At 29.7% G+C, this 57,671-nt stretch carries 55 protein-coding genes and 1 other annotated feature (2 of these 56 cut by a window edge); of the genes, 3 read left to right on the top strand and 52 right to left on the bottom strand.

Translation table 11 applies throughout. The features are described 5' to 3' along the window. From ileS to M2214_RS04720, 43 genes are all read right to left on the bottom strand, one after another. Positions 1-2,919, bottom strand: partial view of an isoleucine--tRNA ligase gene (gene ileS / locus M2214_RS04930; protein ID WP_248483400.1) — the 5' portion only. It extends 186 nt beyond the left edge of the window; only the first 2,919 of its 3,105 coding nucleotides appear in the window; its start codon is at positions 2,917-2,919; the stop codon falls past the left edge of the window. Positions 2,920-2,985: 66 nt separating this feature from the next. Further along, positions 2,986-3,211, bottom strand: a binding site (T-box leader). Between the two features lie 103 nt (positions 3,212-3,314). Further along, positions 3,315-3,767: a DivIVA domain-containing protein gene (locus tag M2214_RS04925; protein WP_248483398.1), complete on the bottom strand. Its 453-nt coding sequence runs from the start codon at positions 3,765-3,767 to the stop codon at positions 3,315-3,317. Between the two features lie 14 nt (positions 3,768-3,781). Beyond that, the gene (locus tag M2214_RS04920) at positions 3,782-4,570 is read right to left on the bottom strand and encodes a YlmH family RNA-binding protein (RefSeq protein WP_248483396.1); all 789 of its coding nucleotides are present in this window, start codon (positions 4,568-4,570) and stop codon (positions 3,782-3,784) included. Next, positions 4,571-4,843, bottom strand: a complete 273-nt coding sequence (locus tag M2214_RS04915) for a YggT family protein (RefSeq protein ID WP_248483394.1) — start codon at positions 4,841-4,843, stop codon at positions 4,571-4,573. It abuts the gene before it with no gap. Between the two features lie 15 nt (positions 4,844-4,858). Next, positions 4,859-5,308 (bottom strand): cell division protein SepF, encoded by a 450-nt coding sequence (locus M2214_RS04910; protein ID WP_248483392.1) that lies wholly within the window; start codon positions 5,306-5,308, stop codon positions 4,859-4,861. A gap of 11 nt (positions 5,309-5,319) precedes the next feature. Next, entirely contained in the window at positions 5,320-6,021 is a 702-nt protein-coding gene (locus M2214_RS04905; protein ID WP_248483390.1) for a YggS family pyridoxal phosphate-dependent enzyme, read from the bottom strand. Positions 6,022-6,030: 9 nt separating this feature from the next. After that, the gene (locus M2214_RS04900) at positions 6,031-7,293 is read right to left on the bottom strand and encodes an HlyD family efflux transporter periplasmic adaptor subunit (protein ID WP_248483388.1); all 1,263 of its coding nucleotides are present in this window, start codon (positions 7,291-7,293) and stop codon (positions 6,031-6,033) included. A gap of 234 nt (positions 7,294-7,527) precedes the next feature. Then, positions 7,528-9,003: a stage IV sporulation protein A gene (spoIVA, locus tag M2214_RS04895; protein WP_248483386.1), complete on the bottom strand. Its 1,476-nt coding sequence runs from the start codon at positions 9,001-9,003 to the stop codon at positions 7,528-7,530. A gap of 91 nt (positions 9,004-9,094) precedes the next feature. After that, positions 9,095-10,111: an NAD(P)H-dependent glycerol-3-phosphate dehydrogenase gene (locus tag M2214_RS04890; protein WP_248483384.1), complete on the bottom strand. Its 1,017-nt coding sequence runs from the start codon at positions 10,109-10,111 to the stop codon at positions 9,095-9,097. Between the two features lie 17 nt (positions 10,112-10,128). Next, positions 10,129-10,722 (bottom strand): glycerol-3-phosphate 1-O-acyltransferase PlsY, encoded by a 594-nt coding sequence (gene plsY, locus M2214_RS04885; protein WP_248483382.1) that lies wholly within the window; start codon positions 10,720-10,722, stop codon positions 10,129-10,131. 5 nt (positions 10,723-10,727) lie between these two features. Further along, entirely contained in the window at positions 10,728-12,050 is a 1,323-nt protein-coding gene (gene der / locus M2214_RS04880; RefSeq protein WP_248483380.1) for a ribosome biogenesis GTPase Der, read from the bottom strand. 21 nt (positions 12,051-12,071) lie between these two features. Next, entirely contained in the window at positions 12,072-13,400 is a 1,329-nt protein-coding gene (locus tag M2214_RS04875) for a DUF512 domain-containing protein (RefSeq protein WP_248483378.1), read from the bottom strand. A gap of 449 nt (positions 13,401-13,849) precedes the next feature. Then, positions 13,850-14,041, bottom strand: coding sequence for a capping complex subunit for YIEGIA (locus M2214_RS04870; protein WP_248483376.1), 192 nt, complete (start codon positions 14,039-14,041; stop codon positions 13,850-13,852). 2 nt (positions 14,042-14,043) lie between these two features. After that, on the bottom strand, positions 14,044-14,952 hold the full coding sequence (locus M2214_RS04865; RefSeq protein WP_248483374.1) for a YIEGIA family protein: 909 nt from the start codon (positions 14,950-14,952) through the stop codon (positions 14,044-14,046). A gap of 90 nt (positions 14,953-15,042) precedes the next feature. Continuing rightward, positions 15,043-16,317: a sensor histidine kinase gene (locus M2214_RS04860; protein WP_248483372.1), complete on the bottom strand. Its 1,275-nt coding sequence runs from the start codon at positions 16,315-16,317 to the stop codon at positions 15,043-15,045. Further along, positions 16,310-17,005 (bottom strand): response regulator transcription factor, encoded by a 696-nt coding sequence (locus tag M2214_RS04855; protein WP_248483370.1) that lies wholly within the window; start codon positions 17,003-17,005, stop codon positions 16,310-16,312. The genes M2214_RS04860 and M2214_RS04855 overlap by 8 nt, the downstream gene beginning before the upstream one ends. A 13-nt stretch (positions 17,006-17,018) precedes the next feature. Further along, complete coding sequence (gene pgeF, locus M2214_RS04850; protein ID WP_248483368.1) at positions 17,019-17,720, bottom strand: peptidoglycan editing factor PgeF; 702 nt, start codon at positions 17,718-17,720, stop codon at positions 17,019-17,021. A gap of 7 nt (positions 17,721-17,727) precedes the next feature. After that, entirely contained in the window at positions 17,728-18,186 is a 459-nt protein-coding gene (gene nrdR / locus M2214_RS04845) for a transcriptional regulator NrdR (protein ID WP_248483366.1), read from the bottom strand. A 48-nt stretch (positions 18,187-18,234) separates the two neighbouring features. Continuing rightward, the gene (locus M2214_RS04840) at positions 18,235-18,498 is read right to left on the bottom strand and encodes a YlmC/YmxH family sporulation protein (RefSeq protein WP_248483364.1); all 264 of its coding nucleotides are present in this window, start codon (positions 18,496-18,498) and stop codon (positions 18,235-18,237) included. An 88-nt stretch (positions 18,499-18,586) separates the two neighbouring features. Then, the gene (sigG, locus tag M2214_RS04835) at positions 18,587-19,360 is read right to left on the bottom strand and encodes an RNA polymerase sporulation sigma factor SigG (protein ID WP_248484764.1); all 774 of its coding nucleotides are present in this window, start codon (positions 19,358-19,360) and stop codon (positions 18,587-18,589) included. A 91-nt stretch (positions 19,361-19,451) separates the two neighbouring features. After that, complete coding sequence (sigE, locus tag M2214_RS04830) at positions 19,452-20,183, bottom strand: RNA polymerase sporulation sigma factor SigE (RefSeq protein ID WP_248483362.1); 732 nt, start codon at positions 20,181-20,183, stop codon at positions 19,452-19,454. A 161-nt stretch (positions 20,184-20,344) separates the two neighbouring features. Beyond that, positions 20,345-21,199: a sigma-E processing peptidase SpoIIGA gene (locus M2214_RS04825; RefSeq protein WP_248483360.1), complete on the bottom strand. Its 855-nt coding sequence runs from the start codon at positions 21,197-21,199 to the stop codon at positions 20,345-20,347. A 191-nt stretch (positions 21,200-21,390) separates the two neighbouring features. After that, positions 21,391-22,476, bottom strand: coding sequence for a cell division protein FtsZ (ftsZ, locus tag M2214_RS04820; protein WP_248483358.1), 1,086 nt, complete (start codon positions 22,474-22,476; stop codon positions 21,391-21,393). A 106-nt stretch (positions 22,477-22,582) separates the two neighbouring features. Further along, positions 22,583-22,945, bottom strand: coding sequence for a small basic family protein (locus M2214_RS04815; protein WP_330651549.1), 363 nt, complete (start codon positions 22,943-22,945; stop codon positions 22,583-22,585). Next, positions 22,938-23,657: a DUF881 domain-containing protein gene (locus tag M2214_RS04810; RefSeq protein WP_248483356.1), complete on the bottom strand. Its 720-nt coding sequence runs from the start codon at positions 23,655-23,657 to the stop codon at positions 22,938-22,940. Before M2214_RS04810 ends, M2214_RS04815 begins: the two co-directional genes overlap by 8 nt. Before the next feature lies 1 nt (position 23,658). After that, positions 23,659-24,378 carry a DUF881 domain-containing protein gene (locus M2214_RS04805; RefSeq protein WP_248483354.1) on the bottom strand — a complete coding sequence of 240 codons (720 nt, stop codon included), beginning with the start codon at positions 24,376-24,378 and terminating at the stop codon, positions 23,659-23,661. Positions 24,379-24,391: 13 nt separating this feature from the next. Next, positions 24,392-25,114 (bottom strand): cell division protein FtsQ/DivIB, encoded by a 723-nt coding sequence (locus M2214_RS04800; RefSeq protein WP_248483352.1) that lies wholly within the window; start codon positions 25,112-25,114, stop codon positions 24,392-24,394. Between the two features lie 134 nt (positions 25,115-25,248). Further along, entirely contained in the window at positions 25,249-26,499 is a 1,251-nt protein-coding gene (gene murA, locus M2214_RS04795; RefSeq protein ID WP_248483350.1) for a UDP-N-acetylglucosamine 1-carboxyvinyltransferase, read from the bottom strand. An 87-nt stretch (positions 26,500-26,586) separates the two neighbouring features. After that, entirely contained in the window at positions 26,587-27,681 is a 1,095-nt protein-coding gene (murG, locus tag M2214_RS04790; protein ID WP_248483349.1) for an undecaprenyldiphospho-muramoylpentapeptide beta-N-acetylglucosaminyltransferase, read from the bottom strand. A 4-nt stretch (positions 27,682-27,685) separates the two neighbouring features. Then, positions 27,686-28,795, bottom strand: coding sequence for a putative lipid II flippase FtsW (gene ftsW, locus M2214_RS04785; protein ID WP_248483347.1), 1,110 nt, complete (start codon positions 28,793-28,795; stop codon positions 27,686-27,688). 20 nt (positions 28,796-28,815) lie between these two features. After that, positions 28,816-30,165, bottom strand: coding sequence for a UDP-N-acetylmuramoyl-L-alanine--D-glutamate ligase (murD, locus tag M2214_RS04780; protein WP_248483345.1), 1,350 nt, complete (start codon positions 30,163-30,165; stop codon positions 28,816-28,818). A gap of 23 nt (positions 30,166-30,188) precedes the next feature. Further along, positions 30,189-31,151, bottom strand: coding sequence for a phospho-N-acetylmuramoyl-pentapeptide-transferase (gene mraY / locus M2214_RS04775; protein WP_248483343.1), 963 nt, complete (start codon positions 31,149-31,151; stop codon positions 30,189-30,191). A gap of 43 nt (positions 31,152-31,194) precedes the next feature. Next, the gene (locus tag M2214_RS04770) at positions 31,195-32,580 is read right to left on the bottom strand and encodes a UDP-N-acetylmuramoyl-tripeptide--D-alanyl-D-alanine ligase (protein ID WP_248483341.1); all 1,386 of its coding nucleotides are present in this window, start codon (positions 32,578-32,580) and stop codon (positions 31,195-31,197) included. A 3-nt stretch (positions 32,581-32,583) separates the two neighbouring features. Then, positions 32,584-34,032, bottom strand: coding sequence for a UDP-N-acetylmuramoyl-L-alanyl-D-glutamate--2,6-diaminopimelate ligase (locus tag M2214_RS04765; protein ID WP_248483339.1), 1,449 nt, complete (start codon positions 34,030-34,032; stop codon positions 32,584-32,586). A 107-nt stretch (positions 34,033-34,139) separates the two neighbouring features. Continuing rightward, positions 34,140-36,311 (bottom strand): stage V sporulation protein D, encoded by a 2,172-nt coding sequence (locus tag M2214_RS04760; RefSeq protein WP_256466704.1) that lies wholly within the window; start codon positions 36,309-36,311, stop codon positions 34,140-34,142. Between the two features lie 148 nt (positions 36,312-36,459). Then, a complete protein-coding gene (locus tag M2214_RS04755) occupies positions 36,460-38,631 on the bottom strand; it encodes a PASTA domain-containing penicillin-binding protein (RefSeq protein ID WP_248483337.1) in 2,172 nt (723 codons plus the stop codon). Between the two features lie 18 nt (positions 38,632-38,649). Next, positions 38,650-39,036: a septum formation initiator family protein gene (locus M2214_RS04750; protein ID WP_248483335.1), complete on the bottom strand. Its 387-nt coding sequence runs from the start codon at positions 39,034-39,036 to the stop codon at positions 38,650-38,652. 38 nt (positions 39,037-39,074) lie between these two features. After that, positions 39,075-40,010 carry a 16S rRNA (cytosine(1402)-N(4))-methyltransferase RsmH gene (rsmH, locus tag M2214_RS04745; RefSeq protein ID WP_248483332.1) on the bottom strand — a complete coding sequence of 312 codons (936 nt, stop codon included), beginning with the start codon at positions 40,008-40,010 and terminating at the stop codon, positions 39,075-39,077. Between the two features lie 13 nt (positions 40,011-40,023). Further along, a complete protein-coding gene (gene lgt, locus M2214_RS04740; protein ID WP_248483330.1) occupies positions 40,024-40,761 on the bottom strand; it encodes a prolipoprotein diacylglyceryl transferase in 738 nt (245 codons plus the stop codon). Positions 40,762-40,971: 210 nt separating this feature from the next. Further along, on the bottom strand, positions 40,972-42,252 hold the full coding sequence (gene yfmH / locus M2214_RS04735; RefSeq protein WP_248483328.1) for an EF-P 5-aminopentanol modification-associated protein YfmH: 1,281 nt from the start codon (positions 42,250-42,252) through the stop codon (positions 40,972-40,974). 15 nt (positions 42,253-42,267) lie between these two features. Next, positions 42,268-43,527 carry an EF-P 5-aminopentanol modification-associated protein YfmF gene (gene yfmF, locus M2214_RS04730; protein WP_248483326.1) on the bottom strand — a complete coding sequence of 420 codons (1,260 nt, stop codon included), beginning with the start codon at positions 43,525-43,527 and terminating at the stop codon, positions 42,268-42,270. A gap of 1 nt (position 43,528) precedes the next feature. After that, positions 43,529-44,629 carry a hypothetical protein gene (locus tag M2214_RS04725; protein ID WP_248483324.1) on the bottom strand — a complete coding sequence of 367 codons (1,101 nt, stop codon included), beginning with the start codon at positions 44,627-44,629 and terminating at the stop codon, positions 43,529-43,531. Between the two features lie 120 nt (positions 44,630-44,749). Then, positions 44,750-45,163 (bottom strand): YhcN/YlaJ family sporulation lipoprotein, encoded by a 414-nt coding sequence (locus M2214_RS04720; protein WP_248483322.1) that lies wholly within the window; start codon positions 45,161-45,163, stop codon positions 44,750-44,752. 219 nt (positions 45,164-45,382) lie between these two features. On the opposite strand from M2214_RS04720, the gene ychF reads away from it, so the two are divergent. Beyond that, positions 45,383-46,477 (top strand): redox-regulated ATPase YchF, encoded by a 1,095-nt coding sequence (gene ychF, locus M2214_RS04715; RefSeq protein WP_248483320.1) that lies wholly within the window; start codon positions 45,383-45,385, stop codon positions 46,475-46,477. Positions 46,478-46,609: 132 nt separating this feature from the next. Here the strand turns inward: ychF and M2214_RS04710 are convergent, their stop codons facing one another. Next, positions 46,610-47,941, bottom strand: coding sequence for an aminotransferase-like domain-containing protein (locus tag M2214_RS04710; protein WP_248483318.1), 1,332 nt, complete (start codon positions 47,939-47,941; stop codon positions 46,610-46,612). Positions 47,942-48,121: 180 nt separating this feature from the next. On the opposite strand from M2214_RS04710, the gene M2214_RS04705 reads away from it, so the two are divergent. Then, complete coding sequence (locus tag M2214_RS04705; protein ID WP_248483316.1) at positions 48,122-48,589, top strand: C-GCAxxG-C-C family protein; 468 nt, start codon at positions 48,122-48,124, stop codon at positions 48,587-48,589. A gap of 15 nt (positions 48,590-48,604) precedes the next feature. Continuing rightward, positions 48,605-49,540: a TDT family transporter gene (locus M2214_RS04700; protein WP_248483314.1), complete on the top strand. Its 936-nt coding sequence runs from the start codon at positions 48,605-48,607 to the stop codon at positions 49,538-49,540. 233 nt (positions 49,541-49,773) lie between these two features. Here the strand turns inward: M2214_RS04700 and M2214_RS04695 are convergent, their stop codons facing one another. From M2214_RS04695 to M2214_RS04660, 8 genes are all read right to left on the bottom strand, one after another. Beyond that, complete coding sequence (locus tag M2214_RS04695) at positions 49,774-51,792, bottom strand: methyl-accepting chemotaxis protein (RefSeq protein ID WP_248483312.1); 2,019 nt, start codon at positions 51,790-51,792, stop codon at positions 49,774-49,776. Between the two features lie 387 nt (positions 51,793-52,179). Continuing rightward, positions 52,180-52,743, bottom strand: a complete 564-nt coding sequence (locus M2214_RS04690; RefSeq protein ID WP_248483310.1) for a DUF3841 domain-containing protein — start codon at positions 52,741-52,743, stop codon at positions 52,180-52,182. A gap of 20 nt (positions 52,744-52,763) precedes the next feature. Further along, positions 52,764-53,351, bottom strand: coding sequence for a DUF3841 domain-containing protein (locus tag M2214_RS04685; protein WP_248483308.1), 588 nt, complete (start codon positions 53,349-53,351; stop codon positions 52,764-52,766). 122 nt (positions 53,352-53,473) lie between these two features. Beyond that, positions 53,474-54,298: a M55 family metallopeptidase gene (locus M2214_RS04680; protein ID WP_248483306.1), complete on the bottom strand. Its 825-nt coding sequence runs from the start codon at positions 54,296-54,298 to the stop codon at positions 53,474-53,476. A 116-nt stretch (positions 54,299-54,414) separates the two neighbouring features. Then, entirely contained in the window at positions 54,415-55,371 is a 957-nt protein-coding gene (locus M2214_RS04675; protein WP_248483304.1) for an ABC transporter ATP-binding protein, read from the bottom strand. Then, positions 55,322-56,452 (bottom strand): ABC transporter ATP-binding protein, encoded by a 1,131-nt coding sequence (locus M2214_RS04670; protein ID WP_248483302.1) that lies wholly within the window; start codon positions 56,450-56,452, stop codon positions 55,322-55,324. The genes M2214_RS04675 and M2214_RS04670 overlap by 50 nt, the downstream gene beginning before the upstream one ends. A 10-nt stretch (positions 56,453-56,462) precedes the next feature. Next, on the bottom strand, positions 56,463-57,467 hold the full coding sequence (gene opp3C, locus M2214_RS04665; protein WP_248483300.1) for an oligopeptide ABC transporter permease: 1,005 nt from the start codon (positions 57,465-57,467) through the stop codon (positions 56,463-56,465). Next, positions 57,468-57,671 carry the final stretch of an ABC transporter permease gene (locus M2214_RS04660; RefSeq protein WP_248483298.1) on the bottom strand. It continues 735 nt past the right edge of the window, so only the last 204 of its 939 coding nucleotides appear in the window; its start codon lies beyond the right edge, outside the window; the stop codon is at positions 57,468-57,470.

Raw genomic sequence — 57,671 nt, 5'->3', positions numbered from 1 at the left:
TTCATAATCATTATTCTTTCTCATTTGTTGAACTTTAGATATGAACTCTCTTGCGTATCCTTCATTTACAAGTTCATCAGTTAAAGTTGTATCAAGTATAACAAATAGATTATTTTCAACAGATACATTGAATCCTTCTTTTGAAGAAATATTTATTAATACATGATCTTTTGAAACTTCAAAATCTTCTCCATCAAGATCAGTTGTTAAAGTTTGACCAGCTTCTAGCTTTGCAACTGCATCTGATGCATCAAGTGAAGCTAAAGCCTTTCCAAATGACTTAATCTTTGGTCCAAGAACAGGGCCTAGTACCTTAAAGTTTGGCTTTAAGCTAAAGTTCATATATTCGCCTAAGTCTTTAGCAAATACAACATCTTTAACGTTAAGCTCTTCTTTAATTAATTCTACTAAATCATCTATTGTCTCTTCATACTTACCATCTATTAAAACTTTTTGTATAGGTTGACGAACCTTTATTCTAACATTCTCTCTTGATGCTCTACCAAGAGCAACTAAGTTTTTAACTAAGTCCATTTTCTCTTCTACTTTTAAGTCTATTAAACTCTTATCAACTCTTGGATAATCACTTAAGTGAACAGAGAATTCTCCTGTAAGCTTTCTGTATATCTCTTCTGATAAGTAAGGTGCAAAAGGTGCAACCATTTGAGATATTCCAACTAATATTTCATAAGTTGTGTTATATACAGCTTTTTTATCTTCAGTTAATTCACTAGCCCAGAAACGTCTACGAGAACGTCTTATATACCAGTTTGAAAGATTTTCATTTACAAATTCTTGGATACTTCTTACAGCCTTTGTTAAATCGTATGCATCTAAGTTTTCCTCTACTTCTAATTTCAAGTTATTGTACTTAGATAATATCCATCTGTCAAGCTCCGGTCTATCCTTGTAATCAACAAAGAAGTCCTTAGGATCTATTCCATCTGTATTAGCATACAGAGCAAAGAAGTTATAAACATTTTTGATAGTACCAAAGAACTTACTTTGAATTTCTTTAAGTCCATCAACGTCAAACTTAGTTGGGTTCCAAGGTGGTGATACATAAAGTAAGTACCATCTCAATACATCTGCTCCATATTGATCAAATAATTCAAATGGATTTATAGTATTTCCTTTTGATTTTGACATTTTCTTTCCATCTTTGTCTAATATAAGATCTGTAACTAAAACTCTCTTATATGGTGCTTTTCCCATCACAAATGTTGAAATAGCAAGAAGTGAGTAGAACCATCCTCTTGTTTGATCTATTCCTTCAGATATGAAATCAGCTGGGAATAATTGATCAAAGTTTTCTTTATTTTCAAATGGGTAGTGATGTTGAGCATAAGGCATAGCTCCACTATCAAACCAGCAATCTATTACATCTTTAACTCTTGTCATAGTTTTTCCACATTCACTACACTTAATATGAACATCATCTATATAAGGTCTGTGTAGCTCTATTGTTTCATCTATATCTTCTATAGCTTTTTCAACTAATTCTTTTCTTGAACCTACTGACTCTTTGTGTCCACATTCACAAGTCCAAATGTTAAGTGGAGTTCCCCAATATCTACTTCTAGATACTGCCCAATCATTTAAGTTTTCAAGCCAGTTTCCAAAACGCTTTTCTCCAACAAATGATGGATACCACTCAACAGTGTTGTTGTTCTCTATAAGTTTATCTTTAAGCTTAGTCATTTCAATATACCAGCTTGGCTTAGCATAATATAAAAGTGGAGTAGAACATCTCCAGCAGTGAGGATAGTTGTGATCCATCTTTTCTTTCTTGTAAAGTTTACCCTCAGCATGTAACCATTTAATTATTTCTACATCTATTCCATCCTCCATTACAAATCTGCCTTCCCATGGAGTAGTAATAAATTTACCGCTTTCATCAACTGGTTGAAGTACTGGAAGATCGTATTTTCTACCTACATTGTAGTCATCTTCTCCAAATGCTGGAGCAGTATGAACTATACCAGTACCATCTTCTGTAGTTACATAATCTCCACATACAACAAAGAATGCTTTTTTCTCAGCAGTTGCAAATGGCATTAATTGTTCATATTCCATATACTCTAAATCTTTACCTTTAAGCTCTTCTATTACTTCATATTCTCCTTCTATTACCTTAGGAGCTAAAGTTTTTTCTATATAACAAACTTCATCATTAGCTTTGATTTTTATATAAGTTTCATTTGGGTTTACTGCAAGTGCAACATTTGATGGTAAAGTCCAAGGAGTAGTCGTCCAAGCTAAGAAGTATTCATCTACATCTTTTCTCTTGAATTTAACTATTACAGTATTAGTCTTTATCTCTTTGTATCCTTGAGCAACCTCATGAGATGCAAGTCCAGTTCCACATCTTGAACAATAAGGAAGAATCTTATGTCCTTCGTATATATATCCTTCTTTATTGAATTTATCAAGTATCCACCAAACACTCTCTATATAATTATTATCAAGAGTTATATATGGATTATCAAGATCAGTCTCGTAAGCCATACGCTCTGTCATTTGTCTCCATAACTTCTCGTATGAGAAAACAGATTCTCTACACTTTTCATTGAACTTGTCTATTCCATAGTTTTCTATTTCTAGCTTATCTTTTAATCCTAATTGTTTTTCTACTTCTATTTCAACAGGAAGTCCATGAGTATCCCAACCTGCTTTTCTTTTTACTTGATATCCACTCATAGTTTTATATCTACAAACAGAATCTTTTAGAGTTCTAGCCATAACATGGTGTATTCCAGGCTTTCCATTTGCTGTTGGTGGTCCTTCAAAGAATACAAATGAAGGATTATCATTTCCATGCTCTATTGTTTTTTCTAGTATGTTTACTTCGTTCCAAAACTCAGATGTTTGTTTTTCACTTTCTACAACTGAATTTACTAGTGATTCAAATTTTTTCATACATTTCATCCTTTCTTTATTATATATAGTATTATCATTATTTCAACAAAAAAACCTCATCCCCTATAAAGGGACGAGGTATATGCACGCGTTACCACCCTAATTATTACAAATAACACAAAATTATATGTAACATCTCATTTAAGATTAACGATTCTAACGGCTAAGCTTACTATTATTTCAGCCTGCAACTCCGGGGTGATATTCCATCTTTATAATTTACTGATTTTCACCAAACATCAGCTCTCTGTAAAATTACTTAAAATGTACTTGTCCCCTTCTCAGTTTTTTTATTATTGAGTTTTAATTAAGATTTAATAGCATTTTATAATATTTTTTTAAATAGGTCAATATCTTTTTTAAAATTTATAGAAAATTTTGTATTTTATGTATTATTAGTCTATATCGTCAAAAGTCTCATCTATTATCTTTATTTCATTTTGTAAAAGCCCCTTAAACTTGCCCTTAAATAGCTTAAATGACTTTCTAGTTTCTTCGTATTCTTTTCTTATTTCTATAACTTGATTGTTAGCTTCTTCTATTATTTTTCTAGCTTTAAACTCAGCTTCTTCTATTACAAGTTGTGATTTTTTAGCTGCATTAGTGTTTACTTCCTCAGCTGTATTTTGAGCTACTATAAGGGTATTTTTTAATGTTTCTTCTATATTTTTGTATTTGTTTACTTGTTCTGTCATCATGCTTAATTTATCTTTTAATTCTATATTTTCTTTGTAAAGTTTTTCAAAATCCTCTTTAACCTCATCTAGAAATTCATCTACTTCTTCTTCTTTAAATCCTCTTAATGCTCTTCTAAATTCTTTGTTTTCTATATCTAATGGAGTTATCATTACTTTAAAACCTCCTACAATATTATTTTTACTTTTACTCTTAATCTTCCTTTTTTATTTACATCTCCTATATCACATATTATACATCTGCCTTTTCCCCTTACAGATATTAATGAATTTACATCTATCTTCTTTGAGATATTATTGATAGGCTCATAATCTACATAAACCCTATTTGATGAAATAATTTTATTCGCCTCTTGTCTAGATATATTGTATATTGAAGATACAATGCTATCAATTCTATTAGAAGAAACAGTAAAACCTATTTCCTTATAATTTATATCTACTTTTTTAATTTCAGAAATTGATATTTCTTTAACTGATATATTATTACGAGCTACCTTAGTCATATTAAGAATTATATAATCTTTTATATCAGTTTGGACTACAACTTGACAAAAACTTTTATGTATTAATATGTCTCCTATTTTTTCTCTTTTTATACCAAGACCAAGTATAGATCCTAAATAATCTTTATGAGATACCTCTTTGAACTTGAAGTTTCCCTCAATGGTCAAAGCACTTATAGGAGAATCTATATCTTCTTCAGATACATAGTAAGGATATATGTATATTACCTTTCTTTCAGATCCGTCATATCCTCCATACACACTGTATTTTATATCGTCTATAGAGTTCAGCGCTGCTATAGCGTTTTTTAATTCATATGGATTTAAAAAATCTGTATATCTATAGTCGTGATTTTTTAAAACACCTAAAGCCTTGTCTATAACTTTATATATAGTTTTTTTTAAATCTAAGTCCTTTATATGCGAAGTTATTCTTCCTTTGTCAACCATCTAAAACACCATAAATAATATTCTCATAACAATCTTATATACCCACCCTATAAGAATATAAGCTATTATAGGCGAAAGATCAAACGAACCTGTATTTGTATACTTATATAACAGCTCTCTTATAGGGTACAATATAGGTTCTGTTACACTATATACAAAATCTGTAAGCTTAGAGTATTGTAAACTCGGCACAAAAGAAATAACACATCTTATTATAATCATAAGTTCTAAAAACTGAACAAAATACCCTAATGCCTTAATTATAATCCACATAAATGAATTCTCCTTTTACACATTTTTTTGCCATGGAAATAATCCTTTGTTTTCAAGTTCTTTTTTGATATTTCCATCGATATCTATATTGCTAGGGGCTAATATAAAAATTCCCTTAGATACCTTTTGAATACTTCCATCAAGTGCATATACTGCACCACTTACAAAATGAAATATATTCTTTATAAGTTCTAAGTCTTCTATATTTTCTAAATTTACAACTACAGCCTTTCTATTTTTTAAGTTATCTACAATAGATGCAGCTTCATCGTAATCTTGTGGTTCATGTATCATAACCTTCATTTGAGTAGTTGCATGTATATTCACTATCTTACTATTAGGTTTTGCCGCTGGCTTTTGATTTAAATTAAGAACTTCTTCTTCATATTCTTCTTCTTCGTATTCTTCATACTCTTCTTCGAAGCCCATAAATTTTTTTACTTTATCTACAAATTTATCAGACATATCTATTCCTCCTATTTCATATAATTTCTTTTACCAAATATAGAAGTCCCAACTCTTACCATATTCGATCCTTCTTCTATAGCTATCTTATAATCGTTGCTCATCCCCATAGATAAATAGTTCATCTCAACATTTTCTAAATTGAGTTTTTCTATTTCTTCCGATATTTTTTTTATTTCCTTAAAATATATTCTAACATCTTCTGGGTTATCAACATATGGTGCCATAGTCATAATTCCATTAATTTTTATATTTTTATAATCACTAGATACAGTTTTTATAAAATCTAAAACATCTTCTTTGTAAAGCCCATGTTTAGTATCTTCTTTTGATATATTAACTTGAACTAAACAATCCATAACCTTGTTTATATTTTTAGCTCTTTTGTTTATTTCTTCACATAAAGATATTCTATCTAAAGAATGAATCATATCTGCTTTATCTATAATATACTTTACTTTATTAGTCTGTAGTGATCCTATGAGGTGCCATTTTACTTTATCCCCTATTACCTCATATTTCCTTACAAGTTCTTGTGGTTTGTTTTCTCCAACATGAGTTATCCCTAAGCGTATTGCTTCTTCTATAATAGGTATGTCTACAGTTTTTGTAACACCTATCAATATAATATCATCTGGATTTACATTTGCTTTATTAGCAGAATTATTTATTGAACCTAGTACTTCGTCTAAATTTTGTTTTATGTAATCCACTTCTCACACCTACCTTATCTTTTGACCTTCTTTTATATTTTTAGGATTTATAATAAGTTCATCATATAAATCAATAGTATCTATTCTATTTTTCTTAATATCAGAGTAATCAAGTACTATGTACTCATCATCTTCTCCTAATATGCTCTTAAGTTCTTTAAAAACAGCACTTCCTGTTTCTGACAATATATATACTCCTCTTTTTTCTTTTACTGTAACAACAGCATTTTTAGGAATTTTTATACCACTAACCTGTCTATATATGATATTAAAGTTACTAACTCTTTCATCATAAAAATCTACTTTTTCTTCATCTACTTCAAGTACTAATATATTTTTTTTGTTCTCATCTTTATATAAATTTTTAACATTAGCACTAAATACTTGTCCATCTTTACTAACTTTTACATTTGCACCTATTTTTATATGACTAGTTTCTTGTTCATCAAGGATTGAAGCGATATACCATATATGGTTATTTATTATCTTTCCTATTTGATTCCCTACATCAACATTACCATTTTTCTTTATTCTATTTTCTTGATTTTTAACTGTTGAAAGATATTGTGAATTTAAATGGTCTATACTAGATAATTTAAGAGTATCTTCGTATCCATCTTGATTAAAGGATATAACACCCGACTCTTGTGCAAAAACATTTTTAACTGAAGAATTTAGATCATTTTCTATCTTGAATTTTTCTTCTTGTAGAGTTTTTATATTTTTACCAATAATACTTTTTTCTCCCCATATCAGACTCTTTTTATCTATAGCCTCTAGTAATTCTTCTTTTAAGTTCTGTATATTTTCTATATCTGAATTTATAAGCTTAGTCTTTATTTCTTCTCTCAATCTGTTTGTTGTCACATCTATTTTATGTATATCACTCTTAAGTATTTCTTCATTTCTGTTAGATTCTATACTATCTATTCTTCTATTTATAGTATCGAGTTTTTCTTTTTTCTGAAGGTCAACTTCACCTTTTTGTATTTCAGCTATTTTTTTATTTTTAGGAATTCTTTTCCCTTCTTGAACTAAGTAATCTATATTCCCCTGAGCTTGTGATAATATTACTTGCTCATCCTTTATTATAACCCCTTGTTTATTTATACATTCTACTAAATCGCCATACTCTACAGTTTCAACCTGAACTGTATAGCTAGTCATATTATTTAACAGTCTAACGAATATGTAAGCAATCACACCAAGTATTATTAAATAATTATACTTAATTTTTACTCTCTTATATTTTCTTTTTTTTCTCTTTTTCACAGAGTTCACCTCTATATAATTTAATAATTCTTCAAAAACGTTATTTATCCTTTTTATATTTAATTTATCTAAAAGTTAAAATTTGCGAAAATCCCACCTGAATTAAGCTTCATTTTATATATTCACAAAAAAAATAGGGTTAAAAAACTTACCCCCTTTAATTACTAGATTATATCAATAAGCACCTAAAAGTCAAGAAAAAAGAGGCTTAAATAAGCCTCTTTTGTTTAATGATTATAATATTATAGTTATCAAATTAGCACTACCTTCATTAATTATTTTTTGAAGTGTTTTTTGCATTTTTATTCTTACATCTTCTGGCATCATAAATAATTTATTTTGAAGCTGTTCTTTAACTAAATCATGTAATGATTTTCCAAACATATTTGATTGCCATATTTGCTCTGGATTTTCTTGGAATCCTTCTAGAAGGTATTTAACAAGTTCTTCACCCTGTTTTTCAGTTCCAACAACAGGAGATACCTCAGTGGTTATATCTGCTCTAATTAAATGAATGGATGGCGCCTTAGCTCTTAATCTAACACCATACTGATTTCCCTTTTTAACTTGTTCAGGAGTATCCAGAGTTAACTCTTCTAATGATGGAGGTACTAATCCATATCCCTTATCTCTAACATCATTTAATGCAACTTCTACCTTATCATATTCTGATTTAACCTTAGATAGTTTAGATATAAGACTTAGTAGTTGATGTTCTCCATCAATTCTAAATCCACTTTTTTCTTCTAATACATTATAGAATAGATCTTGTTTTGTATCTAATTTAATATTTACTATTCCCTCTCCAAGTCCAACATCATCTAAGTAGCATTTATCTAAAAACTCAATATCTTCAAATCTATTAACAATATTTTTAATATCTCTTATCTTTCCTACGTCATCAAGACTTTCTTTTATAGTCTTTATAATATCATTTTTTATCCAATGATTTTTTTCAAGTCCTTCTACCCATTTTGGTAGATTTATATTTATTTCTCTAAGTGGGAAATCAAATAATATAGTTTCCATAACATTCTCAACATCATCTAAATCCATATTAAGTATGTCAAGAGGCAATACAGGCATATCATATTTTTCTTCTAAATCATTTTTTAATTTAAGCGTTTGTTGATCATTAGGTGTTCTTGTATTTAAAATAATACTAAACGGCTTATTTAACTCTTTTAATTCATTTATAACTCTTTCTTCAGACGGTACATAACTTCTTCTATCTATTCCTGTTACACTTCCATCTGTCAACATTACAACACCAATTGTAGAGTGTTCTTTTATTACTTTCTTAGTTCCTATTTCAGCTGCCATTTCAAAAGGTATTTGTTTTTCCATCCAAGGAGTTGATACCATTCTCTCTTTTCCTTCTTCTTCATGCCCTAATGCTCCATCAACTAAATATCCTACACAATCAACCATTCTAATCTTCATTCTAAGCTTATCTTTAACCTTTATCTCTATTCCATCTGCCGGTACAAATTTAGGTTCAACAGTCATTATAGTTTTTCCTGTACCACTTTGAGGTAATTCATCTCTAGTTCGCTCTTTTTTATAATCATTATCAATATTAGGTATTACTAAAAGCTCCATAAATCTTTTTATGAATGTAGATTTACCAGTTCTAACAGGTCCTACTACGCCTATGTATATATCACCTTGAGTCCTTTTAGATATATCTTCATATATATTGCTCTTCACAATTATCCCCCCCGCATAAAATTTCTTAATAAATATATATTTCAAAAATGCAGGTTTTATTACAAAAAAAGAAAACTAAACTTTTAAAAGTTTAGTTTTCTTCCATAGCTACTTCTTCCATTTCATGAGTCTTGCTTCTTAGCATAAGATTTATAACAGATTCTTTTACTTCATTGTCTCCATATAAAACCTTATATATTTCATTTGTTATTGGCATATCCACATTATATTTTTTAGATAGATTATAGGCCGATTCAGTTGCGCGTATTCCCTCAACTACCATTTTTATTTCATCAAGAGTCTCTTTTAAAGATTTACCTTTTCCTATAAGTATACCAGCTCTTCTATTTCTACTGTGCATACTAGTACAAGTAACTATTAAATCTCCAGTGCCTGAAAGCCCTGAGAAAGTACTTGACTTAGCACCCATAGCTACACCTAATCTTCCTATTTCTCTAATTCCTCTTGTCATTAAAGCTGCCTTTGTATTGTCCCCATATCCAAGTCCATCACAGATTCCAGCTCCAAAAGCTATTATATTTTTAAGAGCTCCTCCAAGTTCAACCCCTATAACATCAGGATTCGTATATACTCTAAATTTAGGATTTATAAATGTATCTTGAACTTGTTCAGCTACTTTCATATTTTCTGATGCTACAACTACAGTAGTAGGCATATCTTTAGATACCTCTTCCGCATGAGATGGCCCTGACAAAATAGCATAAGGGTTGTTTGGAAGTTCTTCCTTAACAACCTCAGATATTCTAAGGTTAGTATCTTTTTCAAATCCCTTTGCTACATTCACTATAATTTGATCGTCTTTAACATAATCTTTTATAGATTTTAATACCCCTCTAACACCTTGAGATGCTACTCCTAAAACTATTATTTTTGCTTCTTTAACAGCATCTTTAAGATCAATTGTCATTTTTATGTTATTTGGCATTATTACCCCTGGAAGATATTTAAGATTTTCCCTAGTCTTCGTCATACTCTCATATTGATCTTTGTTTCTCATATACAAGCTTACTTCGTATCCCTTTTTAGATAATAAAATAGCAAGAGCGCTCCCCCAACTACCTGCTCCTAATACACAAATCTTTTCCATAAAAACACCTTCTAACTCTATTTTATTTGAATCTTTTGACCTATCTTTCTCTCTTCACCCTTAATAACCCTTTTTATATTTTCTCTATGTGTAAATAAAATTAAAATCATCAAAATAATAGAAACTGTAAATTCATTTCTGCCTACGAAAAACATAAAAAATGGAAGCGTACATATACCAAGCATGGATCCTAAAGATACATATCTAGTAATGTAAATAATTATTATACCAGCTAATACGCATATTATAGCTTGTAAAGGATTTATAACCATAATGGTACCAATGGTAGTTGCTACTCCTTTACCTCCTCTAAATTTCAATAAAACGGGCCAATCATGACCTAAGACAACAAATATAGCAGATATTAAGGCAACCTCTCTGCCACCCATCTTAAGGCCTATATACACAGCCAGTGAGCCTTTTAAAGCGTCACCTAAAAATGTGATTAATGCAGCTTTTTTACCCAAAGTTCTAAGTACATTAGTTGTGCCTGCATTTCCAGATCCATGATTTCTAATATCTATTTTTGCCATAGTCTTTCCTAAAATATAAGATATTGAAATGTTACCTAAGAAATAAGAAATTAAAGCAGCTATAAAATAATTGTTCATATTATCTATCTCTTCCTTTCTTTCTCTTTATAATTAAATCTAACAGGAGTTCCCTCAAATCCAAAATTCTCTCTTATTTTATTTTCTAAGTATCTTTGATAAGAAAAATGTGTAAGTTCCTTATCATTTATAAATAAAGTAAATTTAGGAGGCTTAATACCTGTTTGAGTTGCATAGTAAATTTTAAGTCTCTTACCTTTATCAGAAGGCGGTTGATTTAAAAGTACAGCTTCTCCTATTACGTCATTTAAAGCACCCGTTTGAATTCTCTTTGAGGCTTCATTTGAAATATATTTAACCTTAGGTAGTACTGTGTTCATTCTTTGGTTTGTCTTAGCCGATATAAATATTATAGGAGAATATAGCATAAACGGAAACTTCCCTCTTATATCTTGTATGTAATTGTTCATAGTTTTATTATCTTTTTCTATTAGATCCCATTTATTAATTACTAGTATACAAGCCTTACCTTCATCGTGCGCAATACCTGCAACCTTAGTATCTTGCTCTGTAACTCCTTGAGTAGCATCTATAACTATAAGTGCAACATCTGCTCTTTCAACAGCCGTAATAGATCTTATAACACTATACTTTTCTATATTTTCATGTACTTTACTTCTTTTTCTAAGACCAGCAGTATCTATTAATAGGTATTTATCGTCTCCATCTTCAAAGTAAGTATCTATAGCATCTCTTGTAGTACCAGCTATTGGACTTACTATTACTCTTTCTTCTCCTAGTATATTGTTAAGTATAGAAGATTTACCTGCATTTGGTTTTCCAACTATAGCTACTTTAATTACATCTGGGTCGTATTCAGTATCTAATCCCTCTGGGAAGTTGTCAACAACCTCATCTAATAAGTCTCCTATTCCAAGACCTATTGAAGCAGATATTTCTATCGGATCTCCAAATCCTAGTTCATAAAAATCGTAAAAATGCTCTGATTTTTCTTTATTATCTACTTTATTTACGACTAATAGAACAGGTTTTTTAGTTTTTCTAAGCATTTGAGCTACTTCTCTGTCATCATTCGTAAGTCCCACTTTTCCATCTACTACGAATAAAATTACATGTGCCATATCCATGGCAAGCTCAGCTTGAGTTCTCATTTGTGATACTATTATATCTTCACTCTCAGGCTCAATTCCACCAGTATCTATTAAAGTATAGTATTTATTTAACCATTCTCCCTCTGCATATATTCTATCTCTAGTTACTCCAGGTGTATCTTCTACTATTGCAATTCTCTTACCTACTAATTTATTGAACAATGTTGATTTTCCAACATTAGGTCTTCCAACTACGGCAACTATTGGTTTACTCATTTTAAATTACTCCTTTTCTATTTACTTTATTAGTTTTTTTACAAAATCTGTGCCTTCATTTTTAGATGCATCTATTTTTATATCTAATCTCTCTTGAAGGTCATCAAGAGTTATATTATCTAAGAATATATCTTCATCCGATTTTAGCATTGCCTTAGGTATTACAAGCTTGTCTCCAAGTTTTTCATCCTTTAACTGATTAATTATATCAGTTGCAGTTATAAGTCCTGCTACAGTTATCGTCTCTCCAAAATACTCATTCTTTATCTTATATACGTTTATTTTTAGATTTTCAACATTACTCATAACTTTTAAAGAAACCTTTTTTATAAAATTATAAGCTGATTCTCCAGTTGCAATAGACACTGTCTTTTGATTTTTTAATCTAACAAAAGTTTTTTGAAGATAGTCATCTATTTCTCTCTCAAGCTTACAAATAAGGCCTACTCCATTTTCTATTTGTGCAAAGCCTTCATAAGAATCATAAGAAGGTATATCTTTTTTAGCCATAACATAAAATTCATCTGATAAAAACACAAATCTAGTACCTATATTATCAAGTGCTTTCTTTTGAAATTCATGTATAAAGTCTATAACTTCTATTGAAGAATCTTCATTATATATTTGGGCATCAAATAAGCCTTCTCTATACTTAGTAAGCCCAATAGGAACCACTGCAACACTTTTTACATGAGGATGTAGCTTAGACAAGTCATTAAGAGTTCTGTCTAGATTTGCTTTGTCGTTTACACCAGGGCATAAAACTATCTGAGCATTCATCTCTATTCCTGCATCTGCTAACCTCTTCATTATACCATATAATTTCCCTGCATTTTTATTATTAAGCATCTTTCCTCTAAGATCTGGATCAGTTGTATGTACCGATATATTAACAGGGCTTATTCTATATTGTATCATTTTTTGTATATCATCTTCACTCATGTTTGTAAGAGTTATAAAGTTTCCTTGTAAAAATGAAAGTCTTGAATCATCATCTTTAAAATAAAGCGTTTCTCTCATTCCTTTTGGAAGCTGGTCTATAAAACAGAATATGCATTTATTTCTACAACTTTTCGCTCTGTCTATTATAGGATTTATAAATTCAATTCCTAAATCTTCATCATATTCCTTTTCTATTTCATATATATATATTTCTCCATCTTTCTTTTGTATCTTAACTTCTAGATATTCATCTGATATGAAAAACTTATATTCTATAATATCTTCTATTTTTTTATCATTTATACTTAGAAGTATATCTCCAACTTCAATATCTAATTCCTCTGCTATACTTCCTTTATTAACAGCGCTTATGATATTTTTTATTTCTTCAATGTTTTTTAGTTCCAAATAACATCACCACTCTTTTAAATAATATGTCAAGTTATATTATCACGTAATCGCTCAAATAGTCAAGATAGCTTAGTTTTGTATTAAAATTTGCTTTATGCTGTCGCATAGCTCATGTCGCCAACGAGTCCTACGGGCTCCGTTGCTCAAAATAATTGCAAATTTAATTCTTTGATCAACGTTATTCACATATTTAAAGTTTAGACAGCTTAAATAAAAATGATGCTTATTAAAATGTTAGCTACTTTTTAGTTAATATTTTTCCATAAAACTTAGATTGTGACGTTGAAATATACGTTAAGAAACTTCGTTGTCTGACCATAGGGAGTTTAGAAGTTTTAGGATATTTCATAAGGGGGAATCTTTAGTTTTATTAAAATCTTAACCGAAGTAGCGGTATTTTAATGAGCATCATTTTGCGCTTAACCATCTAACTTTGATTATTAATCTTAGTGTTTAACTATTATAAACGTATCATTCAATGCATCATGAACCATCCCCATAACGCATTTAGATATGATAAGTGATCTTCTCTCTAAATCCTCTCTATCCTGTGCATAAAATACAGGTACTGTACTAGACTTCATATCTTTATCCATTGTAACAATAGCTATTATACAATCATTTAATCCTATATCCATTATTATCTCCTACCTTTCAAAAAATTAGTTTTTCCTTTTGCAGATTCTATAATAGGAGTATTTTTAATTATTTCTATTAGTAGACTTTCATCTTTTTTTATAGGTATTATAGGCATTACTATACTTTCTTTTTCTTCATTTCTTCTTAATATTGGAGTAAAATCAGGTTCATCTGCGTCTTTTTTAATTCCAAGTTGAACCGATGAATTATGTGCTATAACCTGTCTTTGACCTAAATTAGATAAAATACCTATATCATTGGGATCCTTAGGTATAATTTCAACAGCCAATCCATCTTGTAAATATCTATTTCTAGATGATGAAAGCCCCACATTCATAATAACTACTCCACTCACCTTAAGAAGAGGTCCATCAAATTCTATTTTAGCTGGTACGACCTCGGCTACTTCTCCAATTTTGTCTCTAGTCAATATTGCCTTTAATAATGTGGCTACAACAAAACCTACTGTTACAGATATAATAATTGATACTGGATTGTTCATATTAAATATATCTGATGATAAATAAAATACAATTCCTGTAGCTAGCGCTGTAAGTATTGCCATATAATTTCTAGCTTCAAATGCCTTTGCTATGTCTTCTATATAAGCCATCCCCCTTGGAACAATTTCAGTATCCTCTATATTATCAAGACTTTGTCTTTCCATATTTCTAACATCTCTAAACTGCTGAGCTGCTAGAGTCAAGAATGTAACTGCCGAAAACTCTTTCTCAGCAAGCGATGGAACTGCTACAGCTCCAAGTGAAGCTGCTATTATACCAAGTGTAATATGAGATATAAATCCCTGTGGATATGTAGGGTACTGTCTGTAATCTAACTTCATCATATACAATCTTGCAAATATTCCCATAAAAAACGAACAAGATATTAAGTATACGTAATTTCCCAAATCATCATCTCCTTTTTATGATTCGTTTAATTTCATATACTTATTTTTACAAAAAAAGAATAAATATTTCCTTGTAATTTAAGGAAATACTTATTCTTCAATAGTTACTATAAATTCCGTTCCTCTATTAAGTGCACTCTTTACCTTTATATCTGCACCCATAGATATTATTATATGTTTTACAATAGCAAGGCCCAGACCAGTCCCTCCTATTTTCGTACTTCTAGCTTTATCAACTCTATAAAATCTTTCAAATATTCTAGCTATATCCGACTGAGGTATTCCCATACCCGTATCCTTTACAGATATTATTATTTGATTTTTCTTTTGAGTCACAATAACCGATACATCTCCGTTTTCAGGTGTATACTTTATTGCATTATCAATTAAATTTAAAAACACTTGTTTTATATAATCTTTATTAGCTTTTAATTGTATATCCTCACTTGAAAATTCATATGTGTACTCTATATTTTTATTTTTAGCTGAATTATAAGTAAGATCATATACTTCTTTGAATACAGAATATAAATTGACACTATCATATTTTTCATTTTCATTATTTTCTATAAATGACAGAACTAATATATCATCAATAAGCCTTCTAAGTCTATTAGATTCTATCTCTATTATATCTAAAAATCTATTTCTCGTTTCAACATCTATTGAATCATTGTTTTTTAAAGTCTCTACAAATCCATTTATAGATGTTAATGGAGTTTTAATTTCATGAGTTACATTTGCAACAAAGTCAGATCTTATTTTTTCAAGTCTTACATTTTCAGTTATATCCTCTATATTTATAATAGACCCTATAACTACATTTTTTGCGTTTTTTAGATATACTGGATCCACCTTTATTTTGTAATATCTATCATTTTCATCTTTTATTTGAACCTTTTTATGTTCTCTAGTAGGTATTAGTGATGATATAGATTTTACCATGGCTTCATTATTTATAACACTGTCTATATTTTGTCCTTCAAACACAAAATCAACATTATCAAATAATTTTTTAGCTACATCATTTATAAGTAATATCTTTTGTTCATTGTCGATAGCTACTATTCCATTTGATATACTCTTTAATATAGATTTGAGCTTCATGTTCCTGTCTCCTAATTCCTCTATATTAGTATTTATCTTACTTATCATAAAATTAAAATTACTAGACAGCCTCCCAAGATCTCCACTATACTGATTTTTAAGTTTGACTGAAAAATCACCCTCACTTACTCTATTTGACACATATATAAGCTCTTTTAAGTATTTCCTAAGTACACGTAAATATCTATATATTAAGTTCGATACTATAACAAGCAGTAGAATAATTACATATATATCATTCATATCGATATTAATCACCTTCTTTTAAATTTATCTTATATCCTACCCCTCTTATTGTTTCTATATATTTTTCACCATCTTCTATCTTTTTTCTTAAATGTCTTATATGAACATCTACAGTTCTAGTTTCTCCAAAATATTCATATCCCCATATTTTGTCCAATAAAAAATTTCTAGATAAGACCTTACCTTTATTTTGAGCTAGAAGCTTTAACAATTCAAACTCTTTCAAAGTCAAATCTATTTTTTTAGAATCTTTGAACACTTCATAATTTTGTAAATCTATTTTTATATTACCTAGCTCTATAGAAACTTTTTTTTCAGATTTACTAGAATTATATCTTCTAAGCACAGCCTTAACCCTAGCCAACACTTCTTGTACACTAAAAGGCTTACTTATATAATCATCTGCTCCAACATCAAGGCCCTCTATCTTGTCTTTTTCCATAGTCTTTGCTGTAAGCATTATTACAGGTATATTCTTTGTACTTTTATCTTCTCTTATTTTCTTCAAAACCTCGAGCCCATCTATATTCGGAAGCATTCTATCTAACAATATTAAATCGGGCTTTAACTCTCTTACTTTTATAAACGCATCGAGTCCATCATATGCAGTTTCTATATTGTACCCTTGTGTTTCAAGGTTAAATTTTAAAAGTTCGACTATATGCTTCTCATCATCAACAACAAGTATATCTGTGTTCATAAAATTTCCTCCTTTAGAGTATCTGCATTACCATAGCCATTCTCTTTGAAGTTCCATTTTCTCTTCTATAAGAATGGAATGTATTCTCATCACAATAAGTACACAAATTTGGATTAAATATATTTTCTCTTTTTATACCATTTCTTATAAGTATCAATTCATTAATTTTAAAAAGATCCAAATAATACTTTTCATCTCTCATTATATATAAACTTTCACTTAAGTTTGTAAACTTAGTGTTAAATTTTTCTACCAAATCATGTGAAACTTCATAGCAGCAGCTATCTATAGCAGGTCCTATTATACACTTTATATTTTCAACCTTTGATTTGTATATATTTTTCATTTTATTTATGATAATTGAAGATATTTCCTTGTAAGTTCCTCTCCATCCTGCATGAACACACCCTATAACCTTATTTTCAACATCTATAAAAGCTATAGACACACAATCAGCTACAAATACCATTATAGGAACATCAGCTATATTGGTTATTATTCCATCTGCTTCTTCAATGTTTCCTATATTATTTTCATCAACTACTACTACGTCATTTCCATGAACTTGCTTATTATATGTTAGATTATCGAAATTAAAATTCACATTCTCGCATAGTTTTTCTCTATCATCCGATAAAGACATATCAAGCTCCTTAGTTGTAAAAATAACCTTAGCAAAATCACATTTATTAGCACTATTAAAATCTATATACATTATGTTTTCACCTTTTCTCACTGAGTATTTTTTCTAATTCTTGAACGAATGTATTTATATCTTTAAAATGTCTGTATACTGATGCAAATCTAACATAAGATACCTCATCTATATTCTTGAGCTTTTCCATAACTAGCTCACCTATTTTCTTAGTTTCTATTTCCTTGAACATATTTTTATTTATATTATATTCTATTTGATCAACTATATTTTCAATTTGCTCAATTGAAACTGGTCGTTTTTCACACGCCTTTATTATTCCATTTATTATTTTACTTCTATCAAAGCTTTCTCTATTTCCATCTTTCTTTATAACCACAAGTCTTACATATTCTATTTTTTCATAAGTTGTAAATCTTTTTTTACAGCTCTCACACTCTCTTCTTCTTCTTATAGAAGTTCCCTCTTCTGTGGGCCTAGAATCTATTACTCTAGACTGCAAAAAACTACAGTACGGACATTTCATAGCATACCTCCAATAATTTCTAATAACATAATTATATACATTAATACTTTATATGTCTATGTCATTAAAATCAACTTGTTGATCCATTTTTACCAAAATCATATCATGTCCTATTTTAATTATATTATTCCACGATACAGCACAAGCTTCTCCTCGTGATAATAAATAACCTTTTGATCCTTCATTAACAATTATTAAAGATTTTATTCTACCTTCCCCCATATCCAATTCTATATCGTTTATAAATCCTAACTTTTTACCGTTATTCACATTAACAACCTCTTTTTCCATCATATCCGAAATTTTAAACATACGTATCCCTCCCTTTTATTTATAATAATTATGAATTAAAAAACTATTTTATACTACTTTATATGTAAAAAAAAATGACCACTTAGGGTCAAATATGCTTTCTCATGTTCTTTAAGGCATTTTTTTCTATTCTGGAAACTTGTGCCTGAGATATACCTATTTCATCAGCAACCTCTATTTGAGTTTTACCTTTATAAAACCTCAAATCAAGAACTAACCTTTCTCTACTATTGAGCTTTTTCACAGCTTCTTTTAAAGCTATTTCCTCTATCCAAACTTCATCTCTTCCTTTTTTATCTTGAACTTGGTCCATAACGTATATCGCATCGCCATTGTCTTGATATATAGGATCAAACAAAGATATAGGGTCTTGTATTGCATCTAAAGCTAAAACTACATCTTCTCGATTCATATTTAGCTCTTTAGCTATTTGAGAGACATTAGGCTCTTTCAGATTTTCTATTGTTAATCTCTCTCTCACTTGTAAAGCTTTATAAGCTATGTCCTTTAAAGATCTACTAACTCTTATAGGATTGTTATCTCTTAAGTATCTTCTTATTTCTCCAATTATCATAGGTACTGCATAAGTTGAGAATCTTACGTTTTGACTTAAATCAAAATTGTCTATAGCTTTAATAAGACCTATACATCCTATTTGAAATAAATCGTCTATATTCTCTCCTCTATTATTAAATTTTTGTATAACACTTAAAACAAGCCTCAAGTTTCCATTTACGAATTGTTGTCTACACTCTTCATCTCCATTCTTTATTTTAACCAAGAGTTCTCGCATTTCTTTGTTTTTTAATACTGGTAATTCAGATGTATTAACTCCACAGATTTCTACTTTATTTATTTGCATCATACCAGCCCTCTCTTCAAGTTATTTCTAATTTAATTATTTACAGAAATATAAATTTTATACTCAAAGAGAATGCTTAAAATTTTACAATTTAAACAAATTTTTTCATTTCTTTTTTAAGTCTAAATACAATCTTTTTCTCGAGTCTAGATATGTAAGATTGAGATATTCCAAGCATATTAGCTACTTCCTTTTGTGTTTTTTCATCTCCACTTTTAAGCCCAAATCTCAGTTCCATTATCTGTTTTTCTCTTATAGAAAGTTTATCTAACGCTATTTGAAGTAGCTCTCTATCTATTTCCTCTTCTATTAATTTGTATATTTCATCGTTATCAGTTCCCATAACATCAGAAAGTAAAAGTTCATTTCCATCTAAATCTATATTCAAAGGTTCATCAAACGATATTTCTACTTTTTTCTTACTGTTCTTTCTAAGATACATAAGTATTTCATTTTCTATACATCTTGACGCATATGTAGCAAGCTTAATCTTTTTATCCAATTTAAATGTATTAACAGCTTTTATAAGACCAATTGTACCTATTGATATTAAATCTTCTATATCAAGGCCTGTATTTTCAAATTTTCTAGATATGTATACTACAAGCCTTAAATTTCTTTCTATTAATATACTTTTAACACTTTCATCACTTTCAAGTTTTTTTAAAACTTCAACTTCTTCTTCAGCATTCAAAGGTGGAGGAAGTATATCATTACCACCTAAATAATATATCTCATCTTTTCTCACGAGATTAAATTTAATCAATAGTTTATTGACTAAATATACAATTTTGTTCTTTAACTTATAAAACGACTTAACCATAAACTTCACTCCCCCTTAATAATCATCAAATAAAATTCGTCTAGTCGCTACGCACTGACTCATGTCGCCAACGATCCCTACAGGCTCCGTTGCTCAAAATAATTACAAGTGTAGTTATTGTATCAATATTATACATAGAACGGAAATTCTATAATCCCTTATCATATAAAATTAGGATTTATTATTGCATCATATGCATTCATATCATCCGAACTTAAATTTGATAAGCCCAATATTATATTTCCCTTTTTATGTCCCTGTATTTCTATGTAATCTGCCTTTATTCCTATTAACAATCCATCTTCATTTCCAACTACTTTGTAAGGTATTACTCTAAACCTGCTAGAAATAGTGTCACTTAATTTGCTCATTAAATAATCTACTTTTTTTAAATTCATAACTGAATAATCAACATATACTAGTTCTTGAGGTAAAACATCTTCTAACTTTTTGACATCTACTATCATTACAGGATTTTGGCTTACAGGATCCTTTAATAGATTACCTGTATCCATTAAAGTGTTAAATACTACTTGCTTGTTTTCAATCTTAACAGTTATATCATTTTTTAAATCTTTAAATACATTAAGGCTTTTTATTATTTTGTAAAACCTATCAAAAAGACCACTATTAGCTATAAAAAAAATGAAAGAAATTAAAACCCACGATACTACAGTGTAATCTATACCAGAACAATAAATTATGTACATCGTACTACCTGCTAAAAACATATTCACAATATAAAACACCATCAATAATTTAAGGTATTCCTTAATGCCTTTATACTCAAAACCTATAAACACTATAAATAAGGCAAAAACAATTTTCATTAAAATATTGTATAAAAACATTAAACTTGGAATAAAATAAACCATACAATATAAAGCTCCTATAAACCCTCCTGCAAAAGCTCTATATTTAGAAAAATTGTTATTTACTATCCTCGAGGTTGTTTTTAATATCATGTAATTTGCTAATAGATTATGTAAAAAATAATATTCTGCATAAACTATCATTTAAACCACCTTTTTTGTTTTGACATTTAATGGTTATAACTCATAAATAAATTATACTAAATTTTAAGTTATTTTTATGTCACAATAGGTAGTCGAATTCCAATTTATTTTCCTCATTTTTTAACAATATTTTCTCTCTTTTAAATTATGCATAAAAATTTAAAATTATGCATAAAAAAAAGAAGATAATATTATCTTCTTCTTAAAAATGTAGGTATATCCAAATCAGGATCTACACTAGTATTTACTTTTTCTTCTTTAATAGTCTCTTTTACTTCTTCTTTTTTCTCTTTTTTATCTACTATATTTAAAGTCGTATCTTGTCCTTCTTCAAAGCCTGTTGCTATAACTGTTATTCTAAGTTCATCACCTAGATCCTCATTTATAACTGCTCCAAATATAATGTTAGCTTCTTCATCACATGCTTCTTGAACTAAGCTTGCTGCTTCATTAATTTCAAATAATCCTAGATCGTCTCCTCCAGTTATATTTAAAAGAACACCTTTTGCTCCTCTTATAGAAGTCTCAAGCAGTGGACTTTGAATAGCTTGCTTTGCAGCTTCAATAGCTCTGTTTTCTCCTTTAGCATTACCTATACCCATATGCGCTAATCCTTGTTCTCTCATTATAGTTTGAACATCAGCAAAGTCTAGGTTTACAAGTCCCGGTACAGCTATTAAGTCAGATATACCTTGAACCCCTTGTTGTAATACATCATCGGCTTTCTTAAAAGCGTCAAGCATAGATGTTTTCTTTTCTACTATCTGTAATAATCTATCATTAGGTATAGTTATTAATGTATCTACATTAGTTTTAAATTCTTTTATACCCTGTTCAGCATGAATCATCCTTCTTTTACCTTCAAATGTAAAAGGCTTTGTAACAACACCTACTGTAAGTATTCCTAATTCTTTAGCAATTTTTGCAACAACAGGAGCTGCTCCCGTTCCTGTTCCACCACCCATTCCGGCAGTTACAAATACCATATCCGCACCTTGAAGAGCTTGTGTGATATCTTCCTTACTTTCTTCTGCTGCTTTTTGTCCTATTTCAGGATTTGCTCCCGCTCCTAGTCCTCTTGTTAACTTGTCTCCTATTTGTATCTTTTGTTCAGCTTTTGAAGTGAATAGTGCTTGCTTGTCTGTGTTTATGGCTACAAACTCTACACCTTGTAAATTAGCCTCTATCATTCTATTAACAGCATTGTTTCCTCCGCCGCCTACTCCTATTACTTTAATTTGTGCAAACTGATCCATACCAACATCAAATTGTAGCATGTAAGAACCTCCTTACTTATAATTCCTTTTTATTTTTTATACTATATTTAATAAATTATATCTTTTTTAAATTTTTATTAATATTTAAGGTATTCAACAGAAAGTATTAATTTCCTCTTTTTTTATTAATCAATTTGTTAAAAGCATATCTTCTAATAATAGCGAAGTTCTGAAATAATCTTCCTCCGAAAACGAATATACTCGCATAATACAGAGGAAAGCCTAATCTATCTCCTATATATGCCAATATTCCGGCTAAAATTGCATTTCCAAAAAAACCAGTTACAAATATAATTCCATCGTATTTACCTTCAAGTGTTGCTCTTATAGCCCCAAACACGGAATCCATTGCAGCTAATAATCCTACAGATATGTACAAAGAATAGCTATCAGGATAAGTTACAGGTATATAATATCCAATAATTATTCCTAGTGCAAGTCCTATCAAAGATAAAATCAAACTAATCACCTTCTTTTATATATTCAAATTTAAATTCGCCACTATATTTAGGTATTATTATTTCATCTTTTTCCTCTACTTCAAAACCTATATCATAAAGATACTCTTTTGTATTTATATTGGAATACGGATTTTCCATAGCAGATTTTAAAAACTTTTTATCACCTACTGCTTTTATTACAAATGGCTGTCCATATGTAGATTCATTTATAGTTATAGTAGGACCTGAGCATTTTATTTCAGAAAATGTAGTCAATCTTTCTCCATTTATCGATATAGCCTCTGCTCCAGCTACTTTAAGATCATTTATAACCATTATTACGTCTTTGTCATGAATAACAAGGTCATTTGGGTTTTCCCATTCTTCTAGCTCTCTTTCACTATCACTTATTCTAATTACTACCCCTTCTCCAACTACATCTTTAAATCCAGTTATAACCTTAGCATCATCTAGTTCTTTTTCTAATATAGTCTTTATAGAACCTGTATCTTCGATTTCAAGTTCATACTTTGCTATATTCGATTTTTTCTCAAGTATTAATTTATTTAAATTTTCAACGTCAACTCTTTCTACCTCTATTTGATTTTCAATTTCTTGTATTGTTTTCAATGTAACAAAGGTCTGATTTCCATTAATATTTTTAATACTTACAGCTATTAATATCCCTATTATGAAGTTTATGATTATCATAGACTTTTGTTTTATCTTTACACTACCCATATTATTTCACCTTCACATTAGATTCTACAGGATTAGCATACTTAAAGTCTATAGTCTTATTGTACCTAGATATTTCTATATTCTCTTCCTTTTTCACATCAACATCTAGGTTCCATTCTTTCCTAAGCTGATAAATTATGCCAAACCTCATATTCAAAGCAGATTCTAATATATCAGAATTTCCTATACATTTAATTTCAAATGGAGTGATTATAGGATTTCCATTTACTATAACTTTATCTCCAGACAAATGTATTTCTGTGCTCGATACATATCTTTCTCCATTTATAGACATTGCTTCCGCTCCAGCTGCATTTAGCTTATTTATTATAGTAAGTATATTATCGTAATTGTAAAGAAGTACTGTTTCATCACTTGCTTCTTGTGGCTTTTTAATTGTTATTACAACACCAGGACCACTTACATCGTAATATCCAGCTAATGTCTCATATTTTTTAGTATCTTCTTTTAAGTTTTTTACAAGAACATTTTTTTCAGCTTCAGAATCCTTATATTCTTGTATCCTCTGATCCAATGCTTGTACATCTTTTTCCAATGCTTTTTTTCTATCTGTCAAGCTTTTTAGTTCAATTGACAACTGATTCGCTTTTTGAGAAGATACTAATCCTCCTGTAGTCTTATCTACAGTTTTAAATTCAATTATAATCATCATCCCCAAGAACAAACTCAATATCAACAATGACAAACTATTTTTTTTCAAAATAACCCACCACCTATTCAGGTCTATATACAGGATATGAGTCATACCTCATATCTACTATCCCAACTTTTATATTTTTAGTGTATAAATCTATTAAGATTTTGTTCAACTCTGTCATCTTATAATCTAATCTTTCTCCGGCTCCAAGAAGAACTCTTATTCCATTTATTGTGTATAGCTCTATATTCTTATTATCGTCTATATTTATCTGAGATACATTACTTAAAATTTTAGCATTATTACAAGCGTTTAGCAAATCCAATATTTTATTTAATAAATCATCATCTTTTAGCTCTACATTTTGACCTATTTTTAATTTCTGAAGATTTATTCCTCCAATTAAAGGCACATCTACGTTTTTCAAATCATCTTCAACTTTTAAAACTATCCCCTCTTCGTTTATAAGAGCATAAGAACCCATATAAGGTATAGCACACATAGCTACCCTCTCTTTTAAGTCTATAATTATATTATCGGGAAGTTTTATTTTTACATTAGCACTTTCTATGTATGGATTCTCAAGTAAACTTTTCCTTATTTGCTTCGAACTATATTTATATATGTTTTTTCCCGGTTCTATTTTACCACTAATTAATACGTCTTGTCTGCTAAGTTTAACTTGTCCAACAACACTTAATTTTTTCAAAGTAAAATAATCCGTTTTTATTAGCATATACCCAAATACACATATGATTAAAATCATTATAAAAGTAATTATTTTATATTTTTTTTTCATATAACTTGTCCCCTATTCAAAAATTCGCTTTATGCTAACACATAGCTCATTTCGCCAACTAATGTTAATAAACTCAGTTCCTTAAAAATAATTGCAGTTGTAGTTTTCCTACTAATTGTAAAAAGGGCTTAAGTCTAAGCCCTAATAATATTAGCTCCTAGACTAGTCAACACCTTTTCCATAGCCTCATATCCTCTTTCTATATGGTATATACTGTCTATTTCTGTATGTCCCTCAGCAGCAAGGCCTGCTAAAACAAGAGCTGCGCCTCCTCTTAAATCGGAAGATTTAACCTTTGCTCCCATTAATTTATCAACACCTCTTATTACGGCTAATTTTCCATTAACATTGATATTAGCTCCCATTCTAATAAGCTCTTCACAATGCTTAAATCTATTTTCAAATATATTTTCATTTATTATACATGCTCCATTTGCCAGCGTCATCAAAGCCATCATTTGAGCCTGCATATCCGTTGGAAATCCTGGATGAGGTAGCGTTTTTATAACATCTATAGACTGTATCGTTTTAGGTGCAATAAGTTGAACCTTGTTGTTTATATACTCAATCTCACATCCAGTTTCTCTAAGCTTTGAAACAATACTGTTAATATGACTTGGTATTATATCATCTATAATTATTCTTCCTTTTGTTATTGCTCCTGCTACCAAATAAGTTCCTATAGCTATTCTATCAGGTATTATTCTATACTCAACATCATGCAATTTATCAACACCATATATTTCTATGCAACTATTTCCTGCTCCTTTTATATTAGCTCCCATAGAGTTTAAAAAATTTGCAAGGTCTATTATTTCAGGTTCCTTTGCCGGATTATATATTCTTGTTACACCATTTGTTTTTACAGCAGCTAGCATGGCATTTTCAGTAGCTCCAACACTCGGGAAATCAAGAGTTATTTCACAGGCCTTATTTTTTTGTCTTTTACACTTTATATATCCATGAGCCTCTTCGATATTTACTCCCATTTGAGATAATGACTTTAAATGTAGATCAATTGGTCTTGGTCCTATTTCGCATCCACCCGGATAACTAATTTTCGTATTACCAAATCTACTAACCATAGCCCCTAAAAATATTATAGATGATCTCATCTTTCTAACGAAGCTTTCAGGAATTTCAGACGAGTTTACATTTCTAGTATCAATAATTAGTGTATCACCCTCACTTTTTACATAGCAACCTATATGATTTAATATATCAATCATTACTTTAACATCTGATATATTAGGGACATTGTGTATTACACTCTCCCCTTCATTCAATATAGTTGCTGCTATTATTGGTAATACTGAATTTTTTGCACCTTTTAATCTAATCTCACCTTCTAATTTATTTCCACCTTGGACTATATATTTTGCCAAAAGGGCCACCCCCTACTAAAAGTTAAATTGATATATTTTAAATTTGTCTTTATAATATATAATTTTATGTATTAGCAGGGTTTTGTGTTACTTTAAGACGTCCATAATTTCTGTATATATATTATTAATAGCTTTTGGATTTCCTATTTCCCCACTGTTTTTACCCATTTGAGCTAGTTTTTCTCTATCTCCCAATATCTTAAATATAGTGTCTTCTAATTTTTTGTAAGTTAACGTTTTTTCTAGTATAGCTATTCCAGCTCCTTTTTTTTCTATACTTTTAGCATTAAATTCTTGATGGTTTTCTGCCGTATAAGCTTTTGGAATAACTATAGAAGGCTTTGATAATGCCGTAACCTCTGCAAGTGTTATAGCTCCTGCACTGCATATTACAAGATCACAAGCTGCTAAAGCATTTGCCATATCATCAAGATATGGAACTACCTTTTGACACCCTCTAAAGTTTTGATCTCCTAATGAGTTTATAAATTTATCATAGTGATTTTTTCCTGTTACATGTATAAATTGTATATCTTCCTTTATAAGTCTTGGGATTATTTTTTTCATGGAATCGTTCAATTTTCTTGCTCCACCGCTTCCACCTACACATAAAATCATTCTCTTATCTTCATTTATTCCAAGCTTTTTTCTTGAAGAAAATTTATTGCTTACTAAAATTTCTTTTCTAACTGGATTTCCAGTAAAAACTACATTTTCTTTATCTTTGAAGTATTTTTTAGCATCTTCAAAGCTTATCAAAATTTTACTTGCAAATTTAGATAAAATTTTATTGGTTACACCCGGAAATGCATTTTGCTCATGTATTATAGTAGGTATTTTATTTATGCTTGCATTTAAAACTACAGGACCACAAACGTATCCACCTGTTCCTATTACTATATCTGGTTTAAATTTCTTTATTATTTTTCTAGATTGCTCTAATCCCTTAACTAACTTAATAATCCTTTTAAAATTGTCTACAGTTATCTTTCTTCTAAATCCCTGAACAGTTATAGTCTTAAGTTCATAACCTGCTTTTGGAACTATTTCACTTTCTATTCCATTTTTTGTTCCAACAAATACAATCTCTATATCTTCAATTTCTTCTTTTAATTTATTCGCTATAGCTATAGCTGGATAAACATGACCTCCTGTTCCTCCACCCGAAATTAAAACTTTCATCCAATCAACTCCTGTCTAACTTAACATGTCTTGATATATTTAATATAACTCCCATAGCAGCCATAAATATTATAAGAGAACTTCCTCCATAACTTATAAACGGAAGTGGCATACCTGTAACAGGCATTGAAGATGTTGCAACAGCTATATTTATCATAACCTGTATTCCTATTTGAGCCGTAATTCCCGTAACTAGCATACAAGAAAAAGTATCAGGGCAATTAATAGCTATTCTTATACATCTGTATACTAGAAATAAAAACAACAATAGGATAAATATGCACCCTACATAACCAAGTTCTTCTCCTATTATAGCAAATATAAAGTCATTTTGAGGCTCTGGTATATAGAAAAACTTTTGTCTACTTCTTCCAAGGCCTAACCCAAATAACCCTCCAGAACCTAGTGCATATAATGATTGAATAACCTGATATCCGTCTCCTAATGGATCCTTAAATGGATCCAAAAACGACGTAAATCTTTTAAGTCTATATGGTGCTATTGCTATAAGTACACCCAATAATCCAAATCCTGCACCTATCATAGTGTATACATACTTTAAATCCATACCAGCTACAAATAACATTATAGATGTCGTCATTATTATAGTTCCTCCAGTAGATAAGTCTGGCTGAAGAACTATAAGCGCAAAGAATACACTTGATATCATAAGAGGAGGTATTATACCTTGTATAAGGTTACTCATTTTGTCTTTTTTGTTATCTATTACCTTCGATACTATTATTATCGAAGCAAATTTAGCTATCTCAGATGGCATTATAGTAAGTCCCCCTACTCCAAGCCAGCGTCTTGCTCCGTTAAATGACTTACCCAGTGGAGTAAGTACTGCAACTAATAGTATTACAGTGATAGTACCTATCATAGGTATAAACCTTTCTAATCTCTTATAGTTTATCTTAGATACAAACATCATCACACAAAATCCTAGTGTTGCATATATCATATTTCTCTTTAAAAAGTAGTATGCATCATTCTGTTTAAATTTAGCTTGAACATAACTTGAGCTAAACACCATTATAATGCCTATTATGACTAACAATAACGTAGTGTAAAATACATAAGGATCAAAATGTTTTTCTCTTTTTTTAGCCATTTGGAGACCTCCTTAATAACTTAAAGGCTAAATACTTCATTTTTAAAATGATTTCCTCTAACTTCATAACTTTCATACATATCCCAACTAGCACAAGCTGGAGATAATAAAACAACATCGTTTGGAGAAGCTAATTCATATGCTTTTTCAACTGCCTCTTCCATATTTTCAACCTTATAACAGCTTTCAAATCCATTTTCCATAGCACTTTCTCTTATTATATCCGCTGTTTCCCCTAAAAGAATTATATGTTTAACTTTTCCATTAAAAAGCTTTGTGAACTCTGTAAAATCACTCTTTTTATCAAGTCCCCCAGCTATTAATATAATAGGGTTGTCATATGCGTTTAAAGCTTTAATAGATGCATCAGGATTAGTTCCTTTTGAATCATTTACGAATTTAACATCATTTATTTGTCTTACAAATTCAAGCCTGTGCTCAACCCCACCAAATGTCTTTAAAACTTGCTTAACAACCTCCATATCAAGTCCATACACAGCTGCTATACTTACAGCTGCCAATGCATTTTCTAAATTGTGACTTCCTGGTATACTTATTTCAGTTATATTCATAAGCTCAATCTCTTTATCGTTTAAATTTATTATTATGATATCGTCTTTAACATATACACCTTCATTTAGAATTTGTTTTCTACTAAAGTATACAACTTTACTTTTGCAATTTTTAGCTAATTCTCTAGTAGTTTCACAATCATAGTTTAAAACAGTAAAATCATTCTTATTTTGATTCTCAAAAATTCTACATTTTGCATCTATATAGTTTTGCATAGTTTTGTGTCTATTTAAATGATCAGGCGTTATGTTAAGTATTGCACTTATTCTTGGTCTAAATTCTTTTATGCTCTCAAGTTGAAAGCTACTAAGCTCTGTAACAAGCACAGACTCTTCATTTGATTTGTCTACTGTATCAATTACTGGATTACCAATATTTCCAACAATATAAGTATCTTTATTTGCAGCTTTAAATATTTCTCCAACAAGTGTTGTAGTAGTTGTCTTCCCATTAGTTCCTGTAAGTCCTATAAAAAAGCTTTTAGATAATCTATATGATAGTTCTACCTCTCCTATTACTTCTATATTTTCTGATTTTATCTTTTTTATAAAATGAAGGTCTAGAGGAACACCAGGCGATACTATAGTTAAATCTATACCACTTATATCTTCTATATGTTTCCCTAATACATATTTGACATCATATCCATTTAAATCATCTAATATGTCTTTTAGTTTTTCTTTATCTTTTATATCATTTACAGTAACTTTTGCACCTTTTTCATAAAGCTTTTTAATTGTAGATATTCCTGTTCTAGCAAGCCCCACTAATAATACATTTTTACCATTTAAGTCCATATTAAACTCCCCCTTAATCATGTCTAAGCTAAAGATATGAAGCCTATTATACTAAGTATTACACTTACAGCCCAAAATACCATAACTACTTTTGTTTCGTGCCATCCTTCTAATTCAAAATGATGATGCAGTGGACTCATCTTAAACACTCTCTTTCCTGTAAGCTTGAAAGATGTAACCTGAATTATTACAGATAGTGATTCTGCAAAGTATATACCGCCTACAATGGGAATTATAAGCGATAGGTTCATAAGTATAGCTGCAGCTGCAACAGCCCCTCCTAGAGCCATAGAACCCGTATCCCCCATAAACACCTTAGCAGGATGTGCATTAAACTTTAAAAATCCTAAGCAAGCTCCAACTAAAGCAGACGAAACTATCCCTATACCATTACCTGCATATTTAATTGATATCATTGCAAAGAATACGCCAACTATTAGAGTAACGCCTGACGCTAATCCATCAAGCCCATCTGTCAAGTTGACACTATTTACAGTAGCAACAGTTACGAATACTATAAATGGTATATATAAAAATCCTAAATCTATAGTTTGCTTAAAAAAAGGAACTATTACTTGTGTTCCAAGTATTGACGTTTTCGATTGGTATATTGCAAGTAAAGTAGCAAGTGCAAATTGACCTATTAGCTTTTGATAAGCTCTAAGACCTAAAGATCTTTTAAGAACTACCTTTATATAATCATCAACAAATCCTATAAATCCAAATCCTATTATAGATATCAAAGCAAATATCATATCATTATTAATTCTAGCTGTTGTTATACAAGTCAGGAATATAGCTAGTATCATTATTATTCCACCCATTGTAGGTGTTCCATTTTTAACCAAATGACTTTTAGGGCCCTCATCCCTCACTGTTTGCCCGAACTTTAGCCTTTGTAACATAGGTATAAATATAGGCCCTAATATTAAAGTTATTACAAACGAAACTATCATAGTCATTATCATATGTTGTACATCGCCCATTTCATAAACTCCTCTCGCGTTTTAAACTTTGTTTTTGAAATAGTTAGATTTTATGATTATTTAAAAAATCCACTATTTCTTCCATTTTCATCCCTCTTGAACCTTTTATTAAAATAACGTCGTCTTTTTTTAGTGTGTTTTTAAGATAATCTATTACTTGTGAATTGCTATTAAAGTGAATCACATTTTGTCCGTTGAATCCTTTTTTTATTGCTCCATTGCCTATATGCTTTGAATCTTTTCCAACAGTTATTATTAAATCAGAATTTCCATTTGCATATTCTCCTACTAATTCATGACCATTCTTTGCATACTCTCCCATTTCAAGCATATCTCCAAGCACAGCTATTTTTCTATTTTTTTTATATTCTCCTAGTATATTAAGCGCTGCTTTCATAGAATCTGGACTTGCATTATAAGCATCATTTATTATTTCAAATGAATCCGTCTTTAATATATCAAGTCTCATTTTTCCATTTTTAAAATTTAAAAGCCCTTTTTTTATTCGATCTATGCTAAGTCCTAGCTGAATTCCAGTCAATATAGCTGCCATGGCATTATATATATTGTGCTTACCCCTTGCAGGAATAAAAAACTCCTCTTTTTGATTATGAACTATACATTCAAAATCTATCCCTGTTTCATTCATTTTATATCCAGTACAATACAAATCGCTTTCTTTTTCAAATCCAAATGTTTTTAAATTGTAGTTTAATTCCTTCTTTTTTAAAGTTTTCAAGTATTCATCATCTGCATTTATTATAAGAGTATTATCATTAGTAAAGTTTTTAGTTATTTCAAGTTTTGCTTTTAATATACCTTCCCTAGATCCTAAATTTTCTATATGAGAAAGACCTATATTAGATATTACAGCTATTTTATGATTTACTATGTTTGATAAATATTCAATTTCGCCAAAGGAAGACATTCCCATTTCAAGTATAGCACATTCATGCTCGTCTTTAAGCTTAAATATAGTTAACGGAAGCCCTATGTGGTTATTGAAATTGCCCTCTGTTTTTAATGTATTATATTTGCTCGATAATACACTATATATCATGTCTTTAGTAGTAGTCTTACCTGTGCTTCCTGTAACAGCTACGTAGTCTATCAAAAACTTTTTTTTATACAATCTAGCTATATCACCTAGTGCTTTAGTTGTATCATCAACTTCTATAACGTTTACATCTTCACTATCAAAATTCAAATCGTGATTTTTATCTTTTAAAAATATTCTACATCCATTTTCGTATGCATCATTTACAAAGTTATGCGCATCAAATTTTTCTCCGATCAAAGGAATAAACATACACTCATTCTCTATATTTTTACTATTTATACTTATGCTTTTTATTAAAGTATCTTCACTTCCTTTTAAAAGTGTTGCGTCTAGATTATTAAGAATTTCATTTATAGTTATCGCCTTCATATTCTACTCCTCTCCTAATATTTCTTTAACTACCTCTTTATCATCAAAATGTATTTTTTCTTTGCCTATAACTTGATAGTCCTCATGCCCTTTACCAGCTATAATTACTACATCTCCACTTTCAGCCTTATCTATAGCATGTTGTATTGCTTCTTTTCTGTCCAGTATAACCTTGTAATTTGAAGTGTCTATTCCTTTTAAAATATCATTTGCTATATCCTCTGGAATTTCTGTTCTAGGATTATCACTTGTTATAACCGTATAATCAGAGTACTCCTGACTGATTTTTCCCATTAAAGGTCTCTTTGTCTTATCTCTGTCTCCTCCACATCCAAATACTGTTATTATATTTCCCTTTACAAATTCTTTAGCGGTTTTCAATACATTTTCAAGTGCATCCGGTGTATGAGCATAATCTATTATTACACTAAATCCTTTATCTGTATCTACGCTTTCAAATCTTCCAGATACACCATTTGTGTTTTGTAGACTTTCATCTATAGTCTCTTTTGGTATATCCATTAAATAACACAGAGCTATAACAGCTAATGAATTATATACAGAAAATCTTCCCGGTATAGGAGTTTTTATATCCATTTGATATTTCGGTGTTATTAATTTATATTCAATTCCACTTGAATATATTTTTATATCTTTTGCCATTATATCTGCTTCTTCTTCTATAGCGTACGTTATTATAGGCGTTTTTAAGTTTTTTATAGACTCATATATTTTTTTACCACCATCATCATCTAAGTTTATAATGTTACCAAGAGTTGTTTTGTGAAATAATTTTTCTTTTGCTCTTCTATATTCATCTAAGTCTGCATGAAAATCAAGGTGCTCTTCAGTTAAATTTGTAAATATACCAAACTTGAATTCGCATTCATCAACTCTTTTAAGCTCTAATGAATGTGACGAAACCTCCATAGCACAATTATTTATATTTTTATTAAGCATTTCTCTAAAATATCCCTGTAACTCAACACTCTCTGGTGTAGTTCTTGATGCAACTATTTCCTTATCACCTATTACATTTTTTATAGTTCCTATCAGACCAGTTTTTTGATTATTATATTCAAGAACTTCTTTTATAAGATGAGTTATAGTTGTCTTTCCATTCGTTCCTGTAACACCTATTAAATTTAATTCTTCAGTTGGGTTCTTATAAAAATTAGAAGATATTTTCGCCATAGCTTTTCTAGTGTCTTCAACCCTTATAAACGTATACCCTTGTATGTAAACATCTTCTTCTACCAAAAAGGCTGTACTCCCCTTTTCTATAGCACCAGATATAAATTCATGTCCATTTAAGCTAAACCCCTTAATACAAATAAACAAACTATCTTTTTTTAATTTTCTAGAATCATAGTTTATATCATCTATATTTATGTCAACACTTCCTTTAATATCTACAGTATCTAAATCCTTTATTAAATCTTTCAACAACATGTTAGTGCCCCTTTCAAAATATATAAATAAATTTCATTATAAAAGACAATGCATACAAAAATACATTGCCTTTTTAATTATATAACACTTTATCTTTTTTTAATAGTTTATTTGAACTCAACAGTAATTATAGAATTTACATTCAATTCTGTATTCGGCTCTTTATCTTGAGATACAGCAAGCCCAGAACCTATTGGTTTAATCTTTAATCCTAATTTTTTTAAAATTTCATCACACTCTTTCACAGTTTTTCCAGTTAAATCCGGAACTATTACCTTTACTATATTCTCATTTCCTTTATTATTTGGCCTAGTATAAAGTATTATATTAGATCCTTCAAATACCTTAACTCCAGGTTTTGGAAATACATCTATAATCTTTTCTTCTCCAGTTGCGTATATATTAGGCTCAACTGTAAATTTAAAATCCTTCTCTTCTAAAATTTTTCCTGCATCCTTAAGTTTTATATTTCTAACCTCAGGAACACTCACTTCTCTTTTTACAAAATCAATTTTTTCTTCTTCTGTATAATCAGGTTTTATATCTAAATATTTTAAAGTATTATAAATTACCTCTTTAACTATAGGACCTGCTGTTGTACTACCAAACTGAGTTTCCCCATTAGGCTCATCTAATATAGCAAGAACAGCTATTTCAGGATTTGACGCTGGAGCAATTCCAACAAAAGATGTAATATATCTTCCATTTGCATACCTTCCATCTATAACTTTTTGTGCTGTTCCAGTTTTTCCTCCAACATGATACCCTTCTATATAAGCTATTTTACCTGAGCCCTCTGCCACAACCGATTCCATTATATTTCTTAATGTTTTCGACGTTTCCTGGGAAATTACTCTTCTAACTTTTTTAGGTTCTATGCTTTTTATAACGTTCCCCTTATTATCTATAAATTCTTTAACTATTCTCGGTTTCATAAGCTCTCCACCATTAGCTATACAACTCACAGCCGTTATAAGTTGTATAGGAGTCACAGATATACTTTGACCAAAAGATATTGTCGCAAGCTCTACTGGCCCTACGTTTTTCTCATTGTATATAAGTCCATTTTCTTCTCCTGGAAGATCTATTCCAGTTTTTCTAGTAAGACCAAATGCCTTTATATATTTATATAGGTTCTTAACTCCCAATCTTTGACCAACCTCTACAAATACAGGGTTACATGAATTTTGAACAGCTTCAGTAAATGTTTCGTGTCCATGAGGTCTATAATGTCTCCAACATTTTATTCTTCTTCCTCCTACCATAATGTATCCCTTATCATAAAATTCATCATCAGGTGTTACAACCCCTTCTTCAAGTCCAGCTGCTGATGTTATAAGCTTGAATGTAGAACCTGGCTCATAAGTATCATTAACAATTGGATTTCTCCACATTTTAAACCAACCTTTTATCTTATCCTTTTCACTGTATTTGTTTAGCTCTTCTTCAAAGCTTTTGTATATAGGAATTCTATAGTTATTAGGATCATAATCAGGTTTTGATACCATAGCTAATATATCACCCGTCTTTGGCTGCATAACTATTACATGAACTCTTTTCGCTTTATTTATAATAAGAGCTTTTTCTACTGCTTTTTCAGCATAATGTTGTATAGTTTCATCCACTGTAAGAACCATTCCAGCTCCATCTTTAGGCTCATGATATTTTTCACTTCCCCTTGGAATTTCTCTACCGGATGCATCTGTACTTATAACTAACCTTCCGGAAAAACCTTTTAATTCCTTATTGTATTTAAGCTCAAGTCCAGAAACTCCTTCATTATCAGGAGATACATGACCTAATATATGAGCTGCAAAATTTCCATACGGATAATATCTTTTATTATCTTCTGCTATCCATATCCCCTTCATTTTGAGCTTTCTTATCTGTGATGCCTTATCATCTTCTATCCATCTTTTAACCTTTACCAGCGCAACATTCTTACTTATTTTTTTATATATTTCATCTTCTTCCTCTTCAAGTATCATAGCTAGTTCTTTAGCTGTTGTCTTTTTATCCTTTATCTCAGATGGCTTAGCCCATACCGTACTCTTAGTTATACTATATGCCAGTTCCTTTCCTTTTCTATCGTATATAGTTCCCCTCTTTGATTCTATAGGTATATCTCTTGTTTGTTGTGCTATTGCTTTTTCTTTTAGCCAGTCTCCTTTTATTAATAATAAATATCCTATTCTACCTATTAATAATAAAAATATTAACCCTACCATTATCAATATGAATACCAGCCTCTTTTTAGTCTTAACCCCAAATCTAGACAAAGACGTATCCCCCTTCGCATTACATCACTATAATAATCCCCTCCATTAATACCATGCTTTTCATTATAATTATTATTCATAATAAAAAAAAGATATGCGTAATACGCATATCTTTCATCTAAAAATTATAATTTCAAAAGTGAATTTTTTATTCAAATTGTACTGTAACTATAGAGTTTGGTTCTACTTGAGTATTTTCAGCAGGATTTTGAGTAACTGCTTTTCCACTTCCCATAGCCTTAAGTTTTATACCTAAGCCCTCAAATATATTGGAAACTTCTTTTATAGTTTTTCCTTCTACATTTGGAACATTGACTTTATTGTTGTCATTTTTTCCTTTTACATATAGTATTACATTTGATTCTATAGGTATTTTAGTACCTGGCTTTGGAAACATATCTATAATTTGTTCACTTCCATTTACATTCATATTAGGTTCTATAGTAAAGTTCAGCTTATTATTCAATAATAATTTTCCAGCCTCTTGAAGAGTTAAGTTTCTAATCTCAGGAACTGTAGTCTCTTCTTTTATAAGTTCTTGTTTTTCTTTTTCTGTATAAACAGGCTTTACATTTAAATATCTTAAAGTATTATATATTATATCTTTAACAGCAGGAGCTGCTACACTTCCTCCATAATAGCTTTGTACATTAGGTTCATCCACAACCACCAAAACTACAACCTTTGGATTATCAGCAGGAGCTATCCCTACAAAAGAAGATATGTATTTTCCATCTGCATACCTTCCATTTATAACTTTTTGAGCAGTTCCAGTCTTTCCTCCAACATGATAACCGGATATATATGCATTTTTACCTCCACCTTGTGTAACCTCATCTTCCATTATACTTCTAAGTAACTTAGCTGTATCTTCAGATATTACAGTTCTTACTTCCTCAGGTTCAAATCTTTCAACAACATCTCCATTGCTATTTATAAATTCTTTAACAACCCTTGGTTTCATAAGTTTTCCATTATTAGCTATAGATGAAACAGCAGTTATCAATTGTATAGGAGTTATAGATATACCTTGTCCAAATGACATAGTTGCAAGTTCCACAGGCCCTACATCCTTTTTCTTATATGTAATTCCTCTTCCCTCACCAGGTAAGTCTATACCCGTTTTTTCTGTTACACCAAATGCTTGTACGTATTCATATAGTCTATCAAGACCTAGCCTTTGTCCGACTTGAACAAACACTGGGTTACATGAATTTTGAATAGCCTGAGCAAAAGTCTCTTCTCCATGACTCTTAGGATATCCAGCATCTTTTATCATTCTATCTGCAACCATAATATACCCTTTGTCATAAAATTTTTCATTAGACTTTACAACACCTTCTTCAAGTCCCGCTGCAGCTACTATCAACTTAAAAGTAGACCCTGGTTCATATATATCATTTACCATAGGATTTCTCCACATATCTAACAATACATCAAGCTGACTCTCTCCTGAATCCATACGCTGTTGGTATACAGGATATACAGGTATTCTTGGCTTGTTAGGGTCATAATCTGGCTTTGAAACCATAGATAAAATTTCACCAGTTTTAGGATCCATAACTATTGCATGAGCTTTTTTAGCATTGGCATTAATTAAAGCCTTATCGACTGCCTCTTCTGCATAATGTTGAATAACCTCGTCAATAGTTAAAACTATATTCATTCCATCTTTAGGCTCATTATATTTACCATTTCCATATGGGATTTCTCTTCCTGATACATCTGTGCTTATTATGTTTCTACCAGGAAGACCTCTTAGCTCTTTATCATATTTGTTTTCTATACCTGACATTCCAGAATTGTCACCTGAAACATGTCCAATTACATGAGATGCAAAGTTTCCATAAGGATAAAATCTCTTATTGTCTTTGACTATCCACATACCTCTTAATTTATGTTTCTTTAATTCTTGTACCTTATCATAATCTATCCATCTTTTTACTCTTACAATGTTCTTATCAGAATTTAGTTCATTTAAAATAGTGTTTTTATCTTCTTCTAATACCTCAGCAAGAACTTTTGCATAATCTTCTCTTAAATCTTTTTTACTTGAAGATATCATCTTAGATGGTTCTGCCCAAACAGTATATTTAGTAAGACTTAGAGCAAGTTCTTTTCCTTTTCTATCGTATATAGTCCCTCTTTTAGCTTCTACTGAGACATCCTTTGTCTGTTGAGATAAAGCCTTCTCTTTTAGCCAAACGCCTTTTACCAATTGTAAGTATCCAATTCTTACAACTAAACATAAAAACAGAAAACTAACTGCAAATAATACAATCATCAATCTGTTTTTATAGCGCATATTAGATTTAGACAAAAGCTCCCCCCCTTATCATCAATCAATATTTATATAAACAGTTTGTTCTTCAGTTGGATAATTCATATTAAGCCTCTCTATGGCTTCTTTTTCTATAAATCCACTTCTGTTTAGTTCCTCTAATTTCAAATCTAATTGTTTTTTTTCATTTTTTTTGTTTCCAAGTTCTTTTTTTAAAGATTCCATATCATATTTGAGTCCAGATATAACTGAATATCTATACATAAAGGTTATTACTATGGATAATACAATTCCAACAAATACAATATAAACTAGAGTTTTTCTTTTATTTCTAGATTTTTTGTTTTTAGGTTTATTTATATTGTTTAATTGAGTTTTTTTCTTTAATTGCTTCTTCTTTTTTTTCTTATAATCATTTAAATTTATTGTCTCTTTTTTATCCATACTCAATCCCCCTTTACATTTGAGTATTCTCTAAATAATTATATTTTTTCAGCAACTCTTAGCTTAGCACTTCTAGATCTTGGATTAAATTCTATTTCCTGATCAGTTGGAAGTATAGGTTTTCTAGTTATTATCTTAACTACTCTTTCCTCATCACATTGACATATAGGAAGTTCTTTAGGACATATACAATCTGTATATAATTTTTTATATACATTTTTTACTATTCTATCCTCAAGAGAATGGAATGTTATAACACATATTCTTCCTTTAGGATTCATAATGCTTGCTGCATCCTCTATCGTCTTATCTATTATATCTAGTTCGTTATTAACTTCAATTCTTAAAGCTTGAAATGTTCTTTTAGCAGGATGAGGTCCATCTATTCTTGCTTTTTTAGGTATGGCTCTTTTTATAATATCAACCAATTCTCCAGTAGTCTTTATATAGTTTTCCTCTCTTTTTTCTACTATGAATTTTGCAATTCTTCTAGACCAATTTTCTTCACCATATAATTTTATTATTCTATCAAGCTCATCCTCACTATAATTATTAACTATATACTCAGCCGTAAGAGGATTTCTAATATCCATTCTCATGTCAAGATCTGCATCTTGCATATAAGAAAAACCTCTTTCTCTTTCATCTAACTGGTGTGATGATACTCCAAGATCCATTAATATACCATCAATATGTTCTATTCCTAACTTTTCTAATTCATCTTTTAGGTTTACGAAATTAGAGTGTACAAACTTAACCCTGCCTTCATAGGCCTTAAGTCTTTCCTTAGCAACGTTTATAGCATTAATATCCTGGTCAAATGCTATTAACATTCCACTTTCTCCAAGCCTCTTTGCTATCTCACCAGAGTGTCCTGCCCCTCCTAAAGTACCGTCAATATATACTCCATCAGGTTTTATATTTAAATTTTCTATACATTCATCTAGTAATACTGATACGTGATTAAATTCCATTTCTTCCTCCTAATTAAACCTTGTTCTTTTTCTTATTCATAAGCGCAAAATGAATAATAATACCTACACCTATTGTTGCTAGACTTATAACCTGAGCCATTCTAAGAGGCCCGATCATTAAGCTATCTATTCTAAGCCCTTCAATAAAGAATCTTCCAACAGAATATATAATAGCATAATATACAAATACATTCCCATCATATTTCTTATTTTTTCTAAGCCACATTAGAAATAAGAACAGACAAAAGTCCCAAAAAGACTCATATAAGAAAGTAGGATGTACATTAACTCCATCTACATTGATTGCCCATGGCAAATCAGTGGGTCTACCATAAGCCTCTTGATTTATGAAATTTCCCCATCTTCCTATAGCCTGACCAAAAGCTAGGCTTGGAGCAGTTAAATCTAGTATCTTTAAAAAATCCAAATCCTTAACCCTACAAAATATATATGCAACTAAAACAGAAGCTATTATAGCCCCGTGAATAGCAAGTCCTCCGCCTCTAATGTTTATCATTTCATATATATTTCCTTTATATATGCCCCAATTAAATATGACATAATACGTTCTAGCTCCAATTATAGAACAAGGAATAGCTATTAATAATAAATCTAGCAATTTATCTTCATTTATACCTACTCTTCTAGCTTCTCTAAGCGCCAGTACCATGCCTAGCATTATACCTGTGGATATCAATACTCCATACCATCTAACATCTATACCGAATATAGTAAATGCAATAGGATCCAAAAAAAACACCTCCAAAAATAAAAAATTCGTTTAGTTGCTACGCACTTATCCATGTCGTCAACGATCCCTATGGGCCCGTTGCTCAAAACAGTTGATACTGTAGTGCTCTAAGCAATATTATCACTACTTAAAAATCATATAATTTCCTGGAAAGAAAAAAGCCAGGTTAAACCTAGCTTTTATTATATCATAATATTAATTTTTAAGTTATTATTTAGGATTTATTATTGATATAACAGAATACTTTTCATCAAAATGTTTGTTGAATCTATCTTTTACATCTTCAAACGTTATAGTCTTTAATATTTCTAGATAGTCTATAAAGTTTATTTTTCTGAAATGATAAGATATAAAGTTGTTAGCGATAAATTCTACTGAGTCAAAGTACTTTAAAAACATTCCTATCTTCTTTTTCTTTATTCTATCAAAATCTTCTTTATCAAGGCCATCTTGCTTATATTTATTTATATACTCAAATACAATCTCTCTGACCTTATGAGGGTCTTTAGATTCTCCTCCTATGATAGTGTATCCATGGTCTATTTGAGATACATGATCACAACCGAAGTTTTGATTAATAAGTCCGCTTAGATAAAGCTTCTCATATACACTACTTCCTTTTTTAAGTATCATATCTAGTATTATCTCTGTGCATATTTCTTTTTTAAGAAGATCATTACCACTCATATTTACATCTAAATCCTTTATACCTATGTTGAATAAAGGTATAGAAACAGATAAATTCTCTACAATCTCTCTTTGCTTAATTTCATTTGGCTCATCTTCTTTAAATACCTTTATATCATCAAGAGTATCCTTAGGTTTTATAGCTTTATTTATAGTTTCCATTACCTTATCACGATCTAAATCCCCAACTACGAATAAAGCCATGTTAGAAGGATTATAAAAAGTATTGTAGCACTTATATAATTCTTCTTTATCTATCTTATATATACTCTCCACACTTCCTGCAATATCTATTCTCGTATTGTGATTAATATACATAGCCTTTAAAGTATTAAAATATACCTTCCAATCGGCATTATCATCGTACATGTTTATTTCCTGTGCAATAATTCCTTTTTCTTTTTCTACGTTTTCATCAGTAAAATAAGGAGTTTGAACATAATCTATTAAATGGTCTAATGATTCATAAAAGTTATTTGTTGCCGAAAACAGATAAGCTGTCATAGTAAAATTAGTATAAGCATTCGCACTAGCTCCAAGTAAAGAGAATTTATCAAATGCATTACCACCACCTGGTTGTTCAAACATTTTATGCTCTAAAAAATGAGCTATTCCTTCGTTAACTTTAATTTTTTCAGTCTCATTTATAGGTATAAACTCTAATTCATTAGAACCATAGTTGGTAGCAAATACAGCGTATTTTTTACTAAACCCTTCCTTAGGCATAAAAAATACTTCTAAGCCACAATCTAATTTATCATAGTATAGTTCTTCTTTTAATATATCATTCACTATTTTTTTCATATTTTTACGCCTCCTTTAGTTTCTTAAAAAATACACAGTATCTAATGTTATACCAGAAGATACATCTACAACATCTTTTATCTCAACATTTTCTATCTTCTTCATTATAGTATCTAGGCCTTCATTAACTCCGCTTATTCCTTGGCTGTAATAAAAATCAGAAAGAGAGTTTAAGCTATCTCTAACAGAATTTATAGAATTTATTATAGAATTTTTACTATTTCTTATTTCTTCCTCAGATATCTCAGATCTTTTAATCTTTTCAAGCTGTTGACCTATAAGTTCTATAGCCTTATCGTATTTATCTATTTCTATTCCAGATGATATAAACATAATAGATTTATACTTTTCTATCATAGAGTAAACATAATAACATAAGCTCTCTTTTTCTCTTACATTTACAAACAGCTTAGAATGAGGACCTCCTCCTAGTATACTAGAATAAACCATTAAAGAATAATATTTATCATCCTTATAATCTATATTCGTTCTATATCCTAGCGTTATCTTGCCCTGAGTAACATCCATCTTATCTACTGCATTCTTAATAGAGTCAACCTTACTTACATTTTTATCCTCAACTAAATCTATCACATTTTCTCTTTCAAATTTAAATATAGTTTTTATATAATCTAAAACTTTTTCTTTATCTAAATTTCCTGCAACAACTATATCTATAGGAGATGTCTTCATTATATTTTCATAGTGATCATACAAGTTTTTTTCATCTATTGAATCTATATCTTCTTCATATCCATATTCATATATACTGAATTTTTCATCCTTGCACATTTCTTCAACACATCTTTCAAGTGCGTACCTACTCTTATCATTTATTCTAGATTTTATTTTATCTCTTAAATTATTCTTTTCTATATCTACATATTCTTTATTAAATCCTCCGTTTTCTACTAAAGGATCATTTATCATATCATTAAAAAACATCAAGCTTTCTTTAAGTATTTCTTCATCTAAATAAGTCTCATCTGTTATAGACATCTTAAAGCTAAGTATCTGTCTATCTCCTTTTTTAGCTATATCAGCATAAACTCCCGCTCCATATAGGTTATCTAATTTCTTAGATATCTCTCGTTGGCTTTTAAATTTATTGCTACCGCTTTTAAGTATATTAGGTATCAAAGCATTTTTAGTAACTTCTTTTTTATCAAGCGGTCTTTGCATATATACACTTATCAAGTTAGTTTTGAATTTATTTGCACCTATAAAAGTCAAGTTTATTTTTTCATTTAAATTTATTCTCTCTACTTTATTCAAATTATTTACCTCCTTCATTCTCTATCAATTTTATTTTTTTATAAAGTTCATCTACTAATACCTCATTTTCATTAAATGGTCCTATGTAATAAAATCCAGTTCCATCAGGTATGTCTAGTTTTTCAAGTATATATTCTCCCAAAGATCTTATATATATGTTTTCAAATAATGCAGTCGGCATAACCAAATACAAACGATCTATACCATATTCTAGTAATTCATCTCCTGTTTTTATTATATCCTTTTTATGATTTTCTAAAAGAGGTAATTTTACTTTTATATCATAATTTTTCTCATATGCAAGATATTTTTTTATTTTTTCTCTAAAAAGTATATCTTGATTTAAGTCATTCTTTTTTTCAAGGCCAATTAAAAGTACACCTATAGACTTATTAGTATCACTTATACTATTTATAATTTCGTCTTTATATGCACTTGCAAGCGCCCTTGAATTCCAAAATAAATCGGTAATTTTTATATTTACTTCATATTTTAATATTCCTAAATTTCCTATTCTCTTTTTTAATAAATCGTAATCCTTGCCCTCAGTCAAAAACATAGGACATAATATTATATCTTTATACCCGCTATTTACCAAATCTATTAAAGTATCTTCTATATATTTATCTGTATACAAATTGCTGTTTACTATTGTATACTCATTTTTTAATTTTTTAGATAAATTCTTTCTTACAATATTCGCTTTATCCTTAAATTGACTAGACCCTAAATGCTCATAAGCATCTTTATATTTATGTAGCTTATGCGTCATATTAAAAAACGAATATACACCATCTCTATAATAAATTTCCGTTGCCCTTTGTCTTAAGTTGTATCTTCTATCCTCTCCATCGTATACCAGTACTATAGCTTTTTTAGATTGTGGCTTATCAGATATTTCTAATCTTTTTGTATGGACATCTTGTTGAAAAAATATTATTACCACAAAATTTAGTATAAAATATGATATAAAAAAACCTGTAATCAAAAATTCAGCATCTTTGTCTGATATTATATTATAAATACCAATAGTGAATACTACTATACACGTCCTTTCTAAAAATCCATCTAATATGAATATACAAAAAAAACATAATCCCAATATTATTTTTTTTAACAAATTTATCACCCACAATTTTATAAGTAATATAAAAAATTCTTTCATATACTTATAAAATTATGAGTATTTACAAAAATAAAGAACAGAAGTTTTTCTGTTCACTTAAACATTTGGGATAAAATTTTTTACTATATTTTGTATTTCCCATTTCAAGTTTACATTCTTACCTTTATCAGCATTTTTAGATATATTTTGAATCTTTTTAGATACATTTTTATCAGATGTTATAAATATGTTTTTTATGCTTGAATTTTCACTTCTTACTATATCTTTTATACTTGTTTTAAGTGATTCTTGGTTAATATAATTCATATCGTTTTGATTTTTGAAGTCTACATTGATAAGAGCTGTAGTGTTAGTGCATAATACATTACAATTACCTATATACTGGATTTTAGATATATCCTGTTGTATGTCTACAGCATTTTTCATAGAAGTTTCATTTGAAGCAGATCCACATCCAGAAATAATAAAAATCAAAACTATAAGCATATAAAAAATATATCTTCTATTCAAAATATCACATCCTTTATAAATAGTTTTTCTTTTTTTGTATAGATTAATGTTAAGTAATTTTATATTTTTAAGGAAATTCTAAACAATATGATACGAAATTTTTCAACATGTTTTTTTGTTTTGTTGCACGTATAGCTTATATAAGTTATAATAACTCTGTATGTTTTAAAGTTTTTTACAAAAACTATTTGATGACTAATGAACGAAAGGAAGATTCACATGAAATTAGGTATAGTTGGTTTACCTAACGTTGGAAAAAGTACATTATTTAATGCTATAACTCAAGCTGGTGCAGAATCAGCAAACTATCCATTCTGTACTATAGAGCCTAACGTTGGTGTAGTTTCAGTTCCAGATGAAAGATTACATAAATTAAAAGAAATATATAATTCTCAAAAAATAGTTCCTACAGCTATAGAGTTTTGCGATATAGCAGGTCTTGTTCGTGGCGCTAGTAAAGGAGAAGGTCTTGGTAACAAGTTCTTATCTCATATAAGAGAAGTTGAAGCAATAATCCACGTTGTTCGTTGCTTTGAAGACCCTAACGTTGTTCACGTTGATGGTTCTGTAGATCCTCTAAGAGATATAGAGACTATAAACCTTGAGTTAATATTCTCTGATATTGAGATACTTGAGAGAAGAATCCAAAAAACTCAAAAAGCTGCAAAAGCTGATAAATCTCTTATGTCTGAACTTAACTTCGTAAATAAGTTAAAGGCTACTTTAGAAGACAATAAGTGCATAAGAACTATGGACTTCACAGAAGATGAGCAAACTTTTGTTAAGCAATTAAATCTTTTAACTTCAAAGCCTGTAATATACGTTACTAACGTATGTGAAGATGAACTTGCTGATGAAGCTGCTGATAACCCAATGGTTGCAAAAGTTAGAGAATTTGCTTCTTTAGAAAATGCTCAAGTAGTAGTTGCTTGTGCTCAAATAGAAGCTGAAATTTCTGAGCTTGAAGAAGATGAAAAGAAAGAATTCTTAGCAGACTTAGGTCTTCATGAATCTGGTCTTGATAAGCTTATAAGAGCTTCTTATTCTTTACTTGGACTTATAAGTTACTTAACTGCTGGACCAAAAGAAGTTAGAGCTTGGACAGTAAAGATGGGTGCTAAGGCTCCTGAAGCTGGTGGAAAGATCCACTCAGATATCGAAAGAGGATTCATAAGAGCAGAGACTATAGCATTTAATGATTTAGTTAGTGTTGGTACTATGAGCGCTGCTAAAGAAAAGGGTCTTGTTAGACTTGAGGGAAAAGATTATATAGTTAAAGATGGAGACGTTATATTATTTCGATTTAACGTGTAAATAAAAAAGCCGGATAAAATTTCATCCGGCTTTTTATATATATTTTTTTATTCTAATGCCAATGTATAATTCTTGGTAATTCTACATTAATATTCACAGCAAAATACTTAGTCAAACTCTTTATAATCAAATTTACTTCATATTAGAAAAATAATTGTAAATACAGTTTATTCCCTCTTTTATTTGAGATTTATTCGTTCTAGAAACACTTATTTTCATTAAATTTATATCATTACTTTGAGATATAAAACTTTCTCTAGTATCTTTAATAATTATCCTATTCTCAGCTAAATCTTCAATAATTCTATCAAAATTTATCACTTTATTTGATTTTAAAGATAAGAAAAAACCTGTATCAGGAACGTTTATATTTAAAATTTCCGGATTAAAGTTACTACAAAGTTTTTTTAAATATCTCATACGTTCTTTATATGTATTTTGTAATAATACCTTTGACTTTTTAAACATGCCATTTTTTATATATAAGTCTAAAGCCCCTTGCGGAAGAATGGAAGTATAAATATCATACCACTGTTTATAATTTAAAAATGGATATACTAATTCCTCTGGCAAGACAACTGCAGCAATTCTTAATCCTGGAAGCAGTATTTTAGAAAATGTTTTCAGATAAATAACTTTGTTGCTTGTATCAAAAGAATATATTGGATCATTTTTAGTTTTTGTTTCTAAGTCTACTAAATAGTCATCTTCTACAATATATACATCATATTTATATGCTAATCTTAATATTTCTTTCTTTTCTTTAACTGTATAGCTGCCACCTGTAGGATTATGAAATCTAGGTACTGTATAAAAAAACTTAATATCTTCCTCTTTAAATATCCTCTCTAGTTCTTCAAAGTTAATTCCATCAAATTCTCTATTTATGCCAATAGTTTTTATTCCATTTAAATTTAGATTTTTAATCATACGATCGTAGGTGGGATTCTCAATTAATACAACACTTTTTTCATTAGGAAAAATCATTCTGTTCAATATATTTATTGCTTGTTGAGAACCTGATGTAATTATAACTTGAGAACTTTTACAAAAAACTTGATAATCCTCAAGGTGATTCTTTATAGTTTCAATTAATGAAGGCAATCCTTGAGGCTGTCCATAAGACAATAATTCTGTTTTATTTATTCTCATAGCCTGATCTAAACAATGATGAAATTCTTTATAAGGTATTAGATCTTTATCTGGAAGAACTGTTGAAAAATCAATTCTATAATCTTTTATACGCTTTTTATTATCTTTTGCAACTAAATAATATCCACTTTTTGGCACTGAATATATATAATGTTCCTTCTCTAATTCTTTATATGCTCTTACAACTGTGGATTTACTGAATTCAAACTTATCAGCAACTGACCTTACAGAGGGTATCTTTTTACCTGTTTTTATTTTTTCTTTTTCTGCCAAATCCTTTATATAATCTATTATTTGTGTATATTTCTCCAATGATAACTCTCCTATCTGTACCAATACACATCATATTTTCTTTTATTGATATATTTTTACATATTTATTATACTAAAAACTGCAGCTGCATAAGGTAAAATATATCATTATTGAAAATATTTATAAAACAATATTTACATATAGATAAATCTTATAAACAATTTAAAAGGAGTGATTTGAATGAAAAAGGAAGAAATTATCAAAAAAGTACAAACCATTGCAGAAGGATATTTTGAAAGAGGTGAATTCTTCTGTTCTGAATCAGTTGTGCACACTATTAACGAGTTACTTGGATGGCCTTTCCCTAAAGAAACTACAAAATTAGCATCAGCTTTTCCTGTTGGCATGGGAAAATCAGGATGTCTATGTGGAGCTGTTAGTGGTGGTCAAATAGCTCTAGGCATGGTCTATGGAAGAAATCATGGAGAAGCTATGAATGAAAAAATGTTTCCGATGGCAGCTGAATTACATGATTACATAAAAGAAACTTACAAAAGTACTTGTTGTCGTGTAATAACTAGAAATTTTGAATTCAGTTCAGAAGAAAGAAAAAAACATTGTATTACAATCACGGGCTTAGTAGCTGCTTGGGTTGCTAATAAGTTAATAGAAGATGGTTCAATAGATATTGATAAAATAATTTTATAATGCGGAGAGTATAAAATGAAAAATATAATTAATAAACTTCCTATCCCTATTTCAGGATTAATGTTAGCTTTAGCAGCATTAGGGAACTTAGTTGTGTCTTATGGCGCTATATACAAAAATATTTTTGGATTAATTAGTTTCACCTTATTAATACTTTTAATATTAAAACTTATATTAAGACCTCATGTTATTACTGAAAGTTTAGAAAATCCTGTAGTTGCAAGTGTTGCCCCTACTTTTTCTATGGGGCTTATGCTTTTATCAACTTATATTAATAAATATTTTCCTTCTGTATCTTTTTTTATATGGATTTTAGGTTTATTAATACACTTTTTATTATTGTTTTATTTTACTAAAAGCTTTATTTTTAAATTTAACATAAAAAAAGTTTTTCCAAGCTATTTTGTAGTATATGTTGGTTTCGTAGTTGGAAGTGTAACAGCTCCAGTTTATAATTTTAATAATTTTGGACAACTTCTATTTTGGTTAGGATTAATATTTTATTTATCAATATTACCTATAGTAATTTATAGAATTTTGTATGTAAAAAATATCCCCGAACCTGCATTGCCTACAATAGCAATTTTTGCAGCACCTGCTAACTTATGTTTAGCTGGATACATTAGTTCTTTTCAAAATAAAAATATACTTATAATAGCTTTCTTAATTGTTCTTTCATTAGCAACAACATTTTCTGTCCTCTTATATATGCCACGGTTATTAAAGCTTAAGTTTTATCCAAGTTACTCAGCTTTTACATTTCCGTTTGTAATAAGCGCCATAGCAATAAAAAAAGCAAATGTGTTTTTACAAAATAATAATTATAACTTAAGTTTCTTAAAATATATAGTTAGATTCGAAGAGTTATTTGCTGTATTAATCGTTCTATATGTTTTAATAAAATACATTGCATTTTTATTTTCTAACAAAGAGCTTTCAATAAATAATTGATTATTATTTTTAGATTTAAGAAATCAAAGGAACAATGATTATAATCATTGTTCCTTTAAGACTAAAGTTTTTGTTTTTTTATTACTTCTCTATAATATTAACTATCCACTCTTTTCTTATCTCCCAAAGAATAGCTTGATTAATACCTGAAATCTTTTAATTATGTATCCCATTCAAAAGTTACTAATAAAACAACTTACCATTAACTTTTCTGCTTTTACTTATTATTTTAACTACTGTATTTTAAATTTGCTTATTTCTTGATTCAAGTTTACTGCAAGTTGATTGAGCACATCTGATGCTTTTGCAACTTCTTCTATTGCAATTGTTTGTTGCTGAATCGATGCACTAACTTCCTCTGATGATGCTGCTGCTTCTTCTGTTAAAGCTGATATATTTTCAATTGATTTCACAATATCTTCCTTATCATCATTTATATCTTTAACATGTACTCCAATATTATTAATATTTTCTGTGATTTTATCAATGGACTTTATAATTATATCAAATGAATTATTAACATCAGATACTGCGTTTGATTGTTTTGTAGTACTCTCTTTTACTTCACTCATAATTTCAACAGTTTTATCACTATCATTTTGGATATTAACAATTATTCCTCTTATGTCATTAACTGCACTATTTGAGCTTTCTGCAAGTTTTCTTATTTCATCAGCAACTACTGCAAATCCTTTTCCTGCATCCCCTGCTCTTGCAGCTTCAATAGAGGCATTTAATGCTAATAAATTTGTCTGTTCTGCAATTGAACTTATTGTATCCAATATATTTGTAATATACTGTGAATTATTGCTAAGTTCAAGTATTGCTTGTCCTACATTTTCAATACCTTCATTATTAATTTTTGTTGCCTCTTTTAGCCCTTCTATAACCTTAACTCCGTTTAAATTAGCATCTATTACTTCATTTGTAGAACTTAACATATCATTAGTATTTTTAGAAAGTTCATTAAGCTTCCCTGCCAGGTCTGATGTTAATACTGATCCTTTTTCTGATTCACAAGCTTGTTCAGAAGCTCCACTAGCTATCTCATCGACAGTTCTTGCTACTTCTTCTGCAGAAACACTGGTTTCATCAGCATTTGCTGCTAGATTCTGTGCAGCTGAATTTACTTTTTGAGATGCATTTCTTATATTTTTTATGAGTTTTACAATATCATCAAGCATTATATTGAAACCCTCACCAATTTGACCTATCTCATCTCTATTTTTAAAATTGCACCTTACTGTAAAGTCCCCTTTTTTAATTTCTTCCATATTATTTAGTAGCTTATTTATAGGATTTATTAAACTGCTTGAAAACATAACAGAAACAATTCCAGCTGATAATAAAGAAATAATTCCAATAATTATTGTAGTATCAAATAAAACTTTAGTATCATCTTTAATCTCATCAAGATACATAGTTACTATTACATTCCAGCTTAATTTATCAATTTTTGTAAATAATCCAATTTTATCTTTTAAAACTCCATTTTCCTCTCTAGAATATTCTACAATTCCTTCATTGTCTTTATTTACTGCTTCTACAACTTCTTTTGTATCTATATGCTTTCCTATCATTTTTGTATCTTTATGCGTAATAAGCTTTAGATTCTTATCTGATAAAACTGCATAACCATTTTCTCCTACTTTAAATTTATTTACTTTATCACAAATATCTTCTAATGCAATATCAAAACCTAACACTCCAATGAACTCATTATTATTAACAGTGTCATATACAGGTATAGAAACAGTAGTAACCATTTTATTTGTAAACGCATCTATGTATGGATCTGCCCATTTTATACCGTTTTTACTTAAAGCATCAATATACCAATCTCTTTCAGTAGGGTTGTATCCTTCTGGCAGTTCAGCTTGAGGATACGTGAACATATCTTTATTTTTAGTTCCAAAATAAACAGTTTGAATAAATGGATGTGATTTTTGAAAATTTTCGAAAGTTCTTATCATAGAAGATTGTGTACTTGAATCTATTAAAACACTTTGAACATTTGGATCAAGTGCCATATATCTTATATTATATTCATTTTCTTCTACAAAAGTACTAACATTTTCTTTTATTTGTATTGCCATTTTTAGAGAATTGTTTTTCAGATTTTTTTCTAAAATTTCGCTAGACTTTAAATATGAAGTTATTCCTAGTGTGCTTAACGAAATACTTATTAGCATAATAAATACGATAATAAGTTTAAATCCTATTCCTCTTTTAATTTTAAACGAATTGTTCACTTGTAATCTCCCCTTTGATGATAATATTTCAGATAATATCTCCCTAATTTACAATAAAAAATTTATATCCCTACTAATATTAAATGAAATCGTTTTCAAAATCAACAGAATTACATCGCAATTTATAACCCTCCTTCTTCATTTTACTTCAAAATCTAAGATAAATCAGCGACTTGTACTAAAAAACGACATGCTAACTTCAGCATAGAAGTTTTCGTATTTCCATTATTTTTCAATATATTTAAAATGAAACATTTAAGGATGATTTTTTTTTATTTTGTCTTTATTTATCTTATATATAAAGTAGCTATATTTTCAGTCTAATTTCAATTTTTTTACAAACAAAAAGAGCCTGTATAATCATACTTAGCTCAATTTTTTTCTTTTTTAAATATATTCTAAATCATTTTCTATAATATCAGCTATCCACTCTTTTCTTATCTCCCAAAGAGCAGCTTGATTAATCCCTGAAATCTTTATATCTTCTTCAAATAATCTATACCAACTCTTTTTTATCTTAGATTTTAATTGAGGATAGAAATTACTCATATAGGCTTCACTATCATCTGTTATATTGTATCTTTCTAATTCTTTTACAAACTTATCTTTATCTTTTTCATCCTTATGTATATAAGAAAAGTTTAATATCCTATTCCATTTCCCACTATCAAATACTATACATTTATCATCGTCTACCTCTAGTTCTAAAATAACTGCATCTTCATAATGCTCAACATATCTTACGTCAGTCCATGTCCATATAGGAAAACCAGCTTTTTCTGGTTTTTTTATTATATTTTCTGTATTTGATACGAACCAATCATAAGCAGTAAGAAAAATCTTTGATACATCTTGATATTTATTAGTTATGTACTCTCTTTTAACATAATAAACTTCATCTTTCATTATAGTATCTAGGACTATTTTTTTCTGACAAGTCCACAGCTTCATAGCATCATCTCCTACATATTCTATTCACCTTCATAATAAACAATATTAACTATCCACTCTTTTTTTATCTCCCACAATGTAGCTTGAGTTAGCTCACAAAGTCTAATATTATTGTCAAATAACCTATTCCAACTTTTCTTTGTCTTATCTCTTAATAATGGATAAAAGTTTCCTTTGTCACTCATAAAAAGTTCTGATTCATCTGATATCCCATATTTCTTAAGCTCTTCATTGTGCTTTCTCTCATCTTCTCTATCAAGTGGAATATACCAATAATTAACGACATATCCCCATTTTTCTTGATCTGTAATGATTACATTTTCTTTATCAACTTCAAGTTCAAGAACTACTGTGTCTTCTGTCGGTTGAAGCATTAAATCATTAGTAGTAGATAACCATATAGGATAATTAACTTCTTTTGGCTTTTCTACAATCTTTGAACCTTCTTTAGCATACCATTTATAAATTTTAAGATAGAATGGAGTAATAGTATCAAGCTTTTGCTTTATATATTCTTCCTTCACACGATATATACCATTTTCTTCTAAATCATCTAAAATATTTTTATGTTGTCTAGTCCAGAGTTTAATTTTTTCTTTATTATTCATAATACCTCCCTCTAGATTATTAACTAATACTTATATGTATATAACTTCTCTTAGAAGGTCCCTCTATCCTGTTATGAAAAATAAAAAAGCTTGTGAAATCACAAGCTAATATATCAATAATCTTATTTCAATGTACTAGCAGCTAATATAGTTAATGCTATCCTAACCTTATAAGCTTCTATAATATCTTTTGCAGTATACTTTACTCTATTTGGTGATACAATCTCAACTCCCGGTATAAAAAGTGTAGATTCAGCCATACCATTATTCATAAAAGCAACTTCTAATTCCACTTTTCCTTCAATTTTACAAGGTTTAATAATATCTAATTTTTTAGAAATAGTTTCACTAATTTTTTCTTCCAAAATTTTGTATACCTTTTTAGGATGAATACACTCCGCAGTATATCTACTGTGTGCACGCTTTACTATTACTGACTCTATATCTTCATTAAAGGTTTTTACTTGTTTTGATAATATATCATCTCCAGATACTAATACCACAGGTATATCAAAATATCCAGCTACTAGCGAATTAAATTCAAACTCACCAATTGCATTACCATTTAATTTAACTTCTGATACAACCGCCCCATGATATGAATGAGATAATACGCCTGATGTATTATGTCTAGCATGATATCCTATAAATATTGCTGCATCATATGTTTTATCAATCCCCTCCATCATTCCTAATAGCTTTTTATTACCAGAAATTAATTTCACATCTTCATCTAACTCTTCAATTATTATATTAGTCATTGGTCCATGAGAGTCATTTACAAGTATTTCTCTGCCTCCTGTTGCTTTTAATCCTTTAACTACTGCATTCACTTCATTTGTCATGAGTCTTCTTGCTCTGTTATAATCATATCCATCTTGAGATGTATGAGTATTATTTACAACACCACTTATTCCCTCTATGTCTGCAGAAATATATATTTTCATATTCTCCCCCCAGTATTTTTGTTTATTAAATTCACTTAAAAGTTTATGCTTTTGCTCTTTATTTTATTATTTTAATATCCCTTTATCACTTTTAGCACAAATCAAAAAGAGCCTGTTTAATCACAGGCTCCTACTCTATATAATTCTTCTTCATTTATCCATGCTTTAAATTCTTCTTCAGTGGCTAAAACATAGTGACCGTCATTCACAAGGCGAGATTCGCCCAAGCTATAATCTATTCCACTTTTTTTATAATCATAATGTAGTGAAACTGAATCTCTTGCAACAAGGGGGTTTGGTTCAGGTATTGCTGACAATAAAGATTTCGTATATGGATGTATCGGATTATTAAAAATATCATCAGTCGTTCCCACTTCTACCAAATTACCTAAATGCATTACCCCTATTCTATCTGAAATGTATTTAACCATTGAAAGATCATGGGCTATAAATAGGTACGTAATTTCTGTTTCTTCTTGAATTTCTTTCATAAGATTAACTACTTGTGCTTGAATAGAAACATCTAAGGCACTTATTGCTTCATCTGCAATAATTAAACTTGGATTCATAATCAATGCACGAGCAATACCTATTCTTTGTCTTTGCCCACCTGAAAATTGATGCGGGTATCTTTTTGCATGCTCTCTAGAAAGTCCAACTTTCTCTAATATTCTATAAACTTTCTCTTCTCTCTCTTTTTCATTAAAATAAAGACCATAGTTATCAATACCTTCAGCTATAATATCCATAACTTTTTTTCTTGGATTTAATGATGCCATTGGATCTTGAAATATCATCTGCATTTTTGTTCTCAAATGTCTAGTTGTTTCTTTATTAAGCTTTTTACTAATTACGATATCATCAAAAGTGACTTCACCAGAAGTAGGTTTATATAGTCTTATTATAGATCTTCCTGTTGTTGATTTTCCACTACCACTTTCTCCTACCAGCCCAAAAGTTTCGCCTTTGTTGATTTCAAAGCTAATTCCATCAACAGCTTTAACAGTAAAATTTTTATTTATTCTAAAATGTTGCTTTAGATTTTTTACTTCTAAAAGAGGCTTCTCTTTCATCCTTTTTCACCTCCTGTAACATTTTGTCAATTCTCAACCTTAGTTCTTTAGGCATTTCTATCTTAGGTGCATTTTCATATGCTAGCCAAGTAGCAACTCTATGTCTTCCCCCTACATTAAACATTTGTGGACTCAATCTAAAATCAATATTTAGAGCATATTCATTTCTAATAGCAAATGCATCACCCTCGAATTTGTCCATTAAATTAATAGGGTTTCCAGGTATAGAGTATAGTTTCCCTTCTAATGTACTTATATCTGGAATTGAAGATAACAATCCCCAAGTATATGGATGTCTAGGATCATAAAAAATCTCCTCTACTGTTCCCTTTTCTATTATTTTTCCAGCATACATAACTGCTACATAATCAGATACCTTTGCTACAACACCTAAATCATGTGTAATATAAATTACAGATACATTTTTTTTCTTTTGTATATCTTTGATAAGCTCTAATATTTTAGCTTGTACAGTCACGTCAAGAGCTGTTGTAGGCTCATCACATATAAGAATTTCAGGATCACACGAAAGAGCTATTGCTATTACAACTCTCTGCCTCATTCCGCCAGATAACTGATTAGGATACTGTTTCATTCTTTTTGCTGGATTATCAATTCCAACTAATTCAAGAAGCTCTTCTGCCTTTGCCTTAGCTTCAGCTTTAGGAGTTTTATAGTGTTGACGCATGCCTTCCATTATCTGATTTCCAATAGTCATTGTAGGATTTAAAGAAGTCATAGGATCTTGAAATACCATTGCAATTTTCTTTCCACTTATTTCTTTTCTAATTTCTTTAGATGTCATTTTTACAATGTCATATTCCTTTTTTCCTACATTTTCATCTTCACATCTATAAATAATTTTACCATTATTTATAACACCATTATTACTGAGTATTCCCATAACCGCCTTTACAGTAACACTTTTGCCACTACCACTTTCTCCTACAATTGCAATAGTTTCTCCCTTAAATAAGTCTAACTTAATTCCTCTTATCGCATTTAGCTCTCCTGAGGAAGTTGTAAAAGATATATCTAAATCTCTTATTGATAGTATGCTTTCTCTTTTTTCTTCAATCATTCAGTATCACCTACATTTCTTTCATTTTAGGATCAAATGCATCCCTTAATCCATCCGCCATTATATTGAAACTAAGCATCAAAATGGCTAAAACAGTTGTTGGAATTGCCACCATATAAGGAAACACTAAAAATGATTTAAATCCATCACTTATAAGTACTCCAAGAGAAGCCATAGGTGCCTGCAGACCAAGACCTATAAAAGCTAAAAATGATTCAGTAAATATAGCATTAGGAATAGAAAACATAGACATAATTATTACTTGACCCAATATATTCGGTAAAACTTCTTTAAAAATAATCTTTGCATTTCCAGTTCCTAATGTTCTAGAAGCTAAAATAAATTCTTGCTCTTTTAATTTTAAGACCTGTGCTCTAACCACACGACTCATTCCAATCCATCCCTTAATAAAAAGAGCGATTGTAATAGACATAATTCCCGGTTTAAGAACAAGAACTAAGAGTGTAACAATAACCATGTTAGGTATACCATTAAGTATCTCAATAACTCTTTGCATAACTAAGTCAATCTTACCTCCAAAGAATCCCGAAATAAGACCAAAACTCATACCTATTATCATATCTATAAACATTGCAAGTCCTGCAATGTAAAGAGATATTCTAGTTCCTACCCAAGTTCTAGTCCATAAGTCTCTACCAAGAGTATCAGTGCCGAATAAATAATATTCTCCTTCTGCCCCTTTTTGTTCATAAACATTCACCCCATCGGATATTCCATCCCAAATGCCTACCTTTTCTAAAATTGGTATTCTAGGCGGTAAAGATGAATACTCTATGATAATAGATTTATATGTATGATTATTTACATATGGTGCAAATAAAGCCATAAATATAATAATTACTATACAAATAAAACCTATAACAGCTCCTTTATTTTTTATAAATCTAGTGAAAACATCTTTTGCAAAGGATTCTTTAGAAGCATCAAATGAATCTACAATCTCTATACTTTTATCAGCTACAATAAAATCATCTTTTTTAAAATCAACCTTCATCTAACGTTCACCATCCTCTGCTAGTCTAATTCTTGGATCTATTATGCCGTATAGTATATCTACTGCTAACATTACTGCAATAAATAAAACACTAAAAATAAAGGCCACTGCAATAACTACATTATAGTCATTTACCTGTATTGCGGTTACAAATAAACTCCCCAACCCAGGTATTGCAAAAATTTTCTCAACTACTAAGCTGCC

This window comes from Tepidibacter aestuarii, from assembly GCF_934924865.1.
In the GTDB taxonomy this organism is placed as follows: domain Bacteria; phylum Bacillota; class Clostridia; order Peptostreptococcales; family Peptostreptococcaceae; genus Tepidibacter_A; species Tepidibacter_A aestuarii.
This window is presented reverse-complemented; position numbering and strand designations above follow the sequence as displayed.

Coding starts and splice junctions, on each gene's coding strand:
- nrdR (WP_248483366.1), bottom strand. CDS start 18,186: ATGAAATGTCCGTACTGTAGTTTTTTGCAGTCTAGAGTAATAGATTCT.
- M2214_RS04925 (WP_248483398.1), bottom strand. CDS start 3,767: ATGATAACTCCATTAGATATAGAAAACAAAGAATTTAGAAGAGCATTA.
- M2214_RS04910 (WP_248483392.1), bottom strand. CDS start 5,308: ATGTCTGATAAATTTGTAGATAAAGTAAAAAAATTTATGGGCTTCGAA.
- M2214_RS04840 (WP_248483364.1), bottom strand. CDS start 18,498: ATGTTTAAAATTTCGGATATGATGGAAAAAGAGGTTGTTAATGTGAAT.
- M2214_RS04675 (WP_248483304.1), bottom strand. CDS start 55,371: ATGAAAGAGAAGCCTCTTTTAGAAGTAAAAAATCTAAAGCAACATTTT.
- M2214_RS04890 (WP_248483384.1), bottom strand. CDS start 10,111: ATGGAAAAGATTTGTGTATTAGGAGCAGGTAGTTGGGGGAGCGCTCTT.
- M2214_RS04690 (WP_248483310.1), bottom strand. CDS start 52,743: ATGAAGCTGTGGACTTGTCAGAAAAAAATAGTCCTAGATACTATAATG.
- M2214_RS04825 (WP_248483360.1), bottom strand. CDS start 21,199: ATGATAGTTTATGCAGAATATTATTTTTTACATAATCTATTAGCAAAT.
- M2214_RS04920 (WP_248483396.1), bottom strand. CDS start 4,570: ATGGTTGACAAAGGAAGAATAACTTCGCATATAAAGGACTTAGATTTA.
- M2214_RS04705 (WP_248483316.1), top strand. CDS start 48,122: ATGAAAAAGGAAGAAATTATCAAAAAAGTACAAACCATTGCAGAAGGA.
- sigE (WP_248483362.1), bottom strand. CDS start 20,183: ATGGTTAAGTCGTTTTATAAGTTAAAGAACAAAATTGTATATTTAGTC.
- murG (WP_248483349.1), bottom strand. CDS start 27,681: ATGAAAGTTTTAATTTCGGGTGGAGGAACAGGAGGTCATGTTTATCCA.
- der (WP_248483380.1), bottom strand. CDS start 12,050: ATGAGTAAACCAATAGTTGCCGTAGTTGGAAGACCTAATGTTGGAAAA.
- M2214_RS04685 (WP_248483308.1), bottom strand. CDS start 53,351: ATGAATAATAAAGAAAAAATTAAACTCTGGACTAGACAACATAAAAAT.
- ychF (WP_248483320.1), top strand. CDS start 45,383: ATGAAATTAGGTATAGTTGGTTTACCTAACGTTGGAAAAAGTACATTA.
- yfmH (WP_248483328.1), bottom strand. CDS start 42,252: ATGAAAAAAATAGTGAATGATATATTAAAAGAAGAACTATACTATGAT.
- M2214_RS04680 (WP_248483306.1), bottom strand. CDS start 54,298: ATGAAAATATATATTTCTGCAGACATAGAGGGAATAAGTGGTGTTGTA.
- murD (WP_248483345.1), bottom strand. CDS start 30,165: ATGGACTTAAATGGTAAAAATGTATTATTAGTGGGGCTTGCTAGAACA.
- plsY (WP_248483382.1), bottom strand. CDS start 10,722: ATGAACAATTATTTTATAGCTGCTTTAATTTCTTATTTCTTAGGTAAC.
- ftsZ (WP_248483358.1), bottom strand. CDS start 22,476: ATGCTACAATTTGATGTTGGTATGGATCAGTTTGCACAAATTAAAGTA.
- mraY (WP_248483343.1), bottom strand. CDS start 31,151: ATGGGCGATGTACAACATATGATAATGACTATGATAGTTTCGTTTGTA.
- M2214_RS04700 (WP_248483314.1), top strand. CDS start 48,605: ATGAAAAATATAATTAATAAACTTCCTATCCCTATTTCAGGATTAATG.
- M2214_RS04915 (WP_248483394.1), bottom strand. CDS start 4,843: ATGTGGATTATAATTAAGGCATTAGGGTATTTTGTTCAGTTTTTAGAA.
- pgeF (WP_248483368.1), bottom strand. CDS start 17,720: ATGTATATAGATTTTAATAGTGCTAATAAATGTGATTTTGCTAAGGTT.
- M2214_RS04670 (WP_248483302.1), bottom strand. CDS start 56,452: ATGATTGAAGAAAAAAGAGAAAGCATACTATCAATAAGAGATTTAGAT.
- M2214_RS04810 (WP_248483356.1), bottom strand. CDS start 23,657: ATGGGTAGTGTAAAGATAAAACAAAAGTCTATGATAATCATAAACTTC.
- M2214_RS04870 (WP_248483376.1), bottom strand. CDS start 14,041: ATGGATATAGGATTAAATGATTGTATAATAGCTATTGTTACAATGGAT.
- rsmH (WP_248483332.1), bottom strand. CDS start 40,010: ATGGAATTTAATCACGTATCAGTATTACTAGATGAATGTATAGAAAAT.
- ftsW (WP_248483347.1), bottom strand. CDS start 28,795: ATGGCTAAAAAAAGAGAAAAACATTTTGATCCTTATGTATTTTACACT.
- M2214_RS04800 (WP_248483352.1), bottom strand. CDS start 25,114: ATGAAAAAAAAATATAAAATAATTACTTTTATAATGATTTTAATCATA.
- sigG (WP_248484764.1), bottom strand. CDS start 19,360: ATGCAAATAAATAAAGTAGAAATCTGTGGAGTTAATACATCTGAATTA.
- M2214_RS04770 (WP_248483341.1), bottom strand. CDS start 32,580: ATGAAGGCGATAACTATAAATGAAATTCTTAATAATCTAGACGCAACA.
- M2214_RS04765 (WP_248483339.1), bottom strand. CDS start 34,032: ATGTTGTTGAAAGATTTAATAAAGGATTTAGATACTGTAGATATTAAA.
- opp3C (WP_248483300.1), bottom strand. CDS start 57,467: ATGAAGGTTGATTTTAAAAAAGATGATTTTATTGTAGCTGATAAAAGT.
- M2214_RS04750 (WP_248483335.1), bottom strand. CDS start 39,036: ATGGATAAAAAAGAGACAATAAATTTAAATGATTATAAGAAAAAAAAG.
- M2214_RS04855 (WP_248483370.1), bottom strand. CDS start 17,005: ATGAACACAGATATACTTGTTGTTGATGATGAGAAGCATATAGTCGAA.